Annotated in this window: 58 protein-coding genes and 1 pseudogene (2 of these 59 running past the window's edge); 20 read left to right on the top strand and 39 right to left on the bottom strand. The window is 66.4% G+C overall.

The window, feature by feature from the left end; genetic code table 11:
- The 3 genes in view from murJ to mutS are tightly spaced (at most 48 nt apart) and all read right to left on the bottom strand, a layout consistent with a single transcriptional unit that may run on beyond the window.
- Positions 1–221, bottom strand: partial view of a murein biosynthesis integral membrane protein MurJ gene (gene murJ / locus WJU21_RS09995; protein WP_346323261.1) — the 5' portion only. 1,339 nt of this gene lie to the left of the window's left edge; only the first 221 of its 1,560 coding nucleotides appear in the window; the start codon lies at positions 219–221; its stop codon lies beyond the left edge, outside the window.
- A 30-nt stretch (positions 222–251) separates the two neighbouring features.
- On the bottom strand, positions 252–3,080 hold the full coding sequence (locus tag WJU21_RS09990) for a [protein-PII] uridylyltransferase (protein ID WP_346323260.1): 2,829 nt from the start codon (positions 3,078–3,080) through the stop codon (positions 252–254).
- 48 nt (positions 3,081–3,128) lie between these two features.
- A complete protein-coding gene (mutS, locus tag WJU21_RS09985; RefSeq protein WP_346323491.1) occupies positions 3,129–5,765 on the bottom strand; it encodes a DNA mismatch repair protein MutS in 2,637 nt (878 codons plus the stop codon).
- A 251-nt stretch (positions 5,766–6,016) separates the two neighbouring features.
- Between mutS and WJU21_RS09980 the strand changes: the two genes are divergently transcribed.
- From WJU21_RS09980 to WJU21_RS09970, 3 genes are read left to right on the top strand one after another with little or no spacing between them, the layout of a single operon-like run.
- On the top strand, positions 6,017–8,278 hold the full coding sequence (locus WJU21_RS09980; protein WP_346323259.1) for an NADP-dependent malic enzyme: 2,262 nt from the start codon (positions 6,017–6,019) through the stop codon (positions 8,276–8,278).
- 10 nt (positions 8,279–8,288) lie between these two features.
- On the top strand, positions 8,289–8,609 hold the full coding sequence (locus tag WJU21_RS09975) for a MoaD/ThiS family protein (protein WP_346323258.1): 321 nt from the start codon (positions 8,289–8,291) through the stop codon (positions 8,607–8,609).
- Complete coding sequence (locus WJU21_RS09970) at positions 8,561–9,646, top strand: exo-alpha-sialidase (RefSeq protein WP_346323257.1); 1,086 nt, start codon at positions 8,561–8,563, stop codon at positions 9,644–9,646. Before WJU21_RS09975 ends, WJU21_RS09970 begins: the two co-directional genes overlap by 49 nt.
- 4 nt (positions 9,647–9,650) lie before the next feature.
- On the opposite strand, the gene WJU21_RS09965 is transcribed toward WJU21_RS09970, so the two are convergent.
- Positions 9,651–10,424: a GNAT family N-acyltransferase gene (locus WJU21_RS09965; RefSeq protein ID WP_346323256.1), complete on the bottom strand. Its 774-nt coding sequence runs from the start codon at positions 10,422–10,424 to the stop codon at positions 9,651–9,653.
- A gap of 115 nt (positions 10,425–10,539) precedes the next feature.
- Complete coding sequence (locus WJU21_RS09960; RefSeq protein ID WP_346323255.1) at positions 10,540–11,925, bottom strand: MFS transporter; 1,386 nt, start codon at positions 11,923–11,925, stop codon at positions 10,540–10,542.
- A 125-nt stretch (positions 11,926–12,050) separates the two neighbouring features.
- On the opposite strand from WJU21_RS09960, the gene WJU21_RS09955 reads away from it, so the two are divergent.
- Entirely contained in the window at positions 12,051–12,725 is a 675-nt protein-coding gene (locus tag WJU21_RS09955) for a DUF333 domain-containing protein (RefSeq protein WP_346323254.1), read from the top strand.
- Positions 12,726–12,757: 32 nt separating this feature from the next.
- Here the strand turns inward: WJU21_RS09955 and WJU21_RS09950 are convergent, their stop codons facing one another.
- From WJU21_RS09950 to WJU21_RS09905, 10 genes are all read right to left on the bottom strand, one after another.
- Positions 12,758–14,599: a potassium transporter Kup gene (locus WJU21_RS09950; protein WP_346323490.1), complete on the bottom strand. Its 1,842-nt coding sequence runs from the start codon at positions 14,597–14,599 to the stop codon at positions 12,758–12,760.
- Positions 14,600–14,674: 75 nt separating this feature from the next.
- The gene (locus tag WJU21_RS09945) at positions 14,675–14,872 is read right to left on the bottom strand and encodes a CstA-like transporter-associated (seleno)protein (RefSeq protein WP_346323253.1); all 198 of its coding nucleotides are present in this window, start codon (positions 14,870–14,872) and stop codon (positions 14,675–14,677) included.
- Positions 14,865–16,916: a carbon starvation CstA family protein gene (locus WJU21_RS09940; protein WP_346323252.1), complete on the bottom strand. Its 2,052-nt coding sequence runs from the start codon at positions 16,914–16,916 to the stop codon at positions 14,865–14,867. The genes WJU21_RS09945 and WJU21_RS09940 overlap by 8 nt, the downstream gene beginning before the upstream one ends.
- A gap of 7 nt (positions 16,917–16,923) precedes the next feature.
- A complete protein-coding gene (locus WJU21_RS09935) occupies positions 16,924–17,544 on the bottom strand; it encodes a YqaA family protein (RefSeq protein WP_346323251.1) in 621 nt (206 codons plus the stop codon).
- A 6-nt stretch (positions 17,545–17,550) separates the two neighbouring features.
- A complete protein-coding gene (locus tag WJU21_RS09930; protein ID WP_346323250.1) occupies positions 17,551–18,654 on the bottom strand; it encodes a branched-chain amino acid ABC transporter substrate-binding protein in 1,104 nt (367 codons plus the stop codon).
- Positions 18,655–18,736: 82 nt separating this feature from the next.
- Positions 18,737–19,090: a DUF6867 family protein gene (locus WJU21_RS09925; RefSeq protein WP_346323249.1), complete on the bottom strand. Its 354-nt coding sequence runs from the start codon at positions 19,088–19,090 to the stop codon at positions 18,737–18,739.
- Positions 19,087–19,818 carry an ABC transporter ATP-binding protein gene (locus WJU21_RS09920; RefSeq protein ID WP_346323248.1) on the bottom strand — a complete coding sequence of 244 codons (732 nt, stop codon included), beginning with the start codon at positions 19,816–19,818 and terminating at the stop codon, positions 19,087–19,089. Before WJU21_RS09920 ends, WJU21_RS09925 begins: the two co-directional genes overlap by 4 nt.
- Positions 19,818–20,648: an ATP-binding cassette domain-containing protein gene (locus WJU21_RS09915; RefSeq protein WP_346323247.1), complete on the bottom strand. Its 831-nt coding sequence runs from the start codon at positions 20,646–20,648 to the stop codon at positions 19,818–19,820. The genes WJU21_RS09920 and WJU21_RS09915 overlap by 1 nt, the downstream gene beginning before the upstream one ends.
- Complete coding sequence (livM, locus tag WJU21_RS09910) at positions 20,645–21,961, bottom strand: high-affinity branched-chain amino acid ABC transporter permease LivM (protein WP_346323246.1); 1,317 nt, start codon at positions 21,959–21,961, stop codon at positions 20,645–20,647. The genes WJU21_RS09915 and livM overlap by 4 nt, the downstream gene beginning before the upstream one ends.
- Positions 21,962–22,876, bottom strand: a complete 915-nt coding sequence (locus WJU21_RS09905) for a branched-chain amino acid ABC transporter permease LivH (protein ID WP_346323489.1) — start codon at positions 22,874–22,876, stop codon at positions 21,962–21,964. It abuts the gene before it with no gap.
- A gap of 114 nt (positions 22,877–22,990) precedes the next feature.
- Here WJU21_RS09905 and WJU21_RS09900 point away from each other — a divergent pair, with 114 nt between their 5' ends.
- Positions 22,991–23,464, top strand: coding sequence for a nuclear transport factor 2 family protein (locus tag WJU21_RS09900; RefSeq protein WP_346323245.1), 474 nt, complete (start codon positions 22,991–22,993; stop codon positions 23,462–23,464).
- Here the strand turns inward: WJU21_RS09900 and WJU21_RS09895 are convergent.
- Both WJU21_RS09895 and WJU21_RS09890 read right to left on the bottom strand, forming a co-directional pair.
- A complete protein-coding gene (locus tag WJU21_RS09895; RefSeq protein ID WP_346323244.1) occupies positions 23,461–23,976 on the bottom strand; it encodes a helix-turn-helix domain-containing protein in 516 nt (171 codons plus the stop codon). The two genes, WJU21_RS09900 and WJU21_RS09895, sit on opposite strands and share 4 nt — an antisense overlap.
- 14 nt (positions 23,977–23,990) lie before the next feature.
- Positions 23,991–24,779 carry an SDR family NAD(P)-dependent oxidoreductase gene (locus WJU21_RS09890; RefSeq protein WP_346323243.1) on the bottom strand — a complete coding sequence of 263 codons (789 nt, stop codon included), beginning with the start codon at positions 24,777–24,779 and terminating at the stop codon, positions 23,991–23,993.
- Between the two features lie 114 nt (positions 24,780–24,893).
- On the opposite strand from WJU21_RS09890, the gene WJU21_RS09885 reads away from it, so the two are divergent.
- Together WJU21_RS09885 and WJU21_RS09880 are read left to right on the top strand one after the other, a co-directional pair.
- A complete protein-coding gene (locus WJU21_RS09885; RefSeq protein ID WP_346323242.1) occupies positions 24,894–26,105 on the top strand; it encodes a CoA transferase in 1,212 nt (403 codons plus the stop codon).
- Positions 26,106–26,209: 104 nt separating this feature from the next.
- Positions 26,210–26,527 (top strand): LysM domain-containing protein, encoded by a 318-nt coding sequence (locus WJU21_RS09880; RefSeq protein WP_346323241.1) that lies wholly within the window; start codon positions 26,210–26,212, stop codon positions 26,525–26,527.
- A 22-nt stretch (positions 26,528–26,549) separates the two neighbouring features.
- On the opposite strand, the gene WJU21_RS09875 is transcribed toward WJU21_RS09880, so the two are convergent.
- Positions 26,550–27,302, bottom strand: coding sequence for a glucose 1-dehydrogenase (locus WJU21_RS09875; protein WP_346323240.1), 753 nt, complete (start codon positions 27,300–27,302; stop codon positions 26,550–26,552).
- 186 nt (positions 27,303–27,488) lie between these two features.
- On the opposite strand from WJU21_RS09875, the gene WJU21_RS09870 reads away from it, so the two are divergent.
- Complete coding sequence (locus tag WJU21_RS09870) at positions 27,489–28,274, top strand: SDR family oxidoreductase (RefSeq protein ID WP_346323239.1); 786 nt, start codon at positions 27,489–27,491, stop codon at positions 28,272–28,274.
- A 202-nt stretch (positions 28,275–28,476) separates the two neighbouring features.
- On the opposite strand, the gene WJU21_RS09865 is transcribed toward WJU21_RS09870, so the two are convergent.
- The 3 genes from WJU21_RS09865 to WJU21_RS09855 all read right to left on the bottom strand — a co-directional run bounded on the left by WJU21_RS09865 (position 28,477) and on the right by WJU21_RS09855 (position 31,439).
- On the bottom strand, positions 28,477–29,466 hold the full coding sequence (locus WJU21_RS09865; protein WP_346323238.1) for an HEXXH motif-containing putative peptide modification protein: 990 nt from the start codon (positions 29,464–29,466) through the stop codon (positions 28,477–28,479).
- Positions 29,467–29,481: 15 nt separating this feature from the next.
- Positions 29,482–29,775, bottom strand: coding sequence for a hypothetical protein (locus WJU21_RS09860; protein ID WP_346323237.1), 294 nt, complete (start codon positions 29,773–29,775; stop codon positions 29,482–29,484).
- Positions 29,776–29,924: 149 nt separating this feature from the next.
- Positions 29,925–31,439, bottom strand: a complete 1,515-nt coding sequence (locus tag WJU21_RS09855; RefSeq protein ID WP_346323236.1) for a YifB family Mg chelatase-like AAA ATPase — start codon at positions 31,437–31,439, stop codon at positions 29,925–29,927.
- Positions 31,440–31,650: 211 nt separating this feature from the next.
- Between WJU21_RS09855 and WJU21_RS09850 the strand changes: the two genes are divergently transcribed.
- Positions 31,651–32,004, top strand: a complete 354-nt coding sequence (locus WJU21_RS09850; protein ID WP_346323235.1) for a hypothetical protein — start codon at positions 31,651–31,653, stop codon at positions 32,002–32,004.
- A 77-nt stretch (positions 32,005–32,081) separates the two neighbouring features.
- Here WJU21_RS09850 and WJU21_RS09845 read toward each other — a convergent pair whose 3' ends face one another.
- Positions 32,082–32,894 (bottom strand): TIM barrel protein, encoded by an 813-nt coding sequence (locus WJU21_RS09845; RefSeq protein WP_346323234.1) that lies wholly within the window; start codon positions 32,892–32,894, stop codon positions 32,082–32,084.
- A gap of 99 nt (positions 32,895–32,993) precedes the next feature.
- Between WJU21_RS09845 and WJU21_RS09840 the strand changes: the two genes are divergently transcribed.
- Complete coding sequence (locus WJU21_RS09840) at positions 32,994–33,599, top strand: hypothetical protein (protein WP_346323233.1); 606 nt, start codon at positions 32,994–32,996, stop codon at positions 33,597–33,599.
- 6 nt (positions 33,600–33,605) lie between these two features.
- Here the strand turns inward: WJU21_RS09840 and WJU21_RS09835 are convergent, their stop codons facing one another.
- The 11 genes and pseudogenes from WJU21_RS09835 to rsmI form a co-directional block, all read right to left on the bottom strand.
- The gene (locus WJU21_RS09835; RefSeq protein WP_346323232.1) at positions 33,606–34,262 is read right to left on the bottom strand and encodes a recombinase family protein; all 657 of its coding nucleotides are present in this window, start codon (positions 34,260–34,262) and stop codon (positions 33,606–33,608) included.
- A gap of 102 nt (positions 34,263–34,364) precedes the next feature.
- Complete coding sequence (locus WJU21_RS09830) at positions 34,365–34,961, bottom strand: class I SAM-dependent methyltransferase (RefSeq protein WP_346323231.1); 597 nt, start codon at positions 34,959–34,961, stop codon at positions 34,365–34,367.
- A complete protein-coding gene (locus WJU21_RS09825; RefSeq protein ID WP_346323230.1) occupies positions 34,958–35,662 on the bottom strand; it encodes an HAD hydrolase-like protein in 705 nt (234 codons plus the stop codon). Before WJU21_RS09825 ends, WJU21_RS09830 begins: the two co-directional genes overlap by 4 nt.
- A gap of 60 nt (positions 35,663–35,722) precedes the next feature.
- Positions 35,723–36,415, bottom strand: a complete 693-nt coding sequence (locus tag WJU21_RS09820) for an alpha/beta fold hydrolase (RefSeq protein WP_346323229.1) — start codon at positions 36,413–36,415, stop codon at positions 35,723–35,725.
- A 135-nt stretch (positions 36,416–36,550) separates the two neighbouring features.
- A complete protein-coding gene (locus WJU21_RS09815; RefSeq protein WP_346323228.1) occupies positions 36,551–37,648 on the bottom strand; it encodes a metallophosphoesterase in 1,098 nt (365 codons plus the stop codon).
- Between the two features lie 91 nt (positions 37,649–37,739).
- Positions 37,740–37,853: pseudogene (locus WJU21_RS09810) on the bottom strand (glutathione synthase); the annotation flags it as partial.
- Between the two features lie 196 nt (positions 37,854–38,049).
- Positions 38,050–38,448, bottom strand: a complete 399-nt coding sequence (locus WJU21_RS09805; RefSeq protein WP_346323227.1) for a VOC family protein — start codon at positions 38,446–38,448, stop codon at positions 38,050–38,052.
- A gap of 13 nt (positions 38,449–38,461) precedes the next feature.
- Positions 38,462–39,232, bottom strand: coding sequence for an ArsR family transcriptional regulator (locus tag WJU21_RS09800; protein ID WP_346323226.1), 771 nt, complete (start codon positions 39,230–39,232; stop codon positions 38,462–38,464).
- 61 nt (positions 39,233–39,293) lie between these two features.
- Positions 39,294–40,241, bottom strand: a complete 948-nt coding sequence (gshB, locus tag WJU21_RS09795) for a glutathione synthase (protein ID WP_346323225.1) — start codon at positions 40,239–40,241, stop codon at positions 39,294–39,296.
- Positions 40,242–40,283: 42 nt separating this feature from the next.
- Positions 40,284–40,652 (bottom strand): YraN family protein, encoded by a 369-nt coding sequence (locus WJU21_RS09790; protein ID WP_346323224.1) that lies wholly within the window; start codon positions 40,650–40,652, stop codon positions 40,284–40,286.
- Positions 40,653–40,676: 24 nt separating this feature from the next.
- Positions 40,677–41,549: a 16S rRNA (cytidine(1402)-2'-O)-methyltransferase gene (gene rsmI / locus WJU21_RS09785; protein WP_346323223.1), complete on the bottom strand. Its 873-nt coding sequence runs from the start codon at positions 41,547–41,549 to the stop codon at positions 40,677–40,679.
- 51 nt (positions 41,550–41,600) lie between these two features.
- On the opposite strand from rsmI, the gene WJU21_RS09780 reads away from it, so the two are divergent.
- Positions 41,601–42,902 carry a penicillin-binding protein activator gene (locus WJU21_RS09780; RefSeq protein ID WP_346323222.1) on the top strand — a complete coding sequence of 434 codons (1,302 nt, stop codon included), beginning with the start codon at positions 41,601–41,603 and terminating at the stop codon, positions 42,900–42,902.
- A 180-nt stretch (positions 42,903–43,082) separates the two neighbouring features.
- On the opposite strand, the gene hemW is transcribed toward WJU21_RS09780, so the two are convergent.
- From hemW to rph, 3 genes are read right to left on the bottom strand one after another with little or no spacing between them, the layout of a single operon-like run.
- Positions 43,083–44,252: a radical SAM family heme chaperone HemW gene (hemW, locus tag WJU21_RS09775; protein WP_346323221.1), complete on the bottom strand. Its 1,170-nt coding sequence runs from the start codon at positions 44,250–44,252 to the stop codon at positions 43,083–43,085.
- Positions 44,239–44,838: an RdgB/HAM1 family non-canonical purine NTP pyrophosphatase gene (gene rdgB / locus WJU21_RS09770; protein WP_346323220.1), complete on the bottom strand. Its 600-nt coding sequence runs from the start codon at positions 44,836–44,838 to the stop codon at positions 44,239–44,241. Before rdgB ends, hemW begins: the two co-directional genes overlap by 14 nt.
- Positions 44,838–45,557 (bottom strand): ribonuclease PH, encoded by a 720-nt coding sequence (rph, locus tag WJU21_RS09765; protein ID WP_346323219.1) that lies wholly within the window; start codon positions 45,555–45,557, stop codon positions 44,838–44,840. The genes rdgB and rph overlap by 1 nt, the downstream gene beginning before the upstream one ends.
- Positions 45,558–45,680: 123 nt before the next feature.
- Between rph and hrcA the strand changes: the two genes are divergently transcribed.
- The 5 genes from hrcA (at position 45,681) to pyrE (ending at position 49,063) form a co-directional block, all read left to right on the top strand.
- Positions 45,681–46,718 carry a heat-inducible transcriptional repressor HrcA gene (gene hrcA / locus WJU21_RS09760; RefSeq protein WP_346323218.1) on the top strand — a complete coding sequence of 346 codons (1,038 nt, stop codon included), beginning with the start codon at positions 45,681–45,683 and terminating at the stop codon, positions 46,716–46,718.
- 7 nt (positions 46,719–46,725) lie between these two features.
- A complete protein-coding gene (grpE, locus tag WJU21_RS09755) occupies positions 46,726–47,289 on the top strand; it encodes a nucleotide exchange factor GrpE (RefSeq protein WP_346323217.1) in 564 nt (187 codons plus the stop codon).
- Complete coding sequence (locus WJU21_RS09750) at positions 47,286–47,882, top strand: hypothetical protein (protein ID WP_346323216.1); 597 nt, start codon at positions 47,286–47,288, stop codon at positions 47,880–47,882. The genes grpE and WJU21_RS09750 overlap by 4 nt, the downstream gene beginning before the upstream one ends.
- Before the next feature lie 62 nt (positions 47,883–47,944).
- A complete protein-coding gene (locus tag WJU21_RS09745; protein WP_346323215.1) occupies positions 47,945–48,346 on the top strand; it encodes a hypothetical protein in 402 nt (133 codons plus the stop codon).
- A 126-nt stretch (positions 48,347–48,472) separates the two neighbouring features.
- A complete protein-coding gene (pyrE, locus tag WJU21_RS09740; RefSeq protein ID WP_346323214.1) occupies positions 48,473–49,063 on the top strand; it encodes an orotate phosphoribosyltransferase in 591 nt (196 codons plus the stop codon).
- A gap of 187 nt (positions 49,064–49,250) precedes the next feature.
- On the opposite strand, the gene WJU21_RS09735 is transcribed toward pyrE, so the two are convergent.
- A complete protein-coding gene (locus tag WJU21_RS09735; RefSeq protein ID WP_346323213.1) occupies positions 49,251–49,673 on the bottom strand; it encodes a cupin domain-containing protein in 423 nt (140 codons plus the stop codon).
- A 185-nt stretch (positions 49,674–49,858) separates the two neighbouring features.
- Here WJU21_RS09735 and dnaK point away from each other — a divergent pair, with 185 nt between their 5' ends.
- The 3 genes from dnaK to dapB all read left to right on the top strand — a co-directional run bounded on the left by dnaK (position 49,859) and on the right by dapB (position 53,902).
- Complete coding sequence (gene dnaK, locus WJU21_RS09730) at positions 49,859–51,781, top strand: molecular chaperone DnaK (protein WP_346323212.1); 1,923 nt, start codon at positions 49,859–49,861, stop codon at positions 51,779–51,781.
- 66 nt (positions 51,782–51,847) lie between these two features.
- Positions 51,848–52,987, top strand: a complete 1,140-nt coding sequence (dnaJ, locus tag WJU21_RS09725; RefSeq protein WP_346323211.1) for a molecular chaperone DnaJ — start codon at positions 51,848–51,850, stop codon at positions 52,985–52,987.
- A gap of 108 nt (positions 52,988–53,095) precedes the next feature.
- Positions 53,096–53,902, top strand: a complete 807-nt coding sequence (gene dapB / locus WJU21_RS09720) for a 4-hydroxy-tetrahydrodipicolinate reductase (protein ID WP_346323210.1) — start codon at positions 53,096–53,098, stop codon at positions 53,900–53,902.
- Here dapB and WJU21_RS09715 read toward each other — a convergent pair.
- Positions 53,892–54,362 (bottom strand): DUF2244 domain-containing protein, encoded by a 471-nt coding sequence (locus tag WJU21_RS09715; RefSeq protein WP_346323209.1) that lies wholly within the window; start codon positions 54,360–54,362, stop codon positions 53,892–53,894. The two genes, dapB and WJU21_RS09715, sit on opposite strands and share 11 nt — an antisense overlap.
- 56 nt (positions 54,363–54,418) lie before the next feature.
- Here WJU21_RS09715 and nth point away from each other — a divergent pair, with 56 nt between their 5' ends.
- A complete protein-coding gene (gene nth, locus WJU21_RS09710) occupies positions 54,419–55,051 on the top strand; it encodes an endonuclease III (RefSeq protein ID WP_346323208.1) in 633 nt (210 codons plus the stop codon).
- A 3-nt stretch (positions 55,052–55,054) separates the two neighbouring features.
- Here nth and WJU21_RS09705 read toward each other — a convergent pair whose 3' ends face one another.
- Positions 55,055–55,080: the 3' end of a hypothetical protein gene (locus tag WJU21_RS09705; protein ID WP_346323207.1), read on the bottom strand. Its footprint extends 493 nt past the window's final position; only the last 26 of its 519 coding nucleotides appear in the window; the start codon falls outside the window, past its right edge; it ends in the stop codon at positions 55,055–55,057.

Here is a 55,080-nt window from a genome sequence, read left to right as displayed (position 1 = left end):
TCGGTCAGCCGCCGCGTGAACAACGGCACGAAGGCGGCGTTGAACGCGCCCTCGGCGAACAGGCGCCGGAAGAAGTTCGGCAGCTTGAAGGCCACCACGAAACAGTCGGCGACGAGGCCAGCCCCAAGGACGCCGGTCATCAGGATATCGCGGGCAAAGCCGGCAATGCGCGAGATCGCCGTGAAGCCGCCGATGGTCGCGGTCGCGCGCCAGAGTGACATTCAGCGGATCAGGCGGCGCTGCCGCCCGCCCTATTCGGCGGCAGCGGCATTCTTGGCGGCTTTCGTCGGCGCCTTGGCGGGCGCGTTTTCCTTGGACTCCGTCTTCTTTGGTGGCCGCTTGTCGCCGCCCGGCTCGCGCACGGATTCCAGCAGCCGTTCCTCGATGGCCCTGAGGCGGCCCTCATGGGTGATCTTGTGGCCGAACAGGTCGCGCACATAGAACGTATCGACCGCGCGTTCGCCGAAGGTGGCGATGTGGGCGCTGGAGATGGTCAGCTTCAGGTCGAACAGGGCACGCGTCACATCATAGATGAAGCCGGGCCGGTCGCGGCCGTTGACCTCGATCACCGTATGGGTGTGGCTGGCGTTGTTGTCGATGAGCACGATGGGCGCGACGGTGAAGACCTTGCGCGTGCGGCTGGGCATGGCGGCGGGCTTGGCCAGTTCGCGCTTGGGGATCACCTCGCCGGCCATGGTCTGCCGGATCATCTTCTCCAGCCGCTTCAGCCGCGCGGCGTCGGTGAACGCCTTGTCGCCCCGGTCCTGGATGGTGAAGTGATCGAGCGCCATGCCGTCCTTGGTGGTGAAGATCTTGGCGTCGACAATGGACGCGTCGAGCAGGGCGATGGCACCGGCGATGCGCGCAAACAGGCCGGGATGATCCTGGGTGTAGACCGTCAGATTCGTTGCCGCCCGGAAAGTATCCGAGCTGGTGGTCATGGCGTATTTGCGGTCGGCCCCGTCGGTGTTGACGACGAGGCGCGCGTCGTCGATCTGCACTTCCAGGGGAGTGCCGGTCCAGTAGTGGTCGTAATGCCGTTTGGCATAGGTTTCGAAGGCCTCGTCCGACCAGTCGGTGAGCGCCTTGCGCAGCGCGTCGCGGGCGTAGCCGGCGCGCCGGCCAGATGCCTCGGCGAGCTGGCCGCCGGTCAGATAGTCCTCGGCGCTGAAATAGAGCTCGCGCAGCAGCTGGCCCTTCCAGCCGTTCCACACGCCCGGCCCCACCGCCTTGATGTCGACCACCGTCAGACACAGCAGCAGGCGCAGGCGTTCGGGACTCTGCACCACGTCGCAGAAGTCCTTGATCGTCTTGGGGTCGCTGATGTCGCGCTTGAACGCCACGTTCGACATGATCAGGTGCCAGCGCACCAGCCAGGCCGTCGCCTCGGTCTCGCCCTCGGTGAACCCCATGCGGGGACACAGCCGGCGTGCCACCTTGGCGCCCAGCACCGAATGGTCGCCGCCGCGGCCCTTGGCGATGTCGTGCAGCAGTACCGACATGTACATCACCCGGCGCGACAGCACCTTGTGGATGATTTTGTGCAGGGTCGGATGCTCGTCGGCCAGATTGCCGGCCTCGACCTTGGCAAGGATCTCGATGGCGCGGATGGTATGCTCGTCCACCGTGTAATGGTGGTACATGTCGTGCTGCATCTGCGCCACCACCCGGCCGAAGTCGGGAATGAAGCGGCCCAGCACGCCGGCCTCGTTGAGCCGCCTCAGCGTGGTCGCCGGATCGCGGGGCGAGGTCATCATCTCCATGAAAATGGCGTTCGCCTGCGGGTCCTCGCGAACCTTCTTGTCGATCCGCCGCAAGTTGCGCGTGATCAGGCGCAGCGCCTCGGGATGGATGTCCAGTTCACGCATCTGCGCCACGCGGAACAGCCGCATGATTGACGCGGGATCGCGCTCGATATCCTTGGGATCGGCAAAGCTGATGCGATCACCCTCGATCGCGAAGCCCTCGAGTTCGCGCCGCCGCAGCCCGATCTTGGGCAGACGCAGCAGCGGCTTCTTCTGATGCTGGTCCTCCAGATGGGCGCAGAAGATGCGCGTCAGGTCGCCGATGTTCTTGGCGGTCAGGAAGTAGTGCTTCATGAACCGCTCGACACCCGAGGCGCCCAAATGGTCGGTATAGTTCAGCCGTTCGGCCAGGGGCTTCTGGACGTCGAAAGTCAGGCGCTCCTCGGCGCGGCCGACGAGATCGTGCAGATGGAACCGCACCGTCCAGAGGAATTTCTCGGCCTTGTCGAAGCGTTGTTTCTCCTGGGCCGACAATACGCCCTTCTCGACCAGCACGCCCACGTCGTCGGTCCGGTAGAGATATTTCAGCAACCAGTAGAGGGTGTGCAGATCCCGGAGGCCGCCCTTGCCGTCCTTCAGGTTCGGCTCGACCAGATAACGGGTGTCGCCCATGCGCTTGTGGCGATCGTCGCGCTCGGCCAGCTTGGCTTCCACGTAATCCGGGCCGCTGGAGGCCACTACCTCCTTGTCGAACCGGCCGCGCAGCTCGTCGTACAGCGTCCGGTCGCCCCAGACATAGCGCATCTCGAGCAGCGCGGTGCGGATGGTCAGGTCCTTGCGCGCCAGGCGCAGGCACTCGTCGATGGCGCGGACCGAATAGCCGACCTTCAGACCCAGGTCCCACAGCACGTAGAGCATGAACTCGACCACCTGCTCGCCCCAGGCGGTCTGCTTGTAGGGCAGCAGGAACAGCAGATCCACGTCAGAGAACGGCGCCATCTCGCCCCGGCCATAACCGCCGACGGCAACCACGGAGAGGTGCTCGGAGCTGGTCGGGTTGTCGGCCTGATATTCGTAGGTGAGGGTGAAGTCGTAGAGCACGCGGATGATCTGATCGATCAGGAACGACCGCGCGAACGCCACCTTGCGGCCGCTTTCGCCGTCGAGCAGGCGGCGGCGGATTTCCGCGTCGCCGGCGGCGAGTTGGTCCTGCAGGAATTTGACCAGCACGGCGCGCTGATCGCCGCGCGCCGCGTCGCGGACCTGATCCTCCAGGCTCGCGATCAGAGCCTGGCGGTTAATGATGGCCTTTCGGTTGGCAACCTGATGCTGCATGGCCCCTAAACTAAGGCGTAGCGCGCCGATTTACCACTGCGCAACGGACTATTCGCCAAGCAGCCCGCGCAGGCGGTAGACCAGCTCCAGCGCCTCGCGCGCGCTGATCTCGTCGGGATTGACCGCGGCCAGTGCCTCGAGCACCGGCGATTTCTCGGCAGGGGCCGGCGCCGGGCGCTTCAGATGGGCCGAGAACAGCGGCAGGTCTTCGGCCAGGGTGGCGACCGCGCCCGACTGTTCGCCGGTCTCCAGCTTCTCCAGCACGGCCTGCGCCCGGCTGATGACCGACCGGGGCAGGCCGGCCAGCTTGGCCACCTGGATGCCGTAGGACCGGTCGGCGGCGCCGGGACCGACCTCGTGCAGGAACACCACCTCGCCCTGCCACTCCTTCACCTTCATGGTGTGCGGCGCGAGCGCGCCGAGCCGGGCGGCCAGAGCGGTCAGCTCGTGATAGTGGGTTGCGAACAGACCGCGGCTTCGGTTGACGTCGTGCAGATGCTCGACGGCGGCCCAGGCGATCGACAGGCCGTCATAGGTTGCGGTGCCGCGGCCGATCTCGTCGAGGATCACCAGCGAGCGTTCGGTGGCCTGGTTGAGGATCGCCGCCGTCTCGACCATCTCGACCATGAAGGTGGACCGCCCACGCGCCAGATCGTCGCTGGCGCCGACCCGGCTGAACAGCCGGTCGACGACGCCCAGCCGGGCCGACGCGGCGGGCACATAGGCGCCCATCTGCGCCAGCACGGCGATCAGCGCGTTCTGGCGCAGGAAGGTGCTCTTGCCGGCCATGTTGGGGCCGGTGACCAGCCAGAGCCGGCGGGCCTCGCCCAGATCGCAGTCATTGGCGACGAAGCTGGCCTGGGACTGGGCGGCAACGGCGGCCTCGACCACCGGATGGCGTCCGGCCCTGATCTCGAAAGCGAGGCTGCCGTCGACCTCGGGCCGGCACCAATTGCGGGCGGCCGCCAGATCGGCCAGCGCCGCCGACACGTCGAGCACGGCAAGTGCCCGGGCGGCGAGCGATACACCGGCCCAGTGCGCGGTCACCTCGGACGACAGATCCTCGAAGATCTGCAGCTCGCAGGCCAGCGCCTGGTCGGCCGCGCGGCCGATCTTCGAATCGAGCTCGGCCAGCTCGGCGGTGTTGAAGCGCACGGCGCCCGCCATGGTCTGGCGGTGGATATAGACCTCGTTGAATGGCGGCTTGAGCATGCGCTCGCCGTGGTTCTGCGGCACCTCGATGAAGTAGCCCAGCACGTTGTTGTGCTTGACCTTGAGGCTGGCGACACCGGTGTGGTCCCTGTATTGCCCCTGCAGCCCGGCAATGAGCTGGCGCGACTTGTCGCGCAAGGTGCGCAGCTCGTCGAGCCGGGCGTCATGGCCGGGAGCGACGAAGCCGCCGTCGCGGGCGATCAGCGGCGGATCCTCGATGAGCGCCCCGGCCAGCAGGGCCACCAGTTCGGCATGCTCGCCCAGGTCCTCGGCCGCGGATTTCACCACGATCGGCGGCGCCCCAAGCGGCTCGGTTTCGGCAGCCTGGGCGATCAGCTGCCTGATATCGGCAGCCTGGGCGAGCGCCTGGGCGATGGCCAGCAGGTCGCGCGGACCGCCGCGTCCTACCGACAACCGGGATAAAGCGCGCTCCATATCGGGACTGGCCCGCAGCGCCTCGCGCAACCGGCCCGCGACGGTGGGACGTTCGAGGAACCAGGCGACGGCGTCGAGCCGCCCGTTTATCGCCGCGGGATCGGTGAGAGGCGCCGACAGCCGCTCGGCCAGCAGGCGCGCGCCGGCGCCGGTGACCGTGCGGTCGATGCATGACAAAAGCGTGCCGCCGCGCTCGCCCTGCTGATTGCGCGTGAGCTCCAGGCTTCGCCGGGTCGCGGCGTCGATGGCCACGGTGGCATGCGCCTCGACCCGCTGCGGCGGCCGCATCCGGGGCAATACGCCTTTCTGGGTGTCGTCGAGATAGGCGACAAGGGCGCCGGCCGCCGCCATCTCGGCACGTGAAAACGCGCCGAAGCCGTCCAGGCTGGCCACCGCGAACTGGCGCTTGAGCACCTCCTCGCCGCGCAGCGAGTTGAACCGCGCCGCCGCCAGCGGTGTCAGCGCTTGGTGCCATTGATCGAACGTCTCGTGCAGCTCGGCCGCCGCCCCCAGCGTCTCCGGCACCAGCAGTTCACCGGGCTGGAGCCGCGCCAGATCGGCCTCCAGGTCGAGAATGGTGGTCGGACCGGTGCAGAAATCCCCGGTCGAGATGTCGAGCCAGGCCAGCGCCAGCGCGCCTTCGGCGCGGCCCAACGCAGCGAGGTAATTGTGGCTGCGCGCGTCGAGCAGCGTCTCCTCGGTGAGCGTGCCGGCGGTCACCAGGCGCACCACGTCGCGCTTCACCACCGACTTCGAGCCGCGCTTTTTTGCCTCGGCCGGATCCTCGATTTGCTCGCACACGGCGACCCTGAATCCCTTGCGGATCAGCTTCGCCAGATATCCGTCGGCGGCGTGCACCGGCACACCGCACATGGGGATGTCATCGCCCTGGTGCTTGCCCCGCTTGGTCAGCGTGATATCGAGCGCTTCGGCGGCTTTCACCGCGTCATCGAAGAACAGCTCGTAGAAATCGCCCATCCGGTAGAACAGCAGGTAATCGGGGTACTGACCCTTGATCTCCAGATACTGGACCATCATCGGCGTCGCGTCAGGCGGCACCGTATTCGGGGTTGCGTTCTCGGAAGAGCGTGCTAAAGACATAAAATAACGAAAATGACCGCCAACACCTAACGAACCATCACCGGGGCGCCCGAAAACGGAATAAAGTTTCACAAATGCGCAATTGAGGCATGTCGGTTTCCGTAATGGAAGGTGACAGAAGGTCGCGGTCATGCTAACGCCCGCCTCATCCGAAAACCAGCCCGCCCCCAACCTACGCAAGAAGTTTCATGGCCGAACCAAAAGTCACAGATCGCGAAGCGTTGCTGTTCCACACCATGGGACAGCCCGGAAAAATCGAAATTGTCGCCACCAAGCCGATGGCGACCCAGCGCGACCTGTCGCTGGCCTACTCGCCGGGCGTCGCCGCGCCGGTGCGGGCCATCGCCGAGGACCCGTCCTGCGCCTACGACTATACGTCGAAGGGCAACCTGGTCGCGGTGATCTCGAACGGCACCGCCATTCTGGGCATGGGCAATCTGGGCGCGCTGGCGTCGAAGCCGGTGATGGAAGGCAAGGCGGTGCTGTTCAAGCGCTTCGCCGACGTGGATTCCATCGACCTGGAAGTCGACACCGAGAACGTCGACGACTTCATCAATTGCGTGCGCCTGCTGGAGCCCAGCTTCGGCGGCATCAACCTGGAAGACATCAAGGCGCCCGAGTGCTTCATCATCGAGCAGCGGCTGCGCGAGTTGATGAACATCCCCGTATTCCATGACGACCAGCACGGCACGGCGATCATCGCGGCCGCCGGCCTGATCAACGCGCTGGACCTGACAGGCCGCGACATCAAGGACGTGAAGGTTGTCGTCAACGGCGCCGGCGCCGCGTCGATCGCCTGCGTCGAACTGATCAAGGCCATGGGCGTGCCGCACGCCAACGTCATCGTCTGCGACACCAAGGGCGTGCTGTACCAGGGCCGCACCGAAGGCATGAACCAGTGGAAGTCGGCCCATGCCGTGGTCACCGATCATCGCTCCCTGGCCGAGGCCATGGCCGGCGCGGACGTCGCCATGGGCCTGTCGGCGCAGGGCGCCTATACGCCCGACATGATCGCCAGCATGGCGCCGAACCCGATCATCTTCGCAATGGCCAATCCGGACCCGGAGATCACGCCTGAGGAGGTCCAGGACGTCCGGACCGACGCCATCGTCGCCACCGGCCGGTCGGACTATCCGAACCAGGTCAACAACGTGCTTGGCTTCCCCTACATCTTCCGCGGCGCCCTCGATGTGCGCGCGACCACCATCAACGAGGACATGAAGATCGCCGCCGCGCATGCGCTGGCCGAACTGGCGCGCGAGGACGTGCCGGACGAGGTCGCCGCAGCCTATGCGGGCGAGCGGCCGACCTACGGCCCGGGCTACATCATCCCGGCGCCGTTCGATCCGCGACTGATCAGCCGCGTGCCGTCGGCCGTGGCGCAGGCCGCCATGGATTCCGGCGTGGCGCGCCGGCCGATCATGGACATGGACGCCTACCGCGCCCGGCTCAACGGCCGACTCAATCCCACCGCCAATTTCCTGCAGAACATCTACACCAGCGTGAAGTCCAAGCCGAAGCGTGTGGTGTTCGCCGAGGGTGAAGAGGAAAAGGTGATCCGTGCCGCCTTCGCGTTCCGCAGCGCCGGTTACGGTACCCCGCTGCTGGTGGGCCGCGAGGATGTCATCCATGCCACCATGCACGCCATGGGCATCGACGACGATGGCGGCGTGGAGGTCCACAACGCCCGCGAGAGCCGCAACAACGACGCCTATGCGGATTACCTCTACAATCGCCTGCAACGCAACGGCTCGCTCTACCGCGACTGCCAGCGCATGGTGAACAACGACCGCAACGTGTTCGCGGCCTGCATGGTGGCGCTGGGTCACGCCGACGCCATGGTCACCGGCCTGACGCGCAACTACTTCACCACCTATGACGAGATCCGCCGGGTCATCGACCCGTTGCCGAACCATACGGTCTACGGCCTGTCGATGATCGTCACCCGCGACCGCACCGTGTTCATGTCGGATACCCAGGTGAACGAGTTGCCGACCGCCGAGCAGCTGGCCCAGATCGCCAAGGGCGCGGCGGCGACCGCCCGCCGCTTTGGCCACGAGCCGCGCGTGGCGCTGCTGTCCTATGCCAATTTCGGCCACCCGGAAGGCTTCCGCAGCGACCACATCCGCGAGGCGCGGCGCATCCTGGCCGAGCAGAAGCCCGATTTCGAGTTCGACGGCGAGATGTCGGCCGATGTGGCGCTCAACCCCGACCTGCAGAAGCTGTATCCGTTCATGGGCCTGTCCGGGCCGGCGAACGTGCTGGTTATGCCGGCGCTGCATTCGGCCAACCTGTCCTCGAAGCTGCTGCAGGAGCTGGGAGCGGGCACCGTGATCGGGCCATTGCTGAGCGGGCTGGAGCGGTCGGTGCAGATCGTGCCGATGAATGCCGGCGCCTCGGATCTGGTCAACATGGCGGCGCTTGCCGCCTTCGGGTCAGACCTCATCTAGGACGCGGACGATGGCGCAGATGTTCTTCACCCAGCATCTTCGCCGTCTCGTCGCCCACGAATATGTCGACGTGCAGGGCGCCACCCTGCGCGCGGCGCTGGGCGACCTGTTTCTCCAGCTTCCGGCGCTGCGCTCCTATATCCTCGACGACCAGGACCGATTGCGGCAGCATGTCTGCATATTCGTCGACGACGAGCGCATCGATTTTCGCGGGTCGCTGGATTGCGAGATCGCGCCGGAGTCCGAAATCTACGTGATGCAGGCATTGTCCGGAGGAAAGACATGGCCAATCGCATTGTTGCCGGAACCCGCAAGGGATTGTTCATCCTGAAGCCCGACGGGCGGGGCTGGACCGTAGAGCGCACCGCATTCCTGGGCAGCCCGGTACCATCCGTTCTGCACGACAGCCGCGACGGCACACTCTATGCCGCGCTGGACCTGGGCCATTTCGGCGGCAAGCTGCACCGGTCGGACGATTTCGGCCAGAGCTGGCAGGAGGTCGCCGCACCCGCCTATCCCAAGGCCGAAGACGGCGCCGAGGGCGACTCGCTCAAGCTGCTATGGACGCTGGAGGCGGCGGGACCGGACCAAAGCGGCATGCTGTGGGCCGGCACCATTCCCGGCGGCCTGTTCGTGTCCCACGACCGCGGCGAGACCTGGGCGCTCAACGAACCGTTGTGGAGCGAGCCGGAGCGCGCACGCTGGTTCGGCGGCGGCTATGACAAGCCGGGCATCCATTCGGTGCTGGTCGACCCCAGAAACGCCGACCGGATCATTGTCGGTGTCTCTTGCGGCGGCGTCTGGCTGACCGAGGACGGCGGCAAGAGCTGGGAAATCCGCACCAAGGGCATGCGCGCCCCCTACATGCCGCCCGACCTCGCCGAGGATGGCGCCATCCAGGACCCGCACCGCGTGGTGCAATGCGCCGGCCGCCCGGAGGGCTACTGGATCCAGCATCATGGCGGCATCTTCCGCTCGGCCGACGATCTGGCGAGCTGGCAGGAGGTGTCGGGCATGGGGCCGTCGACATTCGGCTTCGCGGTCGCTGTCCACCCGACCGACCCCGAAACGGCCTGGTTCGCCCCCGCCGTCAAGGACGAGTTCCGCTATCCGGTGGATGGGAAGTTCGTCGTCACCCGCACGCGGGACGGCGGCAGGACGGCGCAGGTGCTGGACAAGGGGTTGCCGCAGGCGACGTCCTACGACCTGGTCTACCGCCACGGCCTGGACGTGGACGAGTCCGGCGAAAGGCTGGCCATGGGATCGACATCGGGCGGTCTGTGGACCAGCGCCGACGCGGGCGACAGCTGGACCCTGCTGCCCGACCGCCTGCCACCGGTCTACGCGGTGCGCTTCACGACGGTTTAGGCCGTCAGGCCGGGCGGGCCCGGCGCGCCAGGTGGGCGAAGTATTTGTCGGGCACGCGGGCGATGGACTGCAGAATGAACACGTCGGTGGTGCCGAACTGCTTGTCGACCACCGCGCCGTCGCCGATGTAGCAACCGCAGCGGAGATAGCCCTTGATCAGCGGCGGCAGTTCCTTGACCACGTCGCGTTCACGGATCTGGTCGGCCGGCATCATGTTCATTTCCAGATGGCGCGACGGCACGGCGTAGACGCACAGCTCCTCGGGCGCCCGGAAATTGTGATAGAGGTAGGACAACGCCTCGGCATGCTCGGCGACGTCGATGCCGGGAAGGCTGGCGCATCCGAACAGATATGACACCTGATGGTCGTAGACGTATTCGGCGATGCCCTTCCAGAGGAACTGGATGGTGGCATTCGAGCGGTATTCGGCGCGGACACAGGACCGGCCCAGTTCGAGGAACTGGCCATGCTGGCGCTCCATATTCTCGCCGCGGCCCATGAACAACGGGCTGAGATCGTATTCGGAGGCAGAATAGAAGCCGTCATTGGCGATCGCGACCTCTTCGCGCAGCAGACGATAAGTGCCCACCACCGCCTCATCCGCCGGCAGCGCATGGTCGATCACCAGCAGGTGGTCGCACACCGGGTCGAATTCGTCGACGTCCAGCTTGTCTCGGGCCATCTGGCAGCTCGCGGCGGCACCGAGTTCCTCGTAGAAAACCCGGTATCGGAGGTGCTGCGCGGCAATGATTTCGGCTTCGTCGAGAGCCAGGCGCACTTCAAGTTGTGCCGGTCTGGTTGCTAGAAGAGCGATGACAACACCTATGTTGTTGTGGCTTCCCCAGAGTTTCGGGGCGACCATATCACAAGAACCCGAGGCCCGGCATGAACTTTCAAAGAAGCACCGACGGCGGTTTGGTAGCCGTTCCGAAGCGCCGTGTCACCCACCAAAGCAGAAGCAGGCCGGGGACGGCGGCGACCGCGGTCATACTGAAGAATACCGGCCAGCTGACCGCCTCTGCCAGGTAACCGGAAGGCGCGGACAGCAAGGTGCGGCCCACATTCATCAGCGATGTCAGCAGCGCGTACTGGGTGACGGTGTAGGCCACGTTGCACAGCCCGGACATATAGGCAATGAACGCGGTGATCCCAACGCCGCTGGCGAAGTTCTCCACGGCAATCACGCCGCCCAGCGCCCATGGATCGTTCCCTGCCCAGGCGAGCAGCACATAGCTGAAGTTGGAGATAAGCTGGGCTATGCCGCCGATCCAGAGGCTTTTGATGACGCCCAGCCGGTTGACCATGACGCCGCCCAGCACGGCGCCCACGATCGTGGATACGAGGCCCACGGGCTTGCTGATCAGCCCTACCTGTTCGAGCGTGAAACCGAGCTCGAGATAGAACGGGCCGGTCATCATGGAGGCCAGGGTGTCGCCCAGCTTGTAGAACAGGACAAGCGCCAGGACGATAATCGAAAACATGCCGAAACGGCGGAAGAACTCGAGGAACGGCGAGGCGACCGCGGTGTAGAACCACGCGGCAAGCCCTGCCAGCGCCGGCGGCAGGCCGGCCTGCCGTTTGAGGAAATCCTGGGCGTCCTTTTCCTCGCGCGCCACGTCGCCGACATTGACCGCCGGTTCGGGCGTGGCCAGGGTCGCGCCGACCCCGACGAGCATCAGCACCGCGACGGCGGCATAGGCGACCGACCAGCCCACCAGACCGGCGACGATCAGGATGCCGCTGGCGGTGATCAGCATGGCGATGCGGTAACCGGTCGTATAGGCCGCCACGCCCGCGCCCTGCCGGCGTTCGTCGAGCAGTTCGATGCGCAGGCCGTCGATGACGATGTCCTGGCTGGCCGAGAAAAACGCCACCAGCACCGCCGCCGCGGCAGTCAGCATCAGGTGGCCGGGACCGGGATTGGAGGCGGCCATCAGCAGGATCGCGCCAATCAGGGCAATCTGGATCGCGAGCAGCCAGCCGCGCCGGCGTCCCAGCATCCGTGTGAGAGCGGGAAAGGGCAGCCGGTCGATGATCGGCGCCCAGACGAACTTGAAGGCGAAGGGCAGCGTCACCAGGGTGAACAGGCCGATCTCGCCCTTGTGCGTGCCGGCGGCGGTCAACCAGTAGGTGAGCGTTCCGAACGGCAGCACGAACGGCAGGCCCGAGGAGAAGCCGAGAAAGAAAAACAGGAAGACGCGCCGCTCGAAGAATACCGCCGATCCGGGCATCCGGTCGATCCAGGGTCGCGGCAGGACATAGGCGGCGGGTTCGGTCATCTGCTCGCACTCTAGATCATCCGGGCGCACAGGGGAATCCGTGCTGGCGGGGGAAATCGTATGTCAGCCGCTGGCGGGTGCGGGCGGATTGGCGTAGCGTTTGCGGCGGCAACAAGGAGAGGCTGATGAGGGGAATTCTGTCATGCGCGGGGCTGGCGATGGCCGTCACCGCGTTCTGGATTTCCACCGGCGCCGCCCAGCCGCAAGGGCAGCCCGATGTGCCGGTGCTGCTGGGCGAGTTCAGGGGCACCCTGCCCTGCACCGACTGCCAGGGCGTCGAGACATCGCTGACCCTGATCAAGCAGGATGAGGGAACCGGCGAGGGCACGTTCGTGCTGATCGAGACCTTCGTGGGCAAGTCGCCGGATCCGGTGGTGAGCGAGGGCAACTGGACCACCCTGCGGGGCAGCGCCGCCGATCCGGACGACACGGTGTACGAGCTCAACCCGGACAGCCTCGAGTTCCAGCGCCGGGATTTCCTGAAGGTGAACGATTATGTCCTCCGCCCGCTGGGGCCGGGCCAGACCGAGCTGGCCGGCGGGGTCGCCACCCTGGTCAGCCCGCAAGACCCCTTCGCCGGCTTGCCCAATCCGGCGGCCCTGAATTGCGTCAAGATCGGCGGCACCAGCGTGATCCACACCGGTACGACAGCCGGCGACCAGGGCGTGTGCCGGCTGCAGGATGGACGCGAATGCGAGGAATACGCCGTGCTGCGGGACCACCGTTGCCTGGATCCGGCCAAGCCCAGGCCGCCGCCGCGCCGTCCCTCGAAAGAGGATGACACGGCGCCGAACTACTGAGTCGAGGCGGCCTGACCGGCGCCGCCGCGCCGTCAGATCTCGATCTGCGAGCCCAGTTCGACCACGCGGTTGGCGGGAATCTCGAAGAAGTCCATGGCGCTGGTCGCATTCCTTGTCATCCAGGCGAACAGGGATTCCCGCCACATGGCCATGCCGGGCCGCACGCTGGGGATGACGGTTTCACGGCCGAGGAAGAACGATGTCTGCATCATGTTGCACTTCAGGCCGCGGATTCCGGCCAGCCGCAGGGCGCGCGGCACGTCGGGATCCTGCAGGAAGCCGTAATGGTAGACGATGCGGTAGAAGCCATCGGCCAGTTGGGTGAACTCCAGCGCTTCCTCGTTGTCGAGGCGCGGAACCTCCTCGATCTGCATGGTCATGAATACGTTCATCTCATGCAGCACCTTGTTGTGCTTGAGGTTGTGCAGCAGCGCATGGGGCACGCCCTGTGAACTGCCCGACATGTACACAGCGGCGCCCTGAACGCGCGGAATTTTGGGCGACAGCGACGACAGGAAGGTTTCTACCGGGATGGCGTCGCGGGCCTGGCCGGCGCGCACCAGCTGGCGGCCGCGCTTCCAGGTTGTCAGCAGCACGAACAGCGCCAGACCGGCGAACAGCGGGAACCAGCCGCCGTCGGGAATCTTGGTCAGGTTGGCGCCGAGGAACGCCAGGTCGACGATGACGAACACCACCAGCATGGCGATGCCCTGCCAGCGCGGGATCTTCCAGGCCAGCAGCACGACGAACGACAGCAGCAGGGTGTCGATGAACATCGTGCCGGTGACGGCGACGCCGTAGGCCGCGGCCAGGTTGGTGGACGAGCCGAACCCCAGCACCAGCAGGATCACCGCCACCAGCAACGCCCAGTTGACGAAGGGCACGTAAATCTGGCCGATCTCGGCCTCGGAGGTGTGAAGCACCTTGAGCCGGGGCAGGTAGCCGAGCTGCACCGCCTGCCGGGTCACCGAGAACGCGCCCGAGATCACCGCCTGCGACGCGATGATGGTGGCCAGCGTCGCCAGCCCCAGCACCGGCCACAGCGCCCAGTCGGGCGCCAGGCGGTAGAACGGGTTGTCGATGGCCGAGGGCTCGCTGATCAGCAGCGCGCCCTGGCCGAAATAGTTGAGCATGAGCGCGGGCAGGACCACGAAGAACCAGGCGCGCCGGATCGGCGGGCGTCCGAAATGGCCCATGTCGGCGTAAAGCGCCTCGGCGCCAGTCAGCGCCAGCACGACCGAGCCGAGGGCGAGGAACGCCAGCCACTGGTCGGTCAGGAAGAATTTCACCGCGTATATGGGATTGAGCGCCCAGAGAATCTCCGGATGCTCGAGGATGCTGGCGATGCCCAGCACGGCGAGGGTGAGGAACCATACCAGCGTGACCGGCCCGAACAGCCGGCCCATGGCCGCCGTGCCGTGCTTCTGGACCAGGAACAGGCCGATCAGGATGACGACGGTGATCGGGATGATGTAGTCGTCGAGGCCGGGGGCGACGACCTCCAGACCTTCGACCGCGCTCAGCACCGAGATCGCCGGCGTGATCATGCTGTCGCCGTAGAACAGTGCGGCGGCGAAGATGCCCAGCAGCGCGACGATCGGCACCGCCCGCGTTCCCTGCACCAGATGACTCACCAGGGTCAGCAGCGCCAGGCTGCCGCCCTCGCCCTTGTTGTCGGCGCGCATCATCAGCGTGACGTATTTGAACGACACGATCAGCATCACCGACCAGAAGATCAGCGAGAGCACCCCGTGGACATGCATGGCATCGAGCGCCAGCGGGTGGGGCCCGGCGAAGCTTTCCTTCATGGTGTAGAGGGGGCTGGTGCCGATATCGCCGAACACAACGCCGATGGCACCCATCATGAGCCGCATGACCGGTGGCTTCTGGGATTCTGTGGTCACCCGGGGGGTTCCTGCATCTCGCTTTTGGGACTGGGCCGGCTGCGGTCAGCAGCAGCGGTTCAGCTTGCCGTTGCCACCATAGCGATTTTCCTGGCGTTCCCTGAAGAATTCCTGGCGCGACATGATGGGCTCATCCGGATGATGAATCCTGCGGTGCAGGACATAAAGATCGTAGTCCGGCAGCCCCACCATAAGCCGCGCGGCGCGCGTCAGGAAGCTGCTGTACCTCCGATAATCACGCATAGGTCCCCTCCAGGGTTTCGCGCGCGCTCGGCTTGGGGTCCGCAAGGGCCCGACGGATGGTGAACGCCCCCGCGATCACCATGGCCAGCACGACCGCCATGAACAGGCCGCACAGACTGGCATTGACTATATCATTGAATATGATCCGATTCATCTGCTCGAGCGACTTTGCCGGCGCCAGCATTTCACCGGCAGCCATCGCGTCCGAGAACTTGCGCGCATGGGCAAGGAAGCCGATGGCCGGATTGGCGTGGAACATCTTCTGCCAGCCCGCCGTCAGGGTACAGATCAGCAGCCACAGGCAGGGCGCGGCGGTGACCCAGGCATAGCGCTCGCGCTTCATCTTCACCAGGACCACGGTGCACAGGACCAGCGCGATGGCGGCGAGCATCTGATTGGCGATGCCGAACAGCGGCCACAGCGTGTTGATGCCGCCCAGCGGATCGACGACGCCCTGATAGAGGAAATAGCCCCAGGCAGCGACGGCGATGCCGGTCGCCAGCAGATTGCCGGTCCACGATTTCGTGTCCTTCAGCGCCGGGATGGCGGCGCCCATCATGTCCTGGAGCAGGAACCGGCAAACCCGGGTGCCGGCGTCGATGGTGGTCAGGATGAACAGCGCCTCGAACAGGATGGCGAAGTGGTACCAGAACGCGGTGAGCGCCGGGCCGCCCACCGCCGCCGACAGGATATGCGCCATGCCGACCGCCAAAGTGGGTGCGCCGCCCGCCCGCGACAGAATGGTGCTTTCACCGATGTCGTGAGCCACTTGATTCAGCGTCTCGGGCGTGATTGCAAACCCCCAGCCCGAAATGGTCGCCGCGACCGCCTCGGGCGTGGTGCCGATCAGCGCGGCGGGACTGTTCATGGCGAAATAGACGCCCGGGTCGAGCACGCAGGCGGCGATCAGCGCCATCACCGCGACAAAGGATTCGGCCAGCATGGCGCCGTAACCGATCATGCGGGCCTGGGTCTCGTTCTCGAGCATTTTGGGCGTGGTGCCCGAGGCGACCAGCGCGTGGAAACCCGAAACCGCGCCGCAGGCAATGGTGATGAACAGGAATGGAAACAGCCCACCGGCGAATACCGGGCCGGTGCCGTCGATGAAGCGGCTGACCGCCGGCATGCGCAAATCCGGCATGACGAAGCAGATGCCGATGGCGAGCGCCAGAATGGTGCCGATCTTGAGGAAGGTGGACAGATAGTCGCGCGGCGCCAGCAGCAGCCACACCGGCAGCACCGAGGCGACGAAGCCATAGCCCATCAGCGCCAGCGCCAGGGTCTCGCCCGACCAGGTGAACATCGGCGCCAGCACCGGGCTTTCGGCCACATGCTGACCGTAGATGAGGGCGGCCATCAGCAGCGCGAAGCCGATCAGCGACATCTCGGCGATGCGGCCCGGCCGGATGAAGCGGCCATAGACGCCCATGACCAGGGCGATGGGAATGGTGGCGGCGACGGTGAACGTGCCCCACGGACTGATGGCCAGCGCCTTGACCACGACCAGCGCCAGCACGGCAAGCAGGATGATCAGGATCAACAGCACGCCGAACATGGCGATGAGTCCGGGCACCGTGCCCAATTCCGACTTGATCATGTCGCCCAGCGACCGGCCGTCGCGGCGTACCGACATGAACAGCACCACGAAATCCTGCACCGCCCCGGCGAACACCACGCCGGCCAGAATCCACAACACGCCGGGCAGATAGCCCATCTGCGCCGCGAGCACCGGACCGACCAAGGGGCCTGCGCCGGCGATGGCCGCGAAGTGGTGGCCGAACAGCACGTATTTGTCGACCGGCACGAAATCGAGCGCATCGTTGTGCAGGACGGCGGGGGTGTGCCGGTTGCGGTCGAGCCGCAGCACCTTGGTGGCAATGAACAGGCCGTAGAACCGGTAGGCGATCAGGTAGGTGCAGGCGGCGGCGATCACCAGCCACATGGCGTTGACATGCTCGCCCCGGCTGAGCGCGACCAGCGCGAGTGCGCCCGCCCCCAGCAGCGCGATGAACACCCAGACGAGCTTGTCGGCGACGGCCTTCATGGGAACCTCAGAGGAGATAATGCGCGATGACGAAGCCGCCCACGATCGCGACGACGACCGTCATCATCACCCACTCGAGCCGCTTCTCGATGAAGTCGCGGATCGGGTCGCCAAACAGGTAGATCAACCCCGCCAGAAGGAAGAAACGGGCCGAGCGGGTGATCACCGACAGCAGCACGAACATGCCGAATGGATAGTGGAAGATGCCCGACGCGATGGTGATCAGCTTGTAGGGAATGGGCGTGGCGCCCTTGATCAGGATGATCCAGGCCCCGTATTCGGCATATTGGAGGCGCAGCGCCTCCATTTTCTGCTCGTAGCCGTAGAGGGACACCAGCCAGTTGCCCACGGAATCAAACAGGAACATGCCGATGGCGTAGCCGGCCATGCCGCCGAGCACCGATGCCAGGGTGCACCAGCCCGCCAGCAGGAACGCCCGCTTGCGGTCGGCCAGCATCATCGGCAACAGCATCACGTCCGGCGGGATCGGAAAGAACGAGCTCTCGGCGAACGACACGGCGCCCAGGCTCGTCCAGGCATGGCGGCCCCTGGCCTGTTCCATGGTCCACAGATAAAGCCGGCGGAGCGGTCCCCGGCGGACGACGGGTTCGACCTGGGGGGCGGTCATCGGGCGTTACTCTGCGTACAGGTACTTCCCGTTTTCCCACACATAGAACACGTAACCCGGCGCCGAGTTGTCACCCTTGTCGTCGAAGTCGATGGTGCCGAGGGCGGTCTCGAAGGTATCGCGGCGCAGTGCCGCACCGACCTTCTGGCCATCGGTCGCGCCCGCGGTGGCGGCGGCCTGCGCCCAGGCCTGGATGGAGGCATAGGTGTAGAGCGTATAGGCCTCGGGCTCGTAATTCTCGTCACGGAACGACTTCACCAGCGCCGCATTCTGCGGATCCAGCCGGGGATCGGGGCCAAAGGTCATCAGCGTGCCCGCGCCAGCCTCGCCGGTGATCGCCCAGAATTCCTCGGTCACCAGGGCGTCGCCGCCAACCAGCGTCGCCGCCACGCCGGCGCCGTGCATCTGGCGGACAATCAAGCCGGCCTCGGTCTTGTAGCCGCCGAAATAGACGACGTCGGCGCCGGCCTGCCGCAGCTTGGTGACGAGCGCGCTGTAGTCGGTTTCTCGGGCAGTGATGGATTCGACCAGCACCGGCGTGACGCCCTTGGCCTCGATGGCGCCGCGGAACTGATCGGCAAGGCCCTTGCCGTAGGTCGACTTGTCGTCGACCACGGCGATCTGCGCGTCAGGGAACTTCTCGAGGATGTAATCGGCGGCGGTCGGGCCCTGGGCATCGTCGCGGCCGCAGACGCGGAACACGTTGGTCAGGCCGCGTTCGGTGAACTGCGGATTGGTCGAGGCCGGCGAGATCTGGATGACACCGGATTCGGCATAGACGTCGGACGCCGGAATCGACGCGCCCGAGCAATAGTGACCCGCCACGAACACCGCATGCTGCGACACGAAATTGTTGGCCACGCTGACCGCCTGTTTGGGGTCGCAGACGTCGTCGCCGACGATCAGCCGCACGTTCTTGCCAAGCAGGCCACCGGCCGCGTTGATATCGGCCACGGCCTTCTCGGCGCCCTTGCGCATCTGCTCGCCGATCGAGGCTTCGGAACCGGTCATCGGGCCGGCGACACCGATGACGATCTCGTCCTCCTGGGCGCAAGCGCCGAGGAATCCGGCTGCGAGCACAACGAGGGCGGCGCGTTTGAAAAGGTTCATGGCGGAGACCTGCATAGATGATGGTTGGCACGAATTAGGCGTTGAGCATAAAGGCTGGCAAGCGGACTGCAAGGCGCGCAGATCACCGGGCGCGCCTGCGGCGCCAGGCAAACGGACCGAGACGCTCGAACAGCCACGGATACTGGCGGACCATGAGGCCCGCGCGCGCTTCCAGATAGCCCAGCAGGGCAATGATCAGCAGGAAAACCGCGTCCAGCAGGTAACCAATTGCGGACAGCAGCTCGCCGCCGAACAGCGCATAGATCAGGTACCGGTCGGCGATGGCGAGCAGCGCCGCATAGGGCGCGACGTGCCACCAGGGGCGCCACAGCGCGGCCAGCGACCGGCCGGCCATGATGGCGCAGCCCGCCATGAAGATGCCGGTCACGGCCAGGCTGACCGAAGGCGAGGTTCCGAACAGCATCTGCCAGGTCATGGAGGGCCGCCTGCGGCGGGCGCGGCGCCTTCCAGATAGGCCGCCTGCACCGCCGGATCGGCCAGCAGCTCGGCGCCGGTGCCGCGAAGGTTGATGCTGCCATTGACCATGATCGCCGCCCGGTGCGCCGCCTTCAGCGCCTGGAAGGCATTCTGCTCGATGAGGAAAATGGTCATGGCCTCGTCGCGGTTGATGGCGGCGATGATCTCGAACACCTGCCGCACGATGAGCGGCGCGAGGCCCAGGGACGGTTCATCCAGCAACAGCAGGCGCGGCCGCGAGATCAGCGCCCGGCCCATGGCCAGCATCTGCTGCTCGCCGCCCGACAGGGTGCCGCCGCGCTGGGCAAGACGGGGCTTCAGTTGCGGGAACAGCACGAGCACCCGCTCCAGGTCCGAGGAGAAATATTTCGGATCGACGGCATAGCCGCCCATCTGCAGGTTTTCCAGCACGGTCATGCGCGGGAAGATGTGCCGGCCCTCGGGGACGTGGGCGATGCCGCGCCGCGCGATCTCGTAGGTCTCGAGATCGGTGATGTCCTCGCCGTCGAGCAATATCCGGCCCTGCGTGGCGCGCGGGCGGCCGCAAATGGTCATCAGCAGGGTGGTCTTGCCCGCCCCGTTGGCGCCGACGAGGGTCATGATCTCACCGGCGCGGACATCGATATCCACGCCGTGCAGCGCCTCGATTCGGCCATATCCGGCATGCACGCCCTGTACCGACAGCATCAGTGCCTGCTCCCGGCCACGGCGATGGCTTCTTCCTCGGGCATGCCGAGATAGGCGCTGATCACCGCCGGGTCGCTGCGCACCCGTTCGGGCGGTCCCTGGCAGATGGACGCGCCGTGGTCGAGCACCACCACGTGATCGGAAATCTGCATCACCACGCTCATATCGTGCTCGATCAGCAGCAGCGACAGGCCGTGATCGCGCCTGATGTCGAGCAGCAACTCGCTCAGTTCATCGGATTCGCGAGGATTGAGGCCGGCAGCGGGTTCGTCGAGGCACAAAAGCACCGGCTCGGCACACAGCGCCCGGGCGATCTCCAGCCGCCGCTGCGAACCATAGGGCAGGCTGCCCGCCTGATCGTCGGCGGCGTAGGTCAGGCCGATCTTGTCGAGCCAGTAGCGTGCCCGGTCCACGGCCCGCGCCGCAGCGCGCCGGTAGACCGGCAGGTTCAGCAGGCCGGCAACCGCATAGCCGGACGCGCGGGTCAGCGCCAGGTGCTGGGCCACCACCAGATTCTCGAGCACGCTCATGCCGGTGAACAGCCGGATGTTCTGAAACGTGCGCAGGACCCGGGCGTCGCGGGCAATGCGGAAATCGGACATGCGCTCGAGCAGGAAGCGGCGATTGTCGTCGTGGGCCAGCTCCAGCTTGCCCACGCCGGGCCGGTAGAATCCGGTGAGACAGTTGAACACGGTGGTCTTGCCCGCGCCGTTGGGGCCGATGATGGCGGTGATCTCGCCGCGCCGCGCCTGGAAGGACAGATCGCTGATCGCGGTAAGGCCGCCGAACCGCATGGTGAGGTGATCGACATCGAGCAACAGGGACGTCATGGCGCCGGCTTCCCCGCGCCGTCTTCCAGCGCCACGGTCGGACTGCGGTGGGACAGCAGGCCCTGCGGGCGCCACAGCATGATCAGCACCATGACGCCGCCGAACACCAGCATCCGGTATTCGGCCAGATCGCGCAGCCACTGGGATTCGGGCAGGCCGATCAGCAGCACGGCGGCAAGGACGATGCCGATCTGGCTGCCCATGCCGCCCAGCACGACCAGCGCCAGGATGGTGGCGGATTCGATGAAGCTGAAGCTTTCCGGGCTGATGGTGCCCTGGCGGGTCGCGAAGAAGCAGCCGGCGAGCCCGGCGAAGAACGCGCCGATGGCGAAGGCCGACAGCTTCACCGTGACCGGGTTGATGCCCAGGCTGCGGCAGGCGATCTCGTCCTCGCGCAGCGCTTCCCACGCGCGGCCGGTGGGCAGCCGGCGGATGCGCTGGGCGAACAGGGTGGTCAGCAGCACCAGCAGAAATATCACGTAATAGAGAAAGATGATCGGCTGCATGGGCGAGAAGGCGATGCCGAGAAAGTCGGCGAAACCCGTGCCCTCGGGCGCCGGTGTCTTGAACGGGCCCTCGAAATGCAACCCGAACAGGGTGGGCCGCGGGATGTTGCTGATGCCGTTGGGACCGTTGGTCACCTCTTGCCAGTTCACCAGGATGACCCGGATGATCTCGCCAAAGCCCAGCGTGACGATCGCCAGATAGTCGCCGCGCAGCCGCAGCACCGGGAATCCCAGCAGCAGACCCATGAACGCGGCGAGAATTCCGGCCAGCGGCAGGCAGATCCAGAACGACAATCCGAAATGCAGCGACAGCAGCGCGAACGAATAGGCGCCGATGGCGTAGAACGCCACGTAACCAAGATCGAGGAGACCCGCCAGACCGACCACGATGTTCAGGCCCCAGCCCAGCATGATGTAGATCAGCACCAGGGTGGCGACGCTCATCAGGCTGCGGTCGGCGAACGGCAGCCAGGGCAGCAGCGCGGCGATGCCGACCATCGCCCAGCCGACCTTGTTGCCGAACCGCGCCGGCAAATGGACACCGGCCGTCCGCCGGTGGAAGGAGGCGACCAGCGCCGGCGCCACCCGGTGCGCCGCCAGCGACAGCAGCAGCCGACCGGCGAAGACGGCCAGCGCCGCATAGACCACCCACATGAAGCGGTAGCCAAGGCTCAGGCCCTGGGCGGAATCCTCGAGCCGGAAGCCCAGGAACGGCACCGCCAGCACGGCCGTGACCCCGGCCGCCACGGCCGCATCGCGCAAGGCGGCAACGAGCGGCGGCCTGGCGCGGGCGGCGGCGTTACCCATTCAGACCTTCTCGATCTCGGGCCGGCCCAGCAGCCCGGTAGGCCGGAAAATCAGCACCAACACCAGCACCCCGAACACGGCGACGTCGCGGTATTCCATGCTGAAGAACAGCGGCCAGAACGATTCGATCATCCCGATCAGCAGCCCGCCCAGCATGGCGCCGGGCAACGAACCGATGCCGCCCAGCACGGCGGCGGTGAACGCCTTGATGCCGGCGATGAAGCCTATGTAGAAATCGATCACGCCATAATAGAGCGTCGCCATCATGCCGGCGACGGCGGCAAGCGCGGCACCCATGACGAAGGTGATGGAAATGGTGCGGTTGACGTTGACCCCGAGCAGTCCGGCCATGGTCATGTCCTGCTGGGTCGCGCGCTGGGCGCGTCCCAGCGACGTGCGCTTGATCAGGAAGGAGAACGCCAGCATCAGCCCGACCGTCAGCACCATGATGATGCCCTGCAGCAGACTGATATTCAGATGGGCCTCAGGGCCCAGCGTGATGCGGTACGAGCCCTCGACCATGGGTTGCAACGGCTTCACCCGGGCGCCCTGGGTGATCTGCACGTAGTTCTGGAGCAGGATCGACATGCCGATGGCCGAGATCAGCGGCGCCAGGCGCGGCGATCCCCTGAGCGGCCGATAGGCGATCCGTTCCACCGCCCAGCCGTAGCACGCGGTGAAGAACATGGAGATCGCGAGCACCATCATGATGGCGATCGGCACCGATTCCACGCCCACCACGCCGAACAGCAGGAAGCCGATCAGCGAGATGAAGGCGCCGATCATGTAGATGTCGCCATGGGCGAAATTGATCATGCCGATGATGCCGTACACCATCGTGTAGCCGAGGGCGATCAGACCATAGAAGGCGCCGAGCGTGAGCCCGTTGACCAGTTGCTGCAGGAAGATGTCTATCGTCATACCGGCCGTGAATTTCCCCCTCGAAACGTGGCGCGGGTCTGAGGCAAGGTGCCATCCTCCCCGACTCGGGGCAAGGGCCGTAGTACCATGACGGAAAAAAGGCACGCCATGACCGACCTGCAAGAATTGAGGGACCGCGAGGATCTGCGCGAAACGGCGCTGAATTTCGCGCTCGCCGTCGACAATGTGGACATGACGCTCTACCGCGCCGTGTTCGCCGACGCGTGCGAATACGACCTGTCGTCGTTCAACGGTCAGCCGCCCGTGACCGTGAAGGCGGCCGACTGGGCGGCGGGGATCGAGCCGTTCCTGCGCGGCTTCGACGCCACGCAGCACATTCTGAGCAATTTCGGCTTCGAGATCGCCGGCGACGCGGCGGTGGTGACGGCCTATGTGCAGGCCGAGCACTTCCGGTCGAACAGCGCGGGCGACGACAGCGTGACCATGGGCGGCCATTACCGATTCCGGATGATCCGCACCAGCGGCGGCTGGCGGATCAACGGCTTCAAACTGACGGCGGCCTGGCACCGCGGCAACCAGGGTCTGTACACCCTGGCCGGCGACGGCGCGCCGCGGCGCTAGCTGCTCATGCCGTCGTTGAAGCCGTCGCCGCCGCCGGGCTGCGATATCGTCTCGTCCGGCGGTTCGCGCAGCACTGCATCGTCGTCGAGCACAAAGGTCTCCCCGGTCTCATCGGGCAACACGGTCACGGCATCCTCGACCGGGAAACCGATCGTCAGCGGCTCGATGTCGGGCTGCTCGGTCACCGTCACCGTGGACAGCGTCGCGGCGCCCGCCAGTTCATCCATGGCGTCATGGGGTTCGCCGCCACCGAGGGCGGGCGGCTGCCGGTCGTGCAGAGCCAGCGTCACATGGAAATCCAGCCGCTGGGCGATCTCGGCGAGGAGCGCCAGGGTCGCGGCCTGCTCCATGTCGCCGCTTTCGAGCCGGGCGACGCGCTCGGCCGGCACGCCGAGCAGGCACGCCAGGCCGGCCTGGTCAATGCCGCGCCGGCCGCGCATGTCGGCGACGGTCGCCGCGACGCGCCGCACCAGCGACGCGGCCGCGTCGGCGATCTCGCTACCGGGAATCACGCGCTCGGCCATGGTCAGAACGTCGAGTTGATCAGGCCGCCATCGATCACCAGGCTCTGGCCCACGAGGAAGCTGGCGTACTGGCTGCAGAACATGGCGCAGAACGCGCCCAGATCGTCCGGGTCGCCGAACTTGCCCGCCGGGATGCGCCAGTCGCGGACGAATTTCTGCACTTCCTCGTCATAGGACGTGCCGTTCTCGGCGGCGCGCTCGGTCATGCGGTCATGGATGGTCGCGGTGTGAAACATGCCCGGCAGCAGATTGTTGATGATGACGTTGTGCCTGGCGACCTTCTTCGACACGGCGACCGTGTAATTGACCAGCGCCGCGCGGGGCGCGCCGGACAGCAGCCGGATCTCGGCCGGATATTTGGCCGCGCCGGTGGCGATGTTGACGATGCGGCCGAACTTGCGCGCCACCATGCCGTCGATGGTCGCCCGCATCATCTCGATGGGGCTGAGCAGCGTGGTGGCGAAGGTGTCCTGCCAGTCGTCCACCGACACGGTGCGGTAGTCGCCGGTCTGGGCGGGCGGCGCGCAGGTCATCACCAGGATGTCGGGCTCGGGGCAGGCCTCGAGGATCTTTCCCCGGCCGGCGACGGTGCTGTGGTCGGCGACGACCGGGGTCACGCGGGCGCTGGTTTCGCGCGTGATTTCGGCCGCAGCGGCCAAAAGCCGCTCCTCGCCGCGCGCCACCAGCCAGATGTCGACGCCTTCTTTCGCCAGCGCCCTGGCGCTGCCCTTGCCCATGCCGGCGCTGCCGCCGTTGATGATGGCCTTGCGGCCCGCGATCCCCAGATCCATTGGCATCCCTTCCCGAAAAACAACGCCGATCATGTCCCGGCGCGCCCGCCGATGGTATGAAATCTTGCACGGCGGGTGTATTCCCGCCCCGACCCTTCATACCGCGAGTGCCCGATGTTTGATTCCTCCGACCCCCGCCCGCTTGCCGGAATCCGCGTGCTGGACCTGGCCACGTTCATCGCCGCGCCCTATTGCGCCACGCTGATGGGCGAGTTCGGCGCCGAGGTGATCAAGGTGGAATTGCCGGCCATCGGCGATCCGCTGCGCCGCTTCGGCACGCCCACCGAATGCGGCGATTCGCTGGTATGGCTGAGCGAGAGCCGCAACAAGAAGCCCATCACCCTCGACCTGCGCACACCGGAAGGCGCGGCCCTGCTCAAGCGCCTGGTCCGCGAGGCCGACGTGCTGTGCGAAAACTTCCAGCCCGGCACGCTGGAAGGCTGGGGCCTGGGCTGGGAGACGCTGGCCGCCGAAAATCCGGCGCTGGTGATGCTGCGGGTGTCCGCCTATGGCCAGACCGGCCCCATGCGCGAGCTGCCGGGGTTCGGGCGCATCGCCAATGCGTTCGGCGGCATCTCCTATCTGGCCGGCCAGCCGGACGGACTGCCGGTGACGCCTGGCTCGGCAACGCTGGCTGACTACATGTCGGGCATGTACGGCGTGATCGGCGTGCTGCTGGCGCTGCGCGCACGCGACAAGACCGGCGCCGGCCAGGTGGTCGATATCGGTCTCTACGAAAGCATCTTCCGGATTCTCGACGAACTGGCGCCGGCCTACCAGCAAGGCGGCTTCGTGCGCCAGCGCATGGGCGCCGGCACGGTGAACGCGGTGCCGCACAGTCACTATCCGACGAAGGACGGCCGCTGGGTCGCGATCGCCTGTACCAATGACAAGATCTTCGAGCGTCTTGTCCGGCTGATGGGCCGGCCGGAGCTGGCGGGCGACGGGCTTTACGGCACCATCGCCAGGCGCGAGGCGGCGCGCACCGAGGTGGATGCCATGGTCGGCGACTGGACAGCATCCATGGAGCGGGCCGAGGTGCTGGGCAAATGCGCCGATGCCCAGGTGCCATGCGGTCCGGTCTATTCGATCGACGAGATCTTCGACGACCCGCAATACGCCGCCCGCGGCAACATCGCCATGGTGGAGACCCGAATCGGCGACATGGCCATGGCCAATGTCATGCCGCGCCTGACCGGCACGCCCGGCGCCATCGACTGGGCCGGCCGGCCGCTGGGCGCGGACAACGAATCCGTGCTCCAGGGCCTTCTCGGGCTGAGCGAGGCCGAGATGCGCGTTCTGAAGGACAAGGGCGTCATCTCCTGAGGCTGCCTGAGCCGTCTTGAGCAGGCCGTCCGGCGGCAATCAGGTTGCCGCGGCATATTTTCGAATTATGTTAAATTTATATTCACCACACCAAGGAGCCATACATGACGAGGCTGATAATGCTTGTCGCATCCCTGGCACTCGTTGCCGCTTGCGACGACAAGACCGAAACCAAAACCCAGCCGGCGCCGCCGCCGCCCGCCATTACGCAAGCGCCGCCACCGCCGACGCCTGAACCGGCACCGCCGCCGGTGGTCGAGGAAAAGGCGCCAGCCACCTATGTGGTGGTCCGGGGCGACACGCTCTACGCCATCGCCCGCGCCCACAATGTCACGCCCGGGGACCTGGCGGCCTGGAACAACCTGGAGAACGCCGACATGCTTCGTGTCGGTCAGGAACTGGCCGTCGCACCCGCGGAATAGCGGCGGCGCCTGATCGCGGCGGCTACAGCGTGTAGCCGCCGTCGATGACCAGTTCGGAGCCGGTCATGAACCGCGATTCCTCGCTGGCCAGGAACAGGATGCCATTGGCGATGTCCTCAGGTTGACCGAGGAAGCCGATGGGATGCTGGGCGAGCAGCGCGGCGTTGAGGTCGGCGCTGTTGTCGGCCCGCTCCATCCACGCGATCATCTGGGTGGTGAGAATGTAGCCCGGATGCACCGAATTCGAGCGGATCCGGTAGCCGCTGCGAGCGCAATGAAGCGCCACCGACTTGGTCAGCAGCCGCACCGCGCCCTTGGCCGCCGAATAGGCCGCCTCGTGCGCCGCCGCCTTGATGCCGTGGATCGACGACACGTTGACGATGGAGCCGCCCTCGCTCTTCATCAGCTCGATGGCGCATTTGGAGCCGATGAACACGCTGTCGCAGGTCACCCGCATGACCTTGTGATAGTCCTCGAGCGTCTGGTGCTCGATATCGCCAATGCCCGCGCCGATGCCGGCATTGTTGACCAGTACGTCGAGCCGGCCATAGCGCTCGCGGACCAGCCGGACGGCGTGATGCCATTCGGCCTCGCTGCCCGCATCGTGCGCGATTCCCAGCCCGCCCAACTCGTCGGCGAGGCTCTCGGCGCCCTCCTTGTTGATGTCGGTCACCACGACGGTTGCGCCCTCTGCCGCCAGCAGCCGCGCCGTCGCCGCGCCGATGCCGTCGGCGCCGCCAGTGACCAGCGCCACCTTGCCCTTGACCCTGTCCATGCCTTCCTCCCCAGAGCGCGCCCATGCGCTGCCGGACTATAGGAACATGTGCAACATGCGTCACGCAACCGGCGCCGTGGCTGAAAAAGCCGTTGACGCCGGGCCGGATCATCCTCAAACATGCACCAAATTCTTCACTGGCGCTGAAAATCGCCGGACCACCCCAGGGAATCGGGAATACTCTCCATGAAACAGCTTGAAGGCACAGTCGCCATCGTCACCGGCGCCGGCCGCGGCATCGGCCGCGCCATCGCCATCGCCTATGGCCGCGAAGGCGCCAAGGTTGCCGTCGCCTCACGCACCAAGTCGACCGTCGACGAGGTGGTGAAGCAGATCCGCGACGAAGGCGGCGAGGCGATTCCCGTCGTGGTCGACGTGTCCGAGCGCGACCAGGTCTTTCGCATGGTCGACGAGACCGTGAAGGCCTTCGGCACCGTCGACATCATCGTCAACAACGCCCAGGGCTTCGGCACCAAGGAGAAGCCGCAAGGCTCGACCGTGTTCGTGGGCGTCGAGGATTCGACCGACGCGGAAATCCGCTACACCTTCGACAGCGGCGCCATGGCGACCCTGTGGGGCATGCAGGCCGTATTCCCGATCATGAAGGACAAGAAGTGGGGCAAGATCATCAACTTCTCGTCCACCTCGGGCATCCTGGGCACCACCGGCAACACCGCCTACAACATGGCCAAGGAAGCGATCCGCGCGGTGTCGCGCACCGCCGCCAACGAGTGGGGCCAGTTCGGCATCAACGTCAACATCATCAGCCCGACGCTGGCCTCGGACGCGTTCGAGAACTGGCGCAAGGCGCGCCCCGAATTCGTCACCGCCCTCGAGCAGGCGCTGCCCATGCGCTACCTGGGCGACCCGCTGGTCCACGGCGCGCCGCTATGCGTGTTCCTCGCCGGCCATGGCTCGGACTACATCACCGGCCAGACCTTCATGCTCAACGGCGGCAAATTGATGCCGTAAGGCAAGCAGTTCAACGGGGAGACTGGGGCGTCCTTCGGGACGCCCTATTTTTTTGACGAGACGCAGCGCGCGGTGGCCGGGGCACAGCGGAAGTGATCTATTCGATAAGAACTATGTCTTAAAAGGTTGATTTAATTGGCTATCTTATGGACAAACCACATATTGGCTATGGTTATTGCCATAATATGATATGCTCCATAAACTAGACCGTCGCCGCCATACGGGCATAGCGCGGATCGACCAGCGCCTCGAATTGCTGCTGCAGGGATGCACCAAGTTCGGTGAACTTTCCGTGAGCACGCAAGGTGGCGACGCCGTGGGCGAACTGACTCCGGACGGCCTCCAGCTTGGCCTCATAGGGATCGGGCGCGACGGCGGCGATGGTCGCGAAAGCGGCCTCCAGCCGCGCCAGGATAAAGGTGGCGTGGAGGATGCCGAACAGCGGCCGGGGATCGGCGCGGGTGGGCGCCGGATAGGTGCGGCTGTCATCGTTGAGGATCAGCGGGTCGTGCGCCATCAGCGCGTTGAGATAGAGATGGCCGGCCTCGTGGATCAGGTGGTCGGCATAATAGGCGACCGGATCCTGTCCCCGTTCCGGCAGGCGCAGGAACACGTTGCCGAACACCCGCACATCGGTGGAGCCGCCAATGACCTTGCCGTCGAACAGGGTGATCGCGCAGACCAGCGACCGGATTTCGGCGGCGATGGCCGGATGGCAGCGGTCGACCAGCGCCAGCGCTTCGACGATGGGCCCCCTCGCGGCCTTGATGCGCGCCGGGGCGGCGGCGAAAACCTCGGCGCCGTCGCCGTCGTCGGCCACCATGTCGCGGGCCATCAACGCGTGCCACGGCTGGTCGTGCAGATTGTCGATGGTCAGACCGGCAGCCTGGAACGCCGCCCCGGGCATGGCTGCAAAGCCGTCCAGCAGGTCGGAAACCGCGTCCCTGTCGCCGGCCTTCATGGCGGCGAGCAGCCGGTAGTTCAGGTAATAGAGGTAGGGCGACAGCGCCTCGCTCGTATCCTCCGGAAGGCGCGCGGTCAGGCCCTGGTGGCCGGGAATGGTCCGGCTGGCCGACTCGACCAGCGCCGCAAGGCTGGCCAGCACCCGCCCGCGGTAGAAGGCATGCACCGCGCCAACGGCACCCGGCACGACCCGGGCGCATAAATGCTCCGGTAGCGGCGCTTTAGCCACGACGGCGCTTTCGCGTCAGGCCTTGCTGTTCTTGCCCACCAGCGGCGCGGCCTTGGTGGTGTCGAGCACGACAGCCTTTGACAGGTCGAAAACGACCGGACCCTGACTCTTGCCGGTCTGCGGCCTGGCATCGGTGGTGTCCAGGATGCCGGCGGGCATGGCAGGAGCTTTGCCGGTTTGCGGCGTGGCGCCGGTGGTGTCGAGGATACCGGCGGGCATGCCGGGCTTGCCGGTCTGCGGCCTGGCGTCCGTCGTGTCGAGAACACCCGCAGGCAGCTCAAACCCGGCTGTTTTCGAAAAATCGCGCATGTTTCATCCCCCTTCGATTGCGATGGCCCTTACGATAGGTCAACCCAGCGCCCAGCGCCACCGAAACGAGCCCTGCCAGCTGCGCCGCGGCCACGCCGCCATGCCGCCGCACGACAGAATTACGGTGACACCGCACCTGACTCACCGCCTTACCGCTGCACCGTGAACCGCCGGTAGGACAGCGCCTCGGCGATATGGGTGCGGCCAACCTTCGCGGCGCCGGACAGATCCGCCAACGTCCGCGCCACGCGCAGCACCCGGTGATAGCCGCGCGCCGACAGCCGCAGCTTGTCGGCGGCCTGGGTCAGCAGGGCGCGGCCGGGTTCGTCGGGGGCGGCGACGGCTTCCAGCACCTCGCCGTCGGCCTGGGCGTTGGTGCGGACCGGCGCGCCCAGCGCCTCGTAGCGTGCGGTCTGCACCTCGCGGGCGGCGGCGACCCGCCGCGCCACCTCGGCCGAGCCTTCGGCGGGCGGCGGCAGCGACAGGTCGGCGGCGGCCACCGCCGGCACCTCGATCTGCAGGTCGATACGGTCATAGAGCGGGCCGGAGATCCGGCCCTGATAGTCGACGGCGCATCTGGGCGCGCGGTTGCAGGCGAGCTGGGCATCGCCCAGGTAGCCGCACTTGCACGGATTCATCGCGGCGATGAGCTGGACCCGGGCAGGATACTCCACATGGGCGTTGGCGCGGGCCACCATGATGCGGCCGGTTTCGATGGGCTGGCGCAGCGAATCGAGCACCTGGCGCGGAAATTCCGGCAGTTCATCAAGGAACAGCACGCCGTTATGGGCAAGCGACACCTCGCCCGGTTTGGCCCTGATGCCGCCGCCCACCAGCGCCGGCATGGACGCCGAATGGTGCGGCGCGCGCAACGGCCGGACCCGCGAGATGCGGCCGCCGTCGAGCTGACCGGCGATGGAGGCGATCATCGACACCTCCAGCGCCTCGGCCGGCGACAGCGGCGGCAGCAGGCCGGGCAGGCGCGCCGCCAGCATGGATTTGCCGGAGCCGGGCGGCCCGGCCATCAGCAGGTTGTGGCCGCCGGCCGCCGCCACTTCGAGCGCGCGCTTGGCCGCCTCCTGCCCCTTGATGTCGCGCAGGTCGGGCACCGACACCGGCGCCTCGGCCAGCCTGGGCTCGGGCGGCGCCAGGGTCTGGGTGCCCTTCAGATGGTTGACCAGCGATATGAGGTCGGGCGCGGCCACCACCTCGACGGTGCCGACCCACGCCGCTTCCGGCCCGCAGGCCGCCGGGCAGATCAGGCCCAGCCCCTCGTTGCCCGCCCGGAGCGCGGCGGGCAGCACGCCGGAGACGGTCGAGATCGAGCCATCGAGTCCCAGCTCGCCCATCACGCAATACCGGTCGGCCACGTCGGACGGCAGCACGCCCATGGCGCCCAGCATGGCGAGGGCGATCGGCAGGTCGAAATGGCTGCCTTCCTTGGGCAGGTCGGCGGGCGCCAGGTTGACGGTGATGTGCTTGGGCGGGAGCGAGAGGCCGATGGCGCTCAATGCGCCGCGCACCCGCTCGCGGGATTCGGCCACCATCTTGTCGGGCAGGCCGACCACGGCGAAGGCGGGCAGCCCGCTCATCATCCGCACCTGCACATCGACCAGCTTCGCCTCGATGCCGAAGAATGCGACGGTGCTGATATGAGCGGTCATGCGCCCCCGAAAGCCATGAACTATTCGCCGGGCCAGTTTACCGGTACGAAGGGGGAACGCAATGGTGAAGGCGGTCAGCCTGCGGACAGTATTACCTCCACAGATGGACAACAAACGGAAACTATTCAGCCTCCGTTCACGTTCTCACTGGCAGCATGGGGAACATGAACGTTGCCACCAACCGGCAATGATTCTCCGAGAGGAGCAGGACATGCGCAAACATCTTCTGACACTTCTGGCCTCGGCCGCCCTGGCGTTCAGCATTGCCGGCGAGGCTTCGGCGGGCAGCCGCGACCATCACCGCGGCGGCCACGGCGGCTATCACCAGCGTGATCATGACCGCCACTATGACCGCGGCCACTACCGGCACAAGGACCGCCATTACGGCCGGCATCATTACCGGCAGCACAGCAAGTGGCGCCATCACCGGCATCATCACAGCCGCCACTACCGGCCCTACTACAGCGGCTATTACAGCCCGTATTACGGACCCTATACGCCCTATTATGGCGGTTACGGCGTGAGCTATTCCCAGCCCGGCTTCGGCATCTATATCGGCCGCTGACGACGTGGGACGGACCTGGACCGGCGCGGATGCCATTGGGCAGCGCGCCGGTCTCCCTGTGTCTTGAGCCTTGCCGTCTAGCGGCTCGGCCGGGCCGCATCCAGCAGCCGCCGTCCCGCCTCGACCGCCCGCCTGGCTCGGTCCAGCGCGGAGATACCCTGCTGCTGGCCGGTCGTGGAGGGCACCTCCACGTCGACAGCGGTCGCCCCGGGCAGGGCGTCGAGGATCGCGGCGATGGGGAACACACCCTCGCCCGGCACCATGCGGTTCATGGCCTCGGGCAGATAATCGTCCTGTACCGACAGGTCCGGCCCGTCGCAGAGCTGGGCGTAGCTGAAATAGTCGGCCGCCAGCGCGGCCACGTCGGCGGGCGTGCCGCCGGTGCGCACCAGGTGCAGGCAGTCGATGGCGATGCCGGCGTTGGCGGGCTTGCCCGCCAGATCGATGAACCGGACCGCACGGGCGATGGAGGCGCAGGCCGGCGTCAGGCCCATGAATTCCAGTCCGACCGCCAGATTGCGCTCGGCGGCCAGCGCCGACAGCCGGGCCAGATTATCGGCGGCGCGATTGTCGTCGTGGTCGTGGATATGGGTGACCAGCCGGTGCGCGCCAAGCTCGGCGCCGATATCGAGCGCGTAGAGAAACGCGTCCAGGTCCACATCCTCGGTCAGCGGAAAATATTCGATGTTGGAGACGGTGGCGCCGGTCGAGGCCATGCGCGCCTGCATCTCGGGGATCATCGCCCTGGTCACCGCGGGAAACGGCACGTTCGGCGAGGGCAGGTGGACGAAGACGCAGGCGTGCTGGCAGCCGGTCTGGCCGGCGATGGTCAGCAGGTCGGGCGGCGAGGCTTCCATGGCGGTAATCTGGTGAATCGCCAGCGGTCTCATGCTTTTCTCCCCTTGTGACCCGTCCGAACGATAGCGATTGGCGTCAGGCACCGCACCGGTTTTCCTGTATGCTGCGGCGCTTCGGTCGAGGGGAATTGCATGACCAGAACGATCCTGAAAGGCATCGCCGGCCTGTTCGTCGCGTTCTGCGTGGTCATGACGGGCGTGGCCCTGTGGCGCGCGTTCGTGCAGACCTCGGGAGATGCCGTCACATCGCTGACCATCAACCGAGCCCCCGCCGAGATCTACCGGGTGGTGACCGATCCGGCCGCCTTTCCCGGCTGGTCGGGCTGGAAGCGCGCCGACCGTACCGCCGTGTTCGCAACCCATGATGCCGGTGACCGGCCCACGCTCTGCTGGACCGGCAGGAAACTCGGCGCGGGCTGCATGACCTATGGACCGGCCGATGCGGCGCAGCGCGAGGTGCTGTTCGCCCTGTCGCCTGCGGTGGTGGCCGGCGGCGCCCCGGCCCCTGTGCCGGCTACCCCGGAGCACGACCATGACGGCGGCGGCATGGGCGCCTACCGGGTGACCATCGACCCGGCGCCGCGCGGCGGCGCGCTGGTGACCCTGACCTTCCAGGAGCTGGCGGAGCCGGGCTTCCTGGCCCATGTCCTGGCGCTGCTGTCCCACGGCGAGGACGAGCGCCGCGCCGCAGACATGCTGGCCGCCCTCAAGGCCCATATGCGCAAGGCCGGCAACTGACCGGCTCTATTTGCCGATTCTGTCCAGCACCCGCTTCACCGATGTGGGCGTCCAGCGGCCGCGCCGCGCGGTCGGGACGCCGCGCGCATTCAGCGTGTCGGCGATGGCCGCGAGGGTGAGTCCCTGGTCGGCGAGCGGACGAATGATGCCGATGACCTGCGCGGCGTGGGCATCGGCCCGCTCGCGGATCGCGCGCACCGCCGCGGCCTGACCCGCGCCGGGCACCAGATGGTGGCGGGCATTGCGGTCCCATTGCCCGCCGTTTTCCACCCGGGCGCGCAGCGCCGCCTTGGTACGCCGGCTGGCGATGCCGGATTCCAGCTCGGCGACCTGGGCCATCATCTGCAGGGTGAATCGCCCGCCGGCGCCGTCGGGCACGGGGAAGTCGCAAAACGCGACCATCACGCCCGCGTCGGCCAGCGCGCGCAGGAACAGACGGTCGCGGCTGAGTCCGTCCATGGTGGCGACCAGCAGGCTCGCCTTGTGTTCGCGGCAGGCGTCGAGCGCCCGGATCAATTCGGGACGCTCGCCCCTGCGGCCGATTTCCACCTCGGTGAATTCCAGCATGGCATCGCTGCCGAGCTTGCGCCGAACCGCCTCGCGCTGGGTCAGCACGTCGAGATTGCGCCGAACCGCGCGGCGGAAATAGGCAATGAATTTCATCGATTACTTCTCAAGAAGGTGCCTTAAGTGATGACAATAACTACCTTTTAGCGAATTATACAGTTCATGGGAATAATTATTGCCATGATATGAAAACTCCCGTCATCCCGCCCGCCGCGCCAGGACGTGAAGCCACGGCGTGTCGACGCCGTCATAGCCCTTGCCATGCGACTCCTCCATCTCCAGTTCAGCCCAATGAGCGGCCTGCCCATAGGCCGCGGCCAGCGCCTCGCGGCCGGGAAAATTGTAGTAGCGGCCCAGCCCGTCGCGGCCCTCGCCGGCACCGGACTTGTAGCCCGCGTAAAACAATCCAGCCGGCTTGAGCGCCCTATGGATGCGTGCCAGCACGCCGGGCAGGTCCGCCATGGGCACATGGAGCAGACACGCATTCGCCCAGACCGCATCGTACCCGCCCTCGGCGTCCAGCGCGTCGAACGCCATCACCCGCACCCGGCGGCCGAGCCGCATCCGGGCCTCGCGCGCCATTTCCGGCGAACCATCGGTGGCATCCACGGCAAAGCCCCGCATCAGCATCTCGGCCGCGTCCACGCCGCCGCCGCAACCCAGCTCCAGGATCGCCGCACCGGGCGCCAGACGCGCGAGGAAGCCGGCAAGGCGGGCGGCGGGGGCGCGGCGCGTGCCCGCCACATAGGCCGACGCCTGGTCGGCATAGAATTGCAGCGTAGCCTCGTCTCTCATCCACCCTCTCCCGCCGGCGGAAACCGGGCCTCGAGCAGAAAGCGCAGCGCCTCCGCGGAATCAACCACCCGTTCGGCACCTGCGGCATACAGCACGTCGGGCGGATTGTAGCCCCACGACACACCGATGGCGCTGACTCCGGCATCCCGGGCCATGACCATGTCGAAGGTGCTGTCGCCGATCATCACGGTGTCGGCCGGCGCCGCGCCGGTTACTCGCATGGCATTCAGGATCATGCCCGGATCGGGCTTGGACGGCGCGGTGTCAGGGGTCTGGACCGTGCGGAACAGGCCGTGCCAGCCGAAGATGCTGACCAGCTCGCCGAGGCTGGCCATCTGGTGCCCGGTGGCAAGGCCCAGCGCGATATCGCGGCGCGCGGCCAGCCGGGCCAGCAGCGCCCCGATGCCCGGATACAGCACCTCGCGATATTGCGGATCGTTGCGCAGCGTGCCCATGAACCGGCGGTAGGTGCCGACCATGGCGTCGACGGGCGCGTCCGGGCCGGCGAGCCGCGCGACCCATTCCGGCAGGGACAGGCCGATCAGCGACAATCCCTGCGCCGCTGAAGGCGGCGTCAGCCCGTGGGCGAAGAAGGTGCGCCGCTGGGTCTCGACGATGAAGGCCTCGCTGTCGACCAGCGTGCCGTCTACGTCGAAGATGACGAGTTTGGTTGGGCGCTTCGATGATTCCTTGGCTGCCATGGCCACCCCGGTTGCCGGCAGGACCCTGGCGGCGAATACAGACCGGATCCTACCGGATCATCAGACCGCCAGCCACTCGGCCAATGCCCGGTGGACCTGCGGGTTGCGGCAGATCGTGACGTGGCCGCCTTCCACCTCCACATGATGGCAATGGTCGTCGGCGCCCTGGCAGGTTTCCCAGGCGATCAGGCCATCGTCCTTGGTGTAGACGGCCATCACCGGCACCTGCAGCGGGCGGGCGTAATCCTGCGGCGTGACATCCTTGCTGTAGAACGGCGACAGCACGCGAATCAGCGGCTCCAGGTTGGAGGCGGTGGGAAAGCGCACCGGGCTGACCACGGTGGCCAGCTTGCGGACCCGCCCGGGATGTTCGTGGGCCAGGTGGCGTGCCAGAATACCGCCCATGCTGACGCCGATCAGGCTGACCGGGCCACCCTCGCGCTGGTTGAGGCGATCGAGACGCCTGCTCAGGCCGTCGATCGCGCGGGCCGTCGGGCCCAGATTGAAGCCCATGTGCCAGCCTTCCACCTTGTACCCGCAGGCGGTCAGGAACCGGCGCAGGGCGAAGGTGAAGGCGTCGGTGGTCAGCAGGCCGGGGATGACCAGCACGGTGTGGCCGTCGCCGCGCGGCATGTCGTCGGCGAGTGCGCTTTCCGGCCGGTAGGTCAGCGCCGACTTGAACTCGCGGTGCAGGTCGCCATAAGACGGCGCCTGCAAACCTCCCGAATTGTCGAAAACGCCGTCCAGATCCATAGGCCTCGCTCCTGGGAACATGGATATTGGATGCGTTTCATCAAATGGCAACAATTCCGTGCGCCGTTTTTTCCGCGCATGGCTTCCACCCGGTTCCGGCCCCGTTCCGGTTGGCGGCGTGGCGCGGGCGAGTCGCTACGGGCTACGCGGGTAGAGGCACGGCAGGGCGTAGGCATCACCGCACAGTTCGGCGCCGGGAACAATGGCGGGCACGGCGTCCTTGGGCAGGATCCCCGTCGCGACCAGATTGGTGATCACCGGGCCGCCATCGCGCATGGTCACCCAGACCACCGCATCCATCTCGCCCGGCTTGCCGTCCAGCGACCAGCCGCCACCGGCGGTACCGACTTCGATGTAATCGCGGCCATGGCGCGTCTCGATGGCGTAGTGGTGGGTGTGCCCGCCAATCATGGTGTAGCCGCGCGTGCCCAGCGCCGCCTCGATCCGCTCCACATTGGCGATCTTCTCGCGCCACACCGGCCGGTGCATGAAGAAGAAGGTCCAGCGCACGTCCTTGTAACGGTCCAGCAGGCCCAGCACCCATTTTGTCTGTTCGTCGCCGATTCGGCCACCGTCATTGTCGTGCAGGTACTTCACGATGACCGGATTGGACTGCATGAAGGCGCCGACCGCCTTGGGATCCCGGGCCATCACCTCCAGCGCCTTGTTCAGTTCCACCCGCTCTTCGGGCGTGGCGTAACGCCCGTCCTCGGTATTGAGCGCGATGAACAGCACGTTCTTGTAGACGAAGTGGTAGCGCGGCAAGCCGGCATGCTTGCGCCACAGCGCCTCGCTGGTGGTGTCGAAGATGTCGTGATTGCCCACCACCAGGAACAGCGGCGATTCCAGCTTTTGCATGAAGCCGTCCACTTCGGCCCATTCAGCGGCCAGCTTGTCCGGCTCGAAGGTGTAGCCCTCCATGTAGTCGCCGATACTCATGACGAATTCGGGCTGGAGGGCGTTGACCTTGCCCAGTACCGCCTCGAACACGCCTTGCCGCATGCCGCCCGAACGGTCGCCGATGATGGCGAACTGAAAGTCGTCCGGATTGTTGCGGAAGTTCAGGTGGGTCCAGGGCCGCGCGTCCGGCCCGTCAGGCCAAGTTTCGGTGCTCTGGAAGACCGGCGGTGGCGCGGGTGTTTCCGTCCGAGCCTCGCCGCAAGCCGTCAGCATGGTCAGGGCCGCAAGGGCGGCCAATAATCCGACAAAGGACTTCCTCGATACATGTGCCACGGCCGCCTCCCCAGGTTCACCCGCATGAATATGGGCGCGAGCGTATAGCAGCGAGGGCGACCGCGGTAGCCGGATCCGCGCGGCGCCCCTCCTACATCCGCACGCGCCGCGCCTCGATGGCGTCCCACACCAGGCCGGCGATGTTGGAGTCCTTGAAACGGTCGAATTCCTGGATGCCGGTGGGCGAGGTGACGTTGATCTCCGTCCGGTCGACCCGTTCCCGGGCGTCGAGACGCGGTCACGGGCCTTGTACCTGTCGTCGGCGCGCTCGCCGATCAGCGCCCGGTAGACCGACGTCGCCAGCCGGGCGCGTCCTGCACGGACACCGCATCCATAATGCGTCTCCCCTCAGAGCCCCGGCGGACCGAGGATACGCCGTTACGGGGCCGTTCGAAACGGCGTCAGGCGGACGGGAAAGTAGCGGGCTGGAAAAGCTCGACGACGTTGCCGGACGGGTCCAGCAGCAGAATCTGCTTGCCGCCAGGCCCTTCGAGGATGTCGTTTCGGAACCTTGCCCCGGCAGCGCGCAGCCGCGCAACCTCGGCGTCGATGTCGCCGACGATCAGGTGGATGCGGTTCCAGCCGCCCGGTCCCGGCATCTCGCCATCGGGCATGGGCCGACCCGCGGAGCTGTCCGGTCCGCTGAGCAGCAGCCGCAAATTGCCCCTCGCGACATCGGCAAAGACGGGTACGATTTTCGTCAGCACCTCGAAGCCCAGGATGCCAGTGTAGAAGTCGAGCGCCTCGGCGACGTCGCCCACCATGTAGCGGACGCTCACCATGTCACGGGGGTCGGTCATGGCTTCCTCCTTGTCAGGGGGTGGATGTTCGGTCGGCCATCGCTGCCAGCAGGAAATCGACGCGGACCGACAGTTCGGTTGCGGTCTGGCGGAACAGCCTCCAGGTGGCCTCGTCTGGTTCGCCGGTCACCGGGTTGGGGATGCTCCAGTGGATGTTCTTCGGATGGCCGGGAAATTCCGGGCACGCCTCGCGGACCTTGTCGCACAGGCTGATGACCCGGTCGAAGCGCTGGCCGGCGAACACATCCAGGTGCTTGGAAGCGTGGCCGGCGAGGTCGAGGTTGAATTTCTCCCGCATCACCCGCGCCGCGCTGGGATGCAGTGGCTTGGGATGGCTGCCTGCGCTGTGCGCCTCGACCGCGCCGCCGGAGCGAGCCCTCAGCAGCGCCTCGGCCATCTGCGACCGCGCGCTGTTGCCGGTGCACAGGAACAGAACTCTGGTTGGCCCGACCGCAGCGTCGTTCCGCGCCGGCGGGCCGAGCCGGAGCCCGGGATGCAGCGCACCGCCCGCGGCCGAGAGCAGGACGCCCAGGCGAGCGAGATCGAGGCCGTAATAGGTGTCCCGACGATCGGCAGCGCTGCGCCTTGCGAACACCAGGCGCGCGTCGCGCAGCTTGGCCAGGTGGTACGACACCAGGTTCTGCGGCTCGCCAACCAAACCGGTCAGCTCCTGCACCGCGCGGTCGCTCAGGGCCAGTTCGCTCAGCAGCCGCCAGCGCAGGGGATGTCCGGCAAGCTGCAGGAATTCGGGCGGGGCAAGATCAGGGTGATGCTGCGGGCTCATATCCCGCTTTATACATCAATCAAGATTGATACATCAATTCAAATTGATGTATAGGCCCCTCCTACATCCGCACCCGGCGCGCCTCGATGGCGTCCCACACCAGGCCCGCAATATTCGAATTATCGAAGCGGTCGATTTCCTGGATGCCGGTGGGCGAGGTCACGTTGATCTCGGTGAGGTAATCGCCGATCACGTCGATGCCGACGAAGATCAGGCCGCGCTCGGCCAGCGCCGGGCCGATGGCCTCGCAGATTTCCTTTTCGCGCCGCGTCAGCGCCGATTTCTCGGCCTTGCCGCCCACATGCATGTTGGAGCGGGACTCGCCCTGGGCCGGCACCCGGTTGATGGCGCCCACGGCGCGGCCGTCGACGATGATGATGCGCTTGTCGCCCTGGCGCACCTCGGGCACGTAGCGCTGCACCACGATGGGCTCGCGGTAGAACTGGGTGAACATCTCGAACAGGGCGTTGAAGTTCTCGTCCTCGGGCTTGACCCGGAACACGCCGGCGCCGCCATTGCCGAACAGCGGCTTCATGATGATGTCCTGGTGCTCGCGGCGGAACTCCTCGATGTCGCGCTTGGCGGCGCTGATCAGGGTGGGCGGCATCAGGTCGGGGAAGCGGGTGACGAACAGCTTCTCCGGCGCGTTGCGCACATGGTGCGGATCGTTCACCACCAGCGTCTTGGGGTGGACATGCTCGAGCAGGTGGGTGGTGGTGATGTAGCCCATGTCGAAGGGCGGGTCCTGGCGCAGCAGCACCACGTCGAAGGTGGCGAGGTCGATGGTCTCGCCCGCGCCCAGGGTGAAATGGTTGCCATGCTCGCGCCGCACCTCCAGCGGGTGGACATGGGCGATGACCCGGTTGTGCGCGAAGGTCAGGTCGCGGGGCAGGTAATAATACAGGCCGTGACCGCGCCGCTGCGCCTCCAGCGCCAGCGCGAACGTGCTGTCGCCATCGATATTGATGCCGGCGATGGGGTCCATCTGTATGGCGACGGCCAGGCTCATTCCAACAACTCCATATTGTTCGGGACCTGAATGTCCCGGTGGCTACTCGTATCCCCAGGCGCCGGGACTATGGGTCGGCCAGCTTCGGGGTGCAATCGTCATGATATCGAACCGCATGTCCAGCGCGGCCAGCGCCGGGTGGGCGGCAATATACACGGCGGCCGCCTGGCGCACCCGGCGCCGCTGCTTCGGGGACACCGCCTCGATGCCGGCGCCGTGGCTGGCGCGCGCCTTGACCTCGACGAACGCCACCACTTTTCCGCGCCGGGCGACGATGTCGGCTTCGCCCACCGGGGTTTTCCAGTTGCGCGCCAGGATACGGTAGCCCTTCAGCCGCAGAAACCAGCAGCACAGCGTCTCGGCCGTGCGCCCGGCGCGGAACGCCTGCCGGCGCTGCGCCGTCGTCCTCATACGCCGTCCCTCATGCGCCGTCCCTCATTCGCCCTCGGGCCCCTTGGACAGCACGACGGCGCGGGCATAGACCTGCCGGCGCGGCAGCTTGAGCATGAAGGCGACGGCGCTGGCCGCCTCCTTCACCGACAGGTCGCGCAGGGCGGCGCGCAGGGCGGCGTCCATATCGGCGGCGTCCGGGTCGGCCTCGTCGGGCGGGCCGATCACCAGCACCACCTCGCCGCGCGGCGGCCCGTCCTTGTGATAGCGCGCCGCCAGCTCGGCGGCGGTGCCGCGCACCGCTTCCTCGAAGTGCTTGGTGAGCTCGCGGGCGACGACCACCGGACGGTCGGGCGCGATCGCCGCCAGGTCGGCAAGGGACGCAGGCAGCCGGCGGGCGGATTCGAACACCACGACGGTGCCGGGGAGCCGCAACGCCTCGTTGAGCGCATTCTGGCGCGCCACCTGCTTTTCGGGCAGGAAGCCGCCGAAGCTGAACCGGTCGGTCGGCAGACCGGCAAGGCACAGCGCCGCCAGCACCGATGACGGGCCGGGAATCGGTACAACCTCGACGCCTTGGGCGATGGCCGCGCGCACCAGCTTGAAGCCGGGGTCCGACACCATCGGCGTGCCCGCGTCGCTGGCCAGCGCCACCGCCTCGCCCGCCTTGATCCGGTCGATCAGCCGTTGCCGGTCGTCGTCGCTGCTGTGGTCGTCATAGCGCTTCATCGGGGTGGCGATGACATAGCGGTCGAGCAGCCGCCTGGTGATGCGGGTGTCCTCGCAGGCAACGAGAGCGGCCGCGCGCAGCACATCGAGCGCGCGCAACGTGACGTCGCGCAGATTGCCGATGGGGGTGGCCACAAGGTAAAGACCGGGCGTCAAATTGACTTGGCCGTCCGGGGCTTCCATAGTCATGGGCTGTTCCTGCTCAGACCGATCAGGCCTTTCCGACACGAGCCCGCCTGCATGACGTTCTTCCGCCTGATTCGAAACCATGTTTGCCCGCTTTTGCTGGCGGCGTCCATGCTGGCGTTGAGCGCCTGCGGCGGCGTCCGCGAGGAAGTCGTGGCGCCGCCGCCACCGGTGGTCGTCGCCCCGCCGCCGCCGGAGGAGCCGCCGCCGCTGGTGCAGGAGCGGCCGGACAAGTATTTCGAGAAGGGGTTCACCAAGGTGGGCCTGCTGCTGCCCCTGTCGGGCCGCAACCAGGCGCTGGGCCAGTCCATGCTGGACGCGGCGCAACTGGCGCTGTTCGACGTGCAGGATCCCACCATCGTGCTGCTGCCCCGCGACACGGAAGGCCCGAACGGCGCCGCCGGCGCGGCGCAGGACGCCATCGACAACGGCGCCCAGATCCTGCTCGGCCCGATCTTCGCCGATTCCATCCGCGCCGCCGGGCCGGTGGCGCAGCAGTACCGCGTGCCGCTGGTGGGCTTTTCCACCGACCGCACCGTAGCCGGCAACGGCATCTACATCATGGGATTCACGCCGCAGCAGCAGGTCTCCCGGATCGTCGCCTATTCCATCGACCAGGGCTGGACACGGCTGGCCGCGCTGGTGCCGCAATCGGCCTACGGCACCATGGTGGCCGAGGCGCTTCGCGATGCCGCGTCCCGACATGGCGGCACCGTGGTCGCCATCGAGACCTTCCCGGAGGTCGAGGAAGAACTGGCCGGCCCGATACAGCGGCTGGCGGCCCGCAAGGTGCAGGTGGCCTCGGACGAGCCCCTGCCGCCGCCGGTTCCCGGCGCGCCGCCCTATGTGCAACACCCGGTGTACGAATATCAGTTCGACGCCGTGCTGATCGCCACCGGCGGCGGATTGCTGCGGACGCTGGCGCCCATGCTGCCCTATTACGACATCGAACCCGAAAAGGTGCAGTTCCTGGGCACCGGCCTGTGGGACGACGCCAGCCTGAAGACCGAGCCGGCGCTGGCCGGGGCGCTTTATGCCGGTCCGTCGCCGGAGACCGGCGTGACCTTCTCGAACCATTACGGCCGGGTCTATGGCGGCACCGCGCCCCGGGTGTCGAGCATCGCCTATGACGCGGTGGCGCTGGTCGCGGCGCTGAAGAAGATGCATCCGGACCGGCCGTTCACCACCGCGTCGCTGACCGACGCCAAGGGCTTCGCCGGAATCGACGGCGTGTTCCGCTTCAACCGCGAAGGCGTCGCCGAACGCGGCCTGGCCGTGATCCAGATCACCCCGTCGGGCATGACCGCCGTCGACCCGGCGCCGCAGGAATTCAGCGCGCCGGTCGCGCGGCCGTAAATCATTGAGCATAAAATAAAATCGTCATCCCCGCGCATGCGGGGACCCAGCTCTTCGTAGAGCACCGGGCCTCGCTCAAAAAGGGTTGGTTCCTTCGTGATTGATGCGCACGATGGCCTCGTACCCTTCCCCATCTGGGTTCCCGCGTGCGCGGGAATGACGATAATGGAGGGATTGAGGCTAACCCAGCAACCGCCGGATCACTTCATTGAGGACGGGCCAGGCTTGGGGCATCGCCGTCAGCGCATCGGGCGTCCGCTTCAGCATACCCTGATCGAGCAGCATCGCGAGCGAATCCCCATCGACCACAGTCTCCAGCGGCCCGCCGGAAATCGCCGCCAGCCGCGCCAGGTCGACGCCTTCGGCCGTGCGCAGGCCCATCATGACCATCTCCTCGGCGCTCTCGGCGGCCGGGACGGCGTTCATCACCTCGGTGCCGTGGCCCTGCGCCTCGACAAGGTCGAGCCAGGTCTCGGGCTTGCGGCGCTGGGCGGTCGCGGTCACGGCGTCCAGATGCAGCCGGCCATGGGCGCCGGGACCGATGCCGGCATATTCGCCGTAGCGCCAATACGTCATGTTGTGCCGGCTTTCGCCGCCGGGCACCGCGTGATTGGAGATCTCGTAGGCCAGCAGGCCTGCCGCACCGGCCATGGCCTGGGTCGTCTCGTAAAGCTCGGCGGACGTGTCCTCGTCGGGCAGCACCAGCCGGCCGTCGCGGAACGCCGCATGAAAGGCGGTGCCTTCCTCGATGGTGAGCTGGTAGAGCGACAGATGATCGCCGGCCAGTTCCAGCCCGCGCGCCAGTTCAGCCTGCCATAGCGGCACCGTCTGGCCCGGCCGGGCATAGATCAGATCGAAGCTGTAGCGGGGAAAGGTGTCGCGGGCGAGCGCCACGGCATCCAGCGCCTGCGCCGCGCTGTGGCCACGCCCCAGCGCCTTCAGGTCGGCGTCATTGAGCGCCTGCACGCCCAGCGAGACCCGGTTGACGCCGGCTTTCGCGTAGGCAGTGAAGCGGCCCGCCTCGACACTGGTGGGATTGGCCTCGAGCGTGATTTCGGGATTGGCCGCATAACCCCAGCGCTCGCCGATGCGGCCGATCACCGCAGCGGTGGTCTCGGGCGCCATCAGCGACGGCGTGCCGCCGCCGAAGAACACGCTGGTGACGGTACGGCCGGGCGTCAGCGCCGCGTAATGATCGATCTCGCGCAGCAGGCCCGCGCGCCAGCGCTCCTGGTCGACGGCCTCACGCACATGGCTGTTGAAGTCGCAATAGGGACATTTCGCCAGGCAGAACGGCCAGTGGACATAGACCGCGAAGCCGGGATCGGCGCCGGAGTCAGAAGCACGCATCGATCAGCTGCCGGAATGCCACGGCCCGGTGGCTGATGGCGTGCTTGTCGTCCGGGTCCATCTCGCCGAAGGTGATGTCGTAACCATCGGCCCTGAAAATGGGATCGTAGCCGAAGCCGCGGCTGCCGCGCGGCGGCCACACCAGATCGCCGTGCACCTTGCCCTCGAAAGTCTCCACATGGCCGTCGGGCCAGGCAAGGGTCAGCGCGCAGGTGAAATGCGCCCGGCTGCCATCCTTGCCGGCTTGCTGAAGCAGGTCGTGGACCTTACGCATGGCAACGGCGAAATCCTTCGTCTCTCCGGCCCAGCGGGCGGAATAGATGCCCGGGTCGCCGTCCAGCGCCGCCACCGACAGGCCGGAATCGTCGGCCAGCGCGGGCAGGCCCGAGGCGGTCGCGGCGGCCAGCGCCTTCAGCTCGGCATTGGCTCGGAACGTCGCGCCGGTCTCCTCCGGCTCGGGCAGGCCCAGCTCGCCCGCCGAGACCGCGTCCACATCATGGGGACGCAGCAGATCGCCTATCTCGCGCACCTTGCCCGGATTGTGGGTGGCCACGACGAGACGGCCGCCGGCAAAGCGCCGCGCCATCACTCGATACCGAGCGCCTGGCGCTGATAACGGGCCAGATCGGCGATGCCCGCCTTGGCGAGCGACATGAGGTGCATGAACTCGGCCTCGGAGAACGGCTCGTCCTCGGCGGTGCCCTGGATCTCGACGATGCCGCCCGATCCGGTCAGCACGAAGTTGGAATCGGCCTGGGCCTTGGAATCTTCCAGATAGTCCAGGTCGAGGACCGGCTGGCCGTTGAAGATGCCGCAGGAAACGGCGGCCACCTGGTCCGACAGCGGGATGGCCTCGATCAGGCCCTGGGCCAGCATCTTCTGGAAGCAGAGATGCAGCGCCACATAGCCGCCGGTGATCGAGGCGGTGCGGGTGCCGCCATCGGCCTGGATCACGTCGCAATCGATGACGATCTGACGCTCGCCCATGGCCTTCATGTTGGTGACCGCGCGGAGCGAGCGGCCGATCAGCCGCTGGATTTCCTGGGTGCGGCCGGTCTGCTTGCCGCGCGCCGCCTCGCGCGAGCTGCGCGTATGGGTCGAGCGCGGCAGCATGCCGTATTCCGCCGTCACCCACCCGCTGCCCTTGCCGCGCAGGAAGCCGGGCACGCCCTCGTCGAGCGAGGCGGTGCACAGCACGTGGGTGCCGCCGAAGCGCACCAGGCACGAGCCTTCCGCATAAGCGGAAAAGCCGGTCTCGAGCGAGATGGGTCGAAGCTGGTCGGGTGATCGGCCGGATGGACGCATGATTTTTTCCCGTCTGGATTTGTCGGAGCGTTCTAGTCCGTGTATCCGGCCGCGTCCAGCCGCACGACGACAAGCGCCCTCTCCATATTGGACCGGACGCGGGTTTGCATACATAGTCGGGTCATGATCGACGAGCTGAACGAACGAACGCGCAAGATCCTGCGCGGCATAGTCGAAGCCTATCTGGAGACCGGTGAGCCGGTGGGCTCGCGCACGCTCGTCCAGCGCCTGGGCCTGAACCTGTCCTCGGCCAGCATCCGCAACGTGATGGCCGACCTGGAGGACGCCGGGCTGCTTTATGCACCGCACACCTCGGCCGGGCGCTTGCCGACCGAGCGGGGCCTGCGCATCTTCGTCGATGGCCTGCTGGAATTCGGCAATCTGAGCAGCGACGAGCGCAACGCCATCCAGGGCCGCATCGGCTCGGGTGGCCAGACCATCGACGGCGTGCTGCAGCAGGCGTCGTCGCTGCTGTCGGGCCTGTCGCATGCCGCCGCGCTGGTGCTCGCGCCCAAGCTCAACGTGGCAATCCGGCACATCGAATTCGTCAGCCTCAATCCGGGCCGGGCGCTTGCCGTGCTGGTGACCGAGGACGGCCAGGTGGAGAACCGGATCATGGAGGTGCCCACCGACATGATGCCGTCGACACTCCGGAGCGCCGGCAATTATCTGAATGCGCGCATGACCGGCCGCACGCTGGACGAGGCCAAGGCGTTCATCCTCGCCGAGGTGGGCGAACACCAGGCCCAGCTCGACGCCCTGTCGAGCAAGGTGGTCGAGGACGGACTGGCGATCTGGACCGGCACGGACGAGAGCAACCAGACCCTGATCGTGCGCGGCCAGAGCCACTTGCTGGAGAACCTGGAGGCCGGCGAAGACCTGGAACGCATCAGACGGCTGCTGGAAGACCTTGAAAACAAGCGCGACTTCATCCATTTGCTGGACCTGGCGAAGGAAGCCGAGGGCGTTCGCGTCTTTATCGGCTCGGAAAACCAGCTGTTCAGCCTCTCGGGCTCGTCGCTGATTCTGGCCCCCTACGCCAACGAGCAGAGAAACGTCATCGGTATCCTGGGCGTTATTGGACCAACCCGGATCAACTATGCGCGGATCGTGCCGATGGTCGACTACACCGCCCGCGTCGTGGGCCGGCTTCTGAGTTGAGGATGTGATGAACGACGAAAACGAAAATCCCGAAACCGGCCAGGAAACCGGCGACACCGATCCCAGCGAAGCGGTGGATCTGGAAGCGCGCCTGGAACTGGCCGAGGCGCAGATCGCCGACCTGAAGGACAAGATGCTGCGCGCCGTGGCCGAAGCCGAGAACGTGCGCCGCCGCGCCGTGAAGGACGTGCAGGACGCCCGCAATTACGGCATTACCGGCTTTGCCCGCGACCTGCTGGCGGTGGCCGACAATCTGGGCCGGGCGCTCGACGCACTGCCCGAGGGCGCCGAAAAGGACGAGTCGTTCGGCAGCTTTGTCGAGGGCGTGCAGCTGACCGGCCGCGAACTGGCCAATGTGCTGCAGCGTCACGGCGTGAAGGAAGTGAGCCCGCACGGCGAGAAATTCGACCACAATTTGCATCAGGCCATGTTCGAGGTCGAAGATGCCGACCAGCCCCACGGCACCATCAACCAGGTGCTGCAGGTGGGCTATACCATCGGTGACCGGCTGCTGCGCCCCGCCATGGTTGGCGTGACCAAGGCGCCTGCGGGCACCGCCGCCGGGAAATGACCCCGGCGCGGTACGGCGGCGAGACCATCGCCGCTGGCCATGCCGCCTTCCGCGACCTGATCGACGACGATATCGAGGCTGTTGTCCGTTACTGGTTCGACAGCGGCGACGATTACCTGGCGTTCATGGGCATCGACAAGGCCCGGCTCGGCACCGAGGACGACACACGCGCCCGCTTCCGCCGGGCGCTGCGCACCGGCGATCCGGACCAGCGCTCCATGGCGTTCGCCATCACCCTCGACGAGACCTTCGTGGGCTACACCCTGCTGAACCGCTACACGCCGGACAGCAACTTTTCCCACTGGCACCTGACCGACCAGCTGGCCCGCAAGACCGGCATCTCGACAGCGCTCTATCCACACCGCATCGCCATGTATTGCCAGGTCTGCGACATGAACCGCCTGACCCATCAGACCCGGCCGCGCAATATCGGCGTCAACCGGATGCTGGACAAGTTCGTGCCCATCGCCGAGACGGTCTGGGTGGAGAACCCGGACGGAATCGCCGGGCCGGGTGAGTTCAATCACCGGCACGTGACGCGGGCGGATGTGCCCAAGTTCTTTAAAAGACTGAGGGAACTATCTCACAGCTGACGAATGCTCGAAGATGAGATATCCTGGTGTGGCATCTATATTTGGTGGCGTGGGGGGTATTCATGAGCATGCGGTTGCATTTCCAATCCGAAGCCTTGTACGACACTGAAGTTGTCGGACCCGCGGACGAGGAAGACTATTTGGAGCAGGGCGGCAAGTTTGTCGCCGAACTTCTGGAGGCCCGATTACCTGCGAAAGGCTTTCCGATCGACTACATCATCAAGGAAGACTGGGGATGGTGCGTCTCCCTCAAGAATCCTGGCTTTGATCTCTGGGTCGGTTGCGGCTATTCGGGTGAAGGCGATTATGGTCTCCACTGTTTTGTGAAACCGGAACAACCGCGATTGTGGCACTTCTTTAAACGTGCCGATGTCGCCAATCGCATAGCCGCGCTCAAGCAGGCTGTCGAGGAGATCCTGAGGGCTAGCGGGCAGGTCAACGGCTTGCAATGGCTTGAAGATTGACCCCAAGGGCCGCACCAGAACTCCACCATCTTGCCATCTTCTGAATGCTCGTGGTGCGCAGCGGGCGTTGCCGCTCTCCGGCTGGGCTGATATGACCTGTCGAGTTCCCCAGCACCGAGGTTCGCCATGTCCGATACCGCCAGCCTTGCGCCCAACCCGGCGCGCCTTGCCGAGATCATCCGCGCCAAATCGTTCGGCATGGGCAAGATCATCAGGCTGGCGTCGGGGCGCGAGAGCAATTTCTACTTCAACATGAAACCGACCATGCTGGACCCGGAAGGCTCGGCGCTGATCGCCGCCGCCTTCGTCGAGGTGCTGCAGCGCGAAAAGCCCGATTTCATCGCCGGGCTGGAGCTGGGCGCTGTGCCGCCGCTCGCCTGCGCCACCATGGCGAGCTGGCTGGCCGGCGCGCCGGTGCCCTGCCTGATCGTGCGCAAGCAGCCCAAGGAGCACGGCACCCGCCTGCCCATCGAGGGCCTGCCGTCCGACGACGCGCTGAAGGGCGCGCGCGTGCTGATGATCGAGGACGTCACCACCACCGGCGGCTCGGTGCTGAAGGCGGTGCGCACCATGCGCGAGATGGGCGCGCAGGTTACCAAGGTGCTGACCATCGTCGACCGCCAGGAAGGCGCCGCCGAGGAACTGGCGAAGGAAGGCCTGGAGCTTCTCTCGGTGTTCAGGGCGGAGACGTTTCTGGGATACAAGCCGCAAGTCTAGGCCGCTGCATCAGCCCGTCATTCCCGCGCACGCGGGAACCCAGATGGGGCAGGGAACGAAGCCCCTCAATGGCTCGGTCACGAAAGATCTTTTTCGTGGTACGGAGCCCTTCCGCAGTCGGCCAGTTCTACGATCACCTGGGTCCCCGCGTGCGCGGGATGACGGGTATTGTTGTGTTTTCAAAGCCTTACCCCTCTCCCGGCCGCCAGCCTTCCGGGGCCATCTCGAAGCCTGAGAACTCGAAGCCCGGCGCCACCGTGCAGCCGACCAGCGTCCAGTGGCCCTGGCTTTCGGCCGACTGCCAGGCGTGCGGCGGGATAACGGCCTGGGGAAGCTGGCCCAGGTCGAGCTGGTTGCCGAGAACGCTTCGGGTGACGGTGACGCCGTCGGCCGATATGGACAGCAGCAGCGGCGCGCCGGCGTAAAAGTGCCAGATCTCGGTGGCGTCGACCCGGTGCCATTGGGCGGCCTCGCCGGCACGCAACAGGTAGTAGATCGAGGTCAGGGGGCTGCGTCCGCCACCGGCCGCGCGGTGGGTTTCGCGGTAATGCCCGCCTTCGGGATGCGGCAGCAGTCCCAAGCGCTCGATCACGGCATCGGCCTCGGTCATGAGCGCTCTCCGGCAGGAATCAAGGCATTTGGAAGATTCACGAATTTCAAGTCACGGGTGGTTGTAGCCCAATTTCCGCTTCACTATATAACGGCCGAACCAAAATTCGAGACTCCCGAGGGGGTCGGCGCGGTGCACGAGGTGGCTGCCCCGGTCCGCCATAAGGAAAAAGAGGAGAATACACCATGGCTAAAGTTATCGGCATCGACCTGGGTACGACGAATTCCTGCGTGGCCGTCATGGACGGCAAGAATCCCAAAGTCATCGAGAATTCCGAAGGCGCGCGCACCACGCCGTCGATCGTCGCCTTTACCGGCGATGGCGAGCGGCTTGTGGGCCAGTCGGCCAAGCGCCAGGCCGTTACCAACCCGGAAAATACCTTCTTCGCCATCAAGCGCCTGATCGGCCGCACCTTCGAGGACCCGGCGACCAAGAAGGACATCGACATGGTCCCCTACAAGATCATGAAGGCGGACAACGGCGATGCCTGGGTGGAAGCGCGCGGCGACAAGTACAGCCCGAGCCAGATCAGCGCCTTCATCCTGCAGAAGCTGAAGGAAGACGCCGAGAAATATCTGGGCGAGACCGTTACCCAGGCGGTCATCACCGTGCCGGCCTATTTCAACGACGCCCAGCGCCAGGCGACCAAGGACGCCGGCAAGATCGCCGGCCTGGACGTGCTGCGCATCATCAACGAGCCGACGGCGGCGGCGCTCGCCTATGGCCTGGACAAGTCCGAAGGCAAGACCATCGCGGTCTATGACCTTGGCGGTGGCACGTTCGACATCTCGATCCTCGAGATCGGCGACGGCGTGTTCGAGGTGAAGTCGACCAACGGCGACACCTTCCTCGGCGGCGAGGATTTCGACATCCGCCTGCTGAACTACCTGGCCGACGAGTTCAAGAAAGAGAACGGCATCGACCTGCGCAGCGACAAGCTGGCGCTGCAGCGGCTGAAGGAAGCCGCCGAAAAGGCCAAGATCGAGCTGTCGAGCACGGCCCAGACGGAAGTGAACCTGCCGTTCATCACCGCCGATGCCAACGGCCCCAAGCATCTGACCATGAAGCTGACCCGCGCCAAGCTGGAAGCCCTGGTCGAGGAGCTGATCGAGAAGACCATGGGTCCGTGCAAGGCGGCGCTGAAGGATGCGGGCCTGTCGGCCGGCGAAATCTCGGAAGTGGTGCTGGTCGGCGGCATGACCCGCATGCCGCGCGTGGTCGAGCGGGTGAAGGAATTCTTCGGCCGTGAACCCCACAAGGGCGTGAACCCGGACGAAGTCGTCGCCATGGGCGCGGCCATCCAGGCCGGCGTGCTGCAGGGCGACGTCAAGGACGTGCTGCTGCTCGACGTGACCCCGCTGTCGCTGGGCATCGAGACCCTGGGCGGCGTGTTCACCCGGCTGATCGACCGCAACACCACGATCCCGACCAAGAAGAGCCAGATCTTCTCGACCGCCGAGGACAATCAGACGGCGGTGACGATCAGGGTCTATCAGGGCGAGCGCGAGATGGCCTCCGACAACAAGATGCTGGGCCAGTTCGACCTGGTCGGCATTCCCTCGGCGCCGCGCGGCGTGCCGCAGATCGAGGTCGCCTTCGACATCGACGCCAACGGCATCGTCAACGTGACCGCCAAGGACAAGGGCACCGGCAAGGAGCAGCAGATTCGCATCCAGGCCTCGGGCGGTCTGTCCGAGGACGACATCCAGCGCATGGTGAAGGATGCCGAGGCGAACGCCGACGAGGACAAGAAGCGGCGTGAGATGGTCGATGCCCGCAACAACGGCGAATCCATCGTCCATACCGCCGAGCGTCAGCTCGCCGAGCATGGCGACAAGGTGGCCCCGGGCGACAAGCAGGCCATCGAGGACGCCATCGCGGCGCTGAAGACCGCGCTGGCGGGCGAAGACCTGGCCGAGATCAACACCCGGACCGAAACGGCGCTGCAGGCGTCGATGAAGCTGGGCGAGGCGATCTACAAGTCGCATGAGGCCGAGCAGGCACCTCCGGCCGGCAGCGGCGGTCCGCAGGACGGCCAGTCCGGTGACGGCGACGACATCGTCGATGCCGACTTCGAGGAAGTCGACGACGACAAGAACAAGTCGTAAAACGGCGCGAAAGGGCGGCAGGGACTCCCTGCCGCCCGCTGGTTTCAGGTTTCCAGGGACGAATGGATGGGCAAGGTTTGTTACTACGAGATGCTCGGTGTGGCGCGTGAAGCGTCCGACGGAGACATCAAGAAGGCGTTCCGCGCCAAGGCCATGGAGTGTCATCCCGACCGCAATCCCGGAGACGGCAACGCGGAACACAAGTTCAAGGAACTCAACGAGGCCTATGACGTCCTGAAGGACCCGCAAAAGCGGGCCGCCTACAACCAGTTCGGTCACGCGGCGTTCGAGAACGGCGGCGGACGCCAGGGCGCGGGCGGTTTCGACTTCAATGGCTCGTTCAGCGATATTTTCGAGGATCTGTTCGGCGGCGCCTTCGGCCAGCGCGGCGGCCAGCGCCGTGGCGGTCCGCAGCGCGGGTCCGACATGCGCTACGATTATGCGGTGTCGCTGGAAGAGGCGTTCACCGGCAAGCAGGCCGAGCTCGCCCTCAATGCATCGGTCGCCTGCGAACCCTGCGCCGGCAGCGGCGCGGCACCCGGTTCCCGGCCGGTCGAGTGCCCGACATGCCGCGGCATGGGCAAGGTTCGGGCCCAGCAGGGCTTCTTTACCATCGAGCGGGCCTGCCCGACCTGCCACGGCGCCGGCCAGACGGTGAGCGATCCATGCCCGTCGTGCCATGGCGCGGGCCACGTCAACCGCGAGAAGACGTTGTCGGTGGCGATTCCGCCCGGCGTCGAGAACGGCACCCGCATCCGCCTGTCCGGCGAGGGTGAGGCCGGAACCCGCGGCGGTCCGGCAGGCGATCTGTACATCTTCCTGTCGGTGAAGCCGCATCGCATCTTCGAGCGCGACGGCATCGATCTGCATCTGAGCGTGCCGATTCCCATGACCACGGCGGCGCTGGGCGGCTCCATCGAGGTGCCGACCATCGACGGCAAAAAGGCCAAGGTCGCGGTGCCGGAAGGCACCCAGACGGGGCGCCAGTTCCGCCTGCGCGGCAAGGGCATGCCCCGCCTGCAGCGCGGCGGCGTGGGCGACCTGTTCGTGCATGTGGGCGTGGAGACGCCGGTCAACCTGACCAGGGAACAGGAACGGCTGCTGCGCGAGTTCGTGGCCGCCGGCGGTGGCAACCAGTCGAGCCCCGAATCCGACGGCTTCTTCGCCAAGGCGAAGGAGTTCTGGGAGGATCTGGTCAAGGATTAGGTTCGGCCACTTCCGATTTCGTGGTAAACGGCGGCGGGGTTTTCCCGCCGTTTCCTTGTGGGTCCAGACCCCACACGGCGCAGCGGGCACATATTGGGAGAAGGCGAGATGACCGATCTTGCAATAGGTATCCTGGGCGGCGCGGGACGGATGGGCCGGGCGCTGGTGCGCGCGGTGACCGAGGCAAAGGGCGCCAGGGTCATCGGCGCCGTCGATGCGCTGGGCAATCCCGACATCGGCAAGGATCTGGGTGTGCTGTCCGGCCTTGATGCGCTGGGCGTGGTGCTGACCGACGACGTAAGCGCCCTGTTCGGCAGGGCCGACGTCATCATCGACTTCACCGTACCCGCGGCGACCGTGGAGAATGCGCGCATCGCCGCAGCCACCGGCACCGCCTATGTGGTCGGCACGACGGGCCTGTCGCCCGAGCAGCAGACGACCGTTGCCGAGGCGGGCAAGCGCGCGGTCGTCGTGCAGGCCGCCAATTTCTCGCTGGGCGTCAACCTGACCGTCGCGCTGACCCGGCGCCTCGCCGAGGTACTGGACGACAGTTTCGATATCGAGATCCTCGAGATGCATCATCGCCACAAGGTGGATGCGCCATCGGGCACGGCGCTGGCGCTGGGACGCGCCGCCGCCGCCGGGCGCGGCGTGGACCTGGACGCGGTCGAGGACCGGGGCCGTGACGGCATCACCGGCGCCCGCAAGCGCGGCGGCATCGGCTTCGCGGTGCTGCGCGGTGGCAACGTGGCCGGCGACCATACCGTGATCTTCGCCGCCGACGACGAGCGCATCGAACTCAGCCACAAGGCCGGCGACCGCATCATCTTCGCCCGCGGCGCCGTCCATGCGGCGCTGTGGACGGCCGGGAAGACGCATGGCCATTACACCATGCAGGATGTTCTCAAGCTGTAGCCGGCCCGCGGCGCAGATTGCGCAGCGCCCCGTCAAGCGCCGCACGAAAGCTTTCCTTCTCGTGCTCGACCAGGAACCGGCCCAGTTCCATGGACTTGCCGTGGGAGCGCAATATCAGGCAGCCGTCGTCATCGACCAGCACGCGGGACCAGTAGGGCTGGAAGAGCGTGCGCGTCTCGGCGCCGCCGGGCGCGACCTGGATCACTTCGAGGTTGCCGCCGCCAAGCACGATCCGCTCGTAACGCTCGCCGTCGCGGAAATTGACCCGGAAGGCGATATAGATCAGCACCGCGTCGAGACCGAGAAAGCCGAAAACCGGCCAGGCCCCCATCAGCACGAAAACCATGCCGCCGACAAAACTGATGCCGCCCACCACGATCATCACGATCAGGAAGGCCCTGCGGCTGAGCGACCGGTGCGGGTGCAGCACCGCGTCGAAATCCACGGCGGAATCGGTCATCAGGAAAACATAGGCCCTCGCTTGCCCGTCCGTCATGCGGCATTAAGATGGCCCCCATGAAAAAGGCCGATATCGACGAATTTTTCACCCGGCTGCAGGGCGCCGACGACGCGCCGCGCACCGAGCTCGACTACGTCAATCCCTACACGCTGCTGGTTGCCGTGGTGATGTCGGCGCAGGCCACCGACGTGGGGGTGAACCGGGCGACCGGGCCCCTGTTCAAGGTCGCCGATTCGCCGGAGAAAATGGTCGCGCTGGGCGAAGAGGCGGTGCGCGAGCACATCAAGACCATCGGCCTGTTCAACGCCAAGGCAAAGAACGTCATCGCCCTGTCGCAGATCCTTCTCGACAAGCATGGCGGCGAGGTGCCGCGCGACCGGGACTCCCTGGAGGCGTTGCCCGGCGTGGGCCGCAAGACCGCCAATGTGGTGCTGAACGTGGCGTTCGGCGAACCGACCATCGCCGTCGACACGCACATTTTCCGCGTCGGCAACCGCACCGGCCTGGCGCCCGGCAAGACGCCGCTGCATGTGGAGACGAAGCTGAACAAGGTGGTGCCCGACCGGTTCAAGCTGAACGCCCATCACTGGCTGATCCTGCACGGCCGCTATATCTGCAAGGCGCGCAAGCCCGAATGCCCGAAATGCATCGTCGAGGATCTGTGCGCCTACAAGGCGAAGACCATCTAGCGGCTATTTCGGCGCCGCGGGTACCGGAT

Origin of the sequence: Emcibacter sp. SYSU 3D8 (assembly GCF_039655875.1) — a bacterium.
Lineage (GTDB): Bacteria > Pseudomonadota > Alphaproteobacteria > SMXS01 > SMXS01 > RI-34.
This window is presented reverse-complemented; position numbering and strand designations above follow the sequence as displayed.

Bases quoted from the DNA above. Each gene is read 5' to 3' on its own strand.
- WJU21_RS09990 (WP_346323260.1), bottom strand. From the start codon at position 3,080: ATGCAGCATCAGGTTGCCAACCGAAAGGCCATCATTAACCGCCAGGCT.
- mutS (WP_346323491.1), bottom strand. From the start codon at position 5,765: ATGATGGTCCAGTATCTGGAGATCAAGGGTCAGTACCCCGATTACCTG.
- WJU21_RS09980 (WP_346323259.1), top strand. From the start codon at position 6,017: ATGGCCGAACCAAAAGTCACAGATCGCGAAGCGTTGCTGTTCCACACC.
- WJU21_RS09975 (WP_346323258.1), top strand. From the start codon at position 8,289: ATGGCGCAGATGTTCTTCACCCAGCATCTTCGCCGTCTCGTCGCCCAC.
- WJU21_RS09970 (WP_346323257.1), top strand. From the start codon at position 8,561: ATGGCCAATCGCATTGTTGCCGGAACCCGCAAGGGATTGTTCATCCTG.
- WJU21_RS09960 (WP_346323255.1), bottom strand. From the start codon at position 11,925: ATGACCGAACCCGCCGCCTATGTCCTGCCGCGACCCTGGATCGACCGG.
- WJU21_RS09955 (WP_346323254.1), top strand. From the start codon at position 12,051: ATGAGGGGAATTCTGTCATGCGCGGGGCTGGCGATGGCCGTCACCGCG.
- WJU21_RS09950 (WP_346323490.1), bottom strand. From the start codon at position 14,599: ATGCGGCTCATGATGGGTGCCATCGGCGTTGTGTTCGGCGATATCGGC.
- WJU21_RS09945 (WP_346323253.1), bottom strand. From the start codon at position 14,872: ATGCGTGATTATCGGAGGTACAGCAGCTTCCTGACGCGCGCCGCGCGG.
- WJU21_RS09940 (WP_346323252.1), bottom strand. From the start codon at position 16,916: ATGAAGGCCGTCGCCGACAAGCTCGTCTGGGTGTTCATCGCGCTGCTG.
- WJU21_RS09935 (WP_346323251.1), bottom strand. From the start codon at position 17,544: ATGACCGCCCCCCAGGTCGAACCCGTCGTCCGCCGGGGACCGCTCCGC.
- WJU21_RS09930 (WP_346323250.1), bottom strand. From the start codon at position 18,654: ATGAACCTTTTCAAACGCGCCGCCCTCGTTGTGCTCGCAGCCGGATTC.
- WJU21_RS09925 (WP_346323249.1), bottom strand. From the start codon at position 19,090: ATGACCTGGCAGATGCTGTTCGGAACCTCGCCTTCGGTCAGCCTGGCC.
- WJU21_RS09920 (WP_346323248.1), bottom strand. From the start codon at position 19,818: ATGCTGTCGGTACAGGGCGTGCATGCCGGATATGGCCGAATCGAGGCG.
- WJU21_RS09915 (WP_346323247.1), bottom strand. From the start codon at position 20,648: ATGACGTCCCTGTTGCTCGATGTCGATCACCTCACCATGCGGTTCGGC.
- livM (WP_346323246.1), bottom strand. From the start codon at position 21,961: ATGGGTAACGCCGCCGCCCGCGCCAGGCCGCCGCTCGTTGCCGCCTTG.
- WJU21_RS09900 (WP_346323245.1), top strand. From the start codon at position 22,991: ATGACCGACCTGCAAGAATTGAGGGACCGCGAGGATCTGCGCGAAACG.
- WJU21_RS09890 (WP_346323243.1), bottom strand. From the start codon at position 24,779: ATGGATCTGGGGATCGCGGGCCGCAAGGCCATCATCAACGGCGGCAGC.
- WJU21_RS09885 (WP_346323242.1), top strand. From the start codon at position 24,894: ATGTTTGATTCCTCCGACCCCCGCCCGCTTGCCGGAATCCGCGTGCTG.
- WJU21_RS09880 (WP_346323241.1), top strand. From the start codon at position 26,210: ATGACGAGGCTGATAATGCTTGTCGCATCCCTGGCACTCGTTGCCGCT.
- WJU21_RS09875 (WP_346323240.1), bottom strand. From the start codon at position 27,302: ATGGACAGGGTCAAGGGCAAGGTGGCGCTGGTCACTGGCGGCGCCGAC.
- WJU21_RS09870 (WP_346323239.1), top strand. From the start codon at position 27,489: ATGAAACAGCTTGAAGGCACAGTCGCCATCGTCACCGGCGCCGGCCGC.
- WJU21_RS09860 (WP_346323237.1), bottom strand. From the start codon at position 29,775: ATGCGCGATTTTTCGAAAACAGCCGGGTTTGAGCTGCCTGCGGGTGTT.
- WJU21_RS09855 (WP_346323236.1), bottom strand. From the start codon at position 31,439: ATGACCGCTCATATCAGCACCGTCGCATTCTTCGGCATCGAGGCGAAG.
- WJU21_RS09850 (WP_346323235.1), top strand. From the start codon at position 31,651: ATGCGCAAACATCTTCTGACACTTCTGGCCTCGGCCGCCCTGGCGTTC.
- WJU21_RS09845 (WP_346323234.1), bottom strand. From the start codon at position 32,894: ATGAGACCGCTGGCGATTCACCAGATTACCGCCATGGAAGCCTCGCCG.
- WJU21_RS09840 (WP_346323233.1), top strand. From the start codon at position 32,994: ATGACCAGAACGATCCTGAAAGGCATCGCCGGCCTGTTCGTCGCGTTC.
- WJU21_RS09835 (WP_346323232.1), bottom strand. From the start codon at position 34,262: ATGAAATTCATTGCCTATTTCCGCCGCGCGGTTCGGCGCAATCTCGAC.
- WJU21_RS09830 (WP_346323231.1), bottom strand. From the start codon at position 34,961: ATGAGAGACGAGGCTACGCTGCAATTCTATGCCGACCAGGCGTCGGCC.
- WJU21_RS09825 (WP_346323230.1), bottom strand. From the start codon at position 35,662: ATGGCAGCCAAGGAATCATCGAAGCGCCCAACCAAACTCGTCATCTTC.
- WJU21_RS09820 (WP_346323229.1), bottom strand. From the start codon at position 36,415: ATGGATCTGGACGGCGTTTTCGACAATTCGGGAGGTTTGCAGGCGCCG.
- WJU21_RS09805 (WP_346323227.1), bottom strand. From the start codon at position 38,448: ATGACCGACCCCCGTGACATGGTGAGCGTCCGCTACATGGTGGGCGAC.
- WJU21_RS09800 (WP_346323226.1), bottom strand. From the start codon at position 39,232: ATGAGCCCGCAGCATCACCCTGATCTTGCCCCGCCCGAATTCCTGCAG.
- gshB (WP_346323225.1), bottom strand. From the start codon at position 40,241: ATGAGCCTGGCCGTCGCCATACAGATGGACCCCATCGCCGGCATCAAT.
- WJU21_RS09790 (WP_346323224.1), bottom strand. From the start codon at position 40,652: ATGAGGACGACGGCGCAGCGCCGGCAGGCGTTCCGCGCCGGGCGCACG.
- rsmI (WP_346323223.1), bottom strand. From the start codon at position 41,549: ATGACTATGGAAGCCCCGGACGGCCAAGTCAATTTGACGCCCGGTCTT.
- WJU21_RS09780 (WP_346323222.1), top strand. From the start codon at position 41,601: ATGACGTTCTTCCGCCTGATTCGAAACCATGTTTGCCCGCTTTTGCTG.
- hemW (WP_346323221.1), bottom strand. From the start codon at position 44,252: ATGCGTGCTTCTGACTCCGGCGCCGATCCCGGCTTCGCGGTCTATGTC.
- rdgB (WP_346323220.1), bottom strand. From the start codon at position 44,838: ATGGCGCGGCGCTTTGCCGGCGGCCGTCTCGTCGTGGCCACCCACAAT.
- rph (WP_346323219.1), bottom strand. From the start codon at position 45,557: ATGCGTCCATCCGGCCGATCACCCGACCAGCTTCGACCCATCTCGCTC.
- hrcA (WP_346323218.1), top strand. From the start codon at position 45,681: ATGATCGACGAGCTGAACGAACGAACGCGCAAGATCCTGCGCGGCATA.
- grpE (WP_346323217.1), top strand. From the start codon at position 46,726: ATGAACGACGAAAACGAAAATCCCGAAACCGGCCAGGAAACCGGCGAC.
- WJU21_RS09750 (WP_346323216.1), top strand. From the start codon at position 47,286: ATGACCCCGGCGCGGTACGGCGGCGAGACCATCGCCGCTGGCCATGCC.
- WJU21_RS09745 (WP_346323215.1), top strand. From the start codon at position 47,945: ATGAGCATGCGGTTGCATTTCCAATCCGAAGCCTTGTACGACACTGAA.
- pyrE (WP_346323214.1), top strand. From the start codon at position 48,473: ATGTCCGATACCGCCAGCCTTGCGCCCAACCCGGCGCGCCTTGCCGAG.
- WJU21_RS09735 (WP_346323213.1), bottom strand. From the start codon at position 49,673: ATGACCGAGGCCGATGCCGTGATCGAGCGCTTGGGACTGCTGCCGCAT.
- dnaK (WP_346323212.1), top strand. From the start codon at position 49,859: ATGGCTAAAGTTATCGGCATCGACCTGGGTACGACGAATTCCTGCGTG.
- dnaJ (WP_346323211.1), top strand. From the start codon at position 51,848: ATGGGCAAGGTTTGTTACTACGAGATGCTCGGTGTGGCGCGTGAAGCG.
- dapB (WP_346323210.1), top strand. From the start codon at position 53,096: ATGACCGATCTTGCAATAGGTATCCTGGGCGGCGCGGGACGGATGGGC.
- WJU21_RS09715 (WP_346323209.1), bottom strand. From the start codon at position 54,362: ATGACCGATTCCGCCGTGGATTTCGACGCGGTGCTGCACCCGCACCGG.
- nth (WP_346323208.1), top strand. From the start codon at position 54,419: ATGAAAAAGGCCGATATCGACGAATTTTTCACCCGGCTGCAGGGCGCC.